General features: G+C 37.7%; 52 protein-coding genes and 1 other RNA gene (2 of these 53 only partly in view). 34 read left to right on the top strand and 19 right to left on the bottom strand.

Going from position 1 to position 57,671, the window contains the following annotated elements; translation table 11 throughout:
- Together NG743_RS22075 and NG743_RS22070 are read left to right on the top strand one after the other, a co-directional pair.
- Positions 1-886, top strand: partial view of a methionine gamma-lyase family protein gene (locus tag NG743_RS22075; RefSeq protein ID WP_027401796.1) — the 3' portion only. Its footprint begins 347 nt before the window's first position; only the last 886 of its 1,233 coding nucleotides appear in the window; the start codon falls outside the window, past its left edge; it ends in the stop codon at positions 884-886.
- 37 nt (positions 887-923) lie between these two features.
- Positions 924-1,301, top strand: a complete 378-nt coding sequence (locus NG743_RS22070; protein WP_257120898.1) for a GxxExxY protein — start codon at positions 924-926, stop codon at positions 1,299-1,301.
- A 54-nt stretch (positions 1,302-1,355) separates the two neighbouring features.
- Here NG743_RS22070 and NG743_RS22065 read toward each other — a convergent pair whose 3' ends face one another.
- Entirely contained in the window at positions 1,356-2,555 is a 1,200-nt protein-coding gene (locus NG743_RS22065) for a Coenzyme F420 hydrogenase/dehydrogenase, beta subunit C-terminal domain (protein WP_257120897.1), read from the bottom strand.
- Positions 2,556-2,609: 54 nt separating this feature from the next.
- Between NG743_RS22065 and NG743_RS22060 the strand changes: the two genes are divergently transcribed.
- From NG743_RS22060 to NG743_RS22045, 4 genes are all read left to right on the top strand, one after another.
- A complete protein-coding gene (locus tag NG743_RS22060; protein WP_027401799.1) occupies positions 2,610-2,816 on the top strand; it encodes a type II toxin-antitoxin system HicB family antitoxin in 207 nt (68 codons plus the stop codon).
- Positions 2,813-3,025: a type II toxin-antitoxin system HicA family toxin gene (locus tag NG743_RS22055; protein WP_039202944.1), complete on the top strand. Its 213-nt coding sequence runs from the start codon at positions 2,813-2,815 to the stop codon at positions 3,023-3,025. Before NG743_RS22060 ends, NG743_RS22055 begins: the two co-directional genes overlap by 4 nt.
- 515 nt (positions 3,026-3,540) lie before the next feature.
- Complete coding sequence (locus tag NG743_RS22050) at positions 3,541-3,948, top strand: DUF6575 domain-containing protein (RefSeq protein WP_027401800.1); 408 nt, start codon at positions 3,541-3,543, stop codon at positions 3,946-3,948.
- 338 nt (positions 3,949-4,286) lie between these two features.
- Positions 4,287-4,772 carry a hypothetical protein gene (locus NG743_RS22045; protein WP_027401801.1) on the top strand — a complete coding sequence of 162 codons (486 nt, stop codon included), beginning with the start codon at positions 4,287-4,289 and terminating at the stop codon, positions 4,770-4,772.
- Between the two features lie 24 nt (positions 4,773-4,796).
- Here the strand turns inward: NG743_RS22045 and NG743_RS22040 are convergent, their stop codons facing one another.
- Positions 4,797-5,078 carry a TMEM165/GDT1 family protein gene (locus NG743_RS22040; protein WP_027401802.1) on the bottom strand — a complete coding sequence of 94 codons (282 nt, stop codon included), beginning with the start codon at positions 5,076-5,078 and terminating at the stop codon, positions 4,797-4,799.
- A gap of 29 nt (positions 5,079-5,107) precedes the next feature.
- Positions 5,108-5,485, bottom strand: coding sequence for a TMEM165/GDT1 family protein (locus NG743_RS22035; protein ID WP_027401803.1), 378 nt, complete (start codon positions 5,483-5,485; stop codon positions 5,108-5,110).
- A 439-nt stretch (positions 5,486-5,924) separates the two neighbouring features.
- On the opposite strand from NG743_RS22035, the gene NG743_RS22030 reads away from it, so the two are divergent.
- Together NG743_RS22030 and NG743_RS22025 are read left to right on the top strand one after the other, a co-directional pair.
- Entirely contained in the window at positions 5,925-7,175 is a 1,251-nt protein-coding gene (locus tag NG743_RS22030) for an AAA family ATPase (RefSeq protein WP_257120896.1), read from the top strand.
- Positions 7,172-7,903 carry a hypothetical protein gene (locus NG743_RS22025; RefSeq protein WP_257120895.1) on the top strand — a complete coding sequence of 244 codons (732 nt, stop codon included), beginning with the start codon at positions 7,172-7,174 and terminating at the stop codon, positions 7,901-7,903. Before NG743_RS22030 ends, NG743_RS22025 begins: the two co-directional genes overlap by 4 nt.
- 89 nt (positions 7,904-7,992) lie before the next feature.
- Here the strand turns inward: NG743_RS22025 and NG743_RS22020 are convergent, their stop codons facing one another.
- The gene (locus NG743_RS22020; RefSeq protein ID WP_027401806.1) at positions 7,993-8,343 is read right to left on the bottom strand and encodes a YkgJ family cysteine cluster protein; all 351 of its coding nucleotides are present in this window, start codon (positions 8,341-8,343) and stop codon (positions 7,993-7,995) included.
- A gap of 306 nt (positions 8,344-8,649) precedes the next feature.
- On the opposite strand from NG743_RS22020, the gene psb30 reads away from it, so the two are divergent.
- Positions 8,650-8,769, top strand: coding sequence for a photosystem II reaction center protein Ycf12/Psb30 (gene psb30 / locus NG743_RS22015; RefSeq protein ID WP_071992760.1), 120 nt, complete (start codon positions 8,650-8,652; stop codon positions 8,767-8,769).
- Positions 8,770-8,859: 90 nt separating this feature from the next.
- Here the strand turns inward: psb30 and recJ are convergent, their stop codons facing one another.
- Complete coding sequence (recJ, locus tag NG743_RS22010) at positions 8,860-10,905, bottom strand: single-stranded-DNA-specific exonuclease RecJ (protein WP_257120894.1); 2,046 nt, start codon at positions 10,903-10,905, stop codon at positions 8,860-8,862.
- A 211-nt stretch (positions 10,906-11,116) separates the two neighbouring features.
- Between recJ and NG743_RS22005 the strand changes: the two genes are divergently transcribed.
- From NG743_RS22005 to NG743_RS21995, 3 genes are all read left to right on the top strand, one after another.
- Positions 11,117-12,004 carry a hypothetical protein gene (locus NG743_RS22005; protein WP_027401808.1) on the top strand — a complete coding sequence of 296 codons (888 nt, stop codon included), beginning with the start codon at positions 11,117-11,119 and terminating at the stop codon, positions 12,002-12,004.
- Positions 12,005-12,465: 461 nt separating this feature from the next.
- Complete coding sequence (locus NG743_RS22000; protein ID WP_257120893.1) at positions 12,466-15,240, top strand: N-6 DNA methylase; 2,775 nt, start codon at positions 12,466-12,468, stop codon at positions 15,238-15,240.
- A gap of 11 nt (positions 15,241-15,251) precedes the next feature.
- Positions 15,252-16,295 carry a ComEC/Rec2 family competence protein gene (locus NG743_RS21995; RefSeq protein WP_257120892.1) on the top strand — a complete coding sequence of 348 codons (1,044 nt, stop codon included), beginning with the start codon at positions 15,252-15,254 and terminating at the stop codon, positions 16,293-16,295.
- A gap of 170 nt (positions 16,296-16,465) precedes the next feature.
- Here the strand turns inward: NG743_RS21995 and NG743_RS21990 are convergent, their stop codons facing one another.
- A complete protein-coding gene (locus NG743_RS21990) occupies positions 16,466-22,174 on the bottom strand; it encodes an alpha-2-macroglobulin family protein (protein ID WP_257120891.1) in 5,709 nt (1,902 codons plus the stop codon).
- A 190-nt stretch (positions 22,175-22,364) separates the two neighbouring features.
- Here NG743_RS21990 and pbpC point away from each other — a divergent pair, with 190 nt between their 5' ends.
- From pbpC to NG743_RS21955, 7 genes are all read left to right on the top strand, one after another.
- A complete protein-coding gene (pbpC, locus tag NG743_RS21985; RefSeq protein WP_027401812.1) occupies positions 22,365-24,719 on the top strand; it encodes a penicillin-binding protein 1C in 2,355 nt (784 codons plus the stop codon).
- A gap of 113 nt (positions 24,720-24,832) precedes the next feature.
- Positions 24,833-24,979 carry a hypothetical protein gene (locus tag NG743_RS21980; protein WP_172891219.1) on the top strand — a complete coding sequence of 49 codons (147 nt, stop codon included), beginning with the start codon at positions 24,833-24,835 and terminating at the stop codon, positions 24,977-24,979.
- Positions 24,980-25,262: 283 nt separating this feature from the next.
- Positions 25,263-25,664, top strand: a complete 402-nt coding sequence (locus tag NG743_RS21975; RefSeq protein ID WP_027401813.1) for a GxxExxY protein — start codon at positions 25,263-25,265, stop codon at positions 25,662-25,664.
- Positions 25,665-25,851: 187 nt separating this feature from the next.
- Positions 25,852-26,562, top strand: coding sequence for a hypothetical protein (locus NG743_RS21970; RefSeq protein ID WP_027401814.1), 711 nt, complete (start codon positions 25,852-25,854; stop codon positions 26,560-26,562).
- 52 nt (positions 26,563-26,614) lie between these two features.
- Positions 26,615-26,977: RNase P RNA component class A (gene rnpB / locus NG743_RS21965), an RNA gene on the top strand.
- Between the two features lie 644 nt (positions 26,978-27,621).
- Positions 27,622-29,577 carry an ATP-binding protein gene (locus NG743_RS21960; RefSeq protein WP_027401815.1) on the top strand — a complete coding sequence of 652 codons (1,956 nt, stop codon included), beginning with the start codon at positions 27,622-27,624 and terminating at the stop codon, positions 29,575-29,577.
- A gap of 15 nt (positions 29,578-29,592) precedes the next feature.
- A complete protein-coding gene (locus NG743_RS21955) occupies positions 29,593-30,255 on the top strand; it encodes a type IIL restriction-modification enzyme MmeI (RefSeq protein WP_257120890.1) in 663 nt (220 codons plus the stop codon).
- Here NG743_RS21955 and NG743_RS21950 read toward each other — a convergent pair.
- Positions 30,252-30,509 carry a hypothetical protein gene (locus NG743_RS21950; RefSeq protein WP_027401817.1) on the bottom strand — a complete coding sequence of 86 codons (258 nt, stop codon included), beginning with the start codon at positions 30,507-30,509 and terminating at the stop codon, positions 30,252-30,254. The genes NG743_RS21955 and NG743_RS21950 overlap by 4 nt on opposite strands.
- A 216-nt stretch (positions 30,510-30,725) precedes the next feature.
- On the opposite strand from NG743_RS21950, the gene rnc reads away from it, so the two are divergent.
- Positions 30,726-31,448 carry a ribonuclease III gene (gene rnc / locus NG743_RS21945; RefSeq protein ID WP_257120889.1) on the top strand — a complete coding sequence of 241 codons (723 nt, stop codon included), beginning with the start codon at positions 30,726-30,728 and terminating at the stop codon, positions 31,446-31,448.
- A 448-nt stretch (positions 31,449-31,896) separates the two neighbouring features.
- Entirely contained in the window at positions 31,897-33,258 is a 1,362-nt protein-coding gene (locus NG743_RS21940) for a Sll1247 family protein (RefSeq protein ID WP_027401819.1), read from the top strand.
- Positions 33,259-33,743: 485 nt separating this feature from the next.
- On the opposite strand, the gene rbp (NG743_RS21935) is transcribed toward NG743_RS21940, so the two are convergent.
- From rbp (NG743_RS21935) to NG743_RS21925, 3 genes are all read right to left on the bottom strand, one after another.
- On the bottom strand, positions 33,744-34,049 hold the full coding sequence (rbp, locus tag NG743_RS21935; protein ID WP_257120888.1) for an RNA-binding regulator: 306 nt from the start codon (positions 34,047-34,049) through the stop codon (positions 33,744-33,746).
- Positions 34,050-34,189: 140 nt separating this feature from the next.
- Positions 34,190-34,471: an RNA-binding regulator gene (rbp, locus tag NG743_RS21930; RefSeq protein WP_027401822.1), complete on the bottom strand. Its 282-nt coding sequence runs from the start codon at positions 34,469-34,471 to the stop codon at positions 34,190-34,192.
- 417 nt (positions 34,472-34,888) lie between these two features.
- Positions 34,889-35,764: a PD-(D/E)XK nuclease family protein gene (locus NG743_RS21925; RefSeq protein WP_027401823.1), complete on the bottom strand. Its 876-nt coding sequence runs from the start codon at positions 35,762-35,764 to the stop codon at positions 34,889-34,891.
- A gap of 122 nt (positions 35,765-35,886) precedes the next feature.
- Between NG743_RS21925 and NG743_RS21920 the strand changes: the two genes are divergently transcribed.
- Both NG743_RS21920 and NG743_RS21915 read left to right on the top strand, forming a co-directional pair.
- On the top strand, positions 35,887-37,314 hold the full coding sequence (locus NG743_RS21920; RefSeq protein ID WP_027401824.1) for a phosphoglucomutase/phosphomannomutase family protein: 1,428 nt from the start codon (positions 35,887-35,889) through the stop codon (positions 37,312-37,314).
- Positions 37,315-37,747: 433 nt separating this feature from the next.
- Positions 37,748-37,975: a photosystem II protein, Psb35-related gene (locus NG743_RS21915; RefSeq protein WP_027401825.1), complete on the top strand. Its 228-nt coding sequence runs from the start codon at positions 37,748-37,750 to the stop codon at positions 37,973-37,975.
- A gap of 99 nt (positions 37,976-38,074) precedes the next feature.
- Here NG743_RS21915 and NG743_RS21910 read toward each other — a convergent pair whose 3' ends face one another.
- Positions 38,075-39,667, bottom strand: a complete 1,593-nt coding sequence (locus NG743_RS21910; RefSeq protein WP_027401826.1) for a glycoside hydrolase family 57 protein — start codon at positions 39,665-39,667, stop codon at positions 38,075-38,077.
- A gap of 730 nt (positions 39,668-40,397) precedes the next feature.
- On the opposite strand from NG743_RS21910, the gene NG743_RS21905 reads away from it, so the two are divergent.
- The 4 genes from NG743_RS21905 to NG743_RS21890 all read left to right on the top strand — a co-directional run bounded on the left by NG743_RS21905 (position 40,398) and on the right by NG743_RS21890 (position 45,136).
- Positions 40,398-41,762 (top strand): sedoheptulose 7-phosphate cyclase, encoded by a 1,365-nt coding sequence (locus NG743_RS21905; protein ID WP_257120887.1) that lies wholly within the window; start codon positions 40,398-40,400, stop codon positions 41,760-41,762.
- Positions 41,763-41,780: 18 nt separating this feature from the next.
- Complete coding sequence (locus NG743_RS21900; RefSeq protein ID WP_193963862.1) at positions 41,781-42,614, top strand: O-methyltransferase; 834 nt, start codon at positions 41,781-41,783, stop codon at positions 42,612-42,614.
- A 119-nt stretch (positions 42,615-42,733) separates the two neighbouring features.
- A complete protein-coding gene (locus NG743_RS21895; protein ID WP_257120886.1) occupies positions 42,734-44,056 on the top strand; it encodes an ATP-grasp domain-containing protein in 1,323 nt (440 codons plus the stop codon).
- A gap of 60 nt (positions 44,057-44,116) precedes the next feature.
- The gene (locus NG743_RS21890) at positions 44,117-45,136 is read left to right on the top strand and encodes a D-alanine--D-alanine ligase family protein (RefSeq protein ID WP_027401830.1); all 1,020 of its coding nucleotides are present in this window, start codon (positions 44,117-44,119) and stop codon (positions 45,134-45,136) included.
- On the opposite strand, the gene rsgA is transcribed toward NG743_RS21890, so the two are convergent.
- The 4 genes from rsgA to dnaK all read right to left on the bottom strand — a co-directional run bounded on the left by rsgA (position 45,133) and on the right by dnaK (position 50,273).
- The gene (gene rsgA, locus NG743_RS21885) at positions 45,133-46,359 is read right to left on the bottom strand and encodes a small ribosomal subunit biogenesis GTPase RsgA (protein WP_257120885.1); all 1,227 of its coding nucleotides are present in this window, start codon (positions 46,357-46,359) and stop codon (positions 45,133-45,135) included. The two genes, NG743_RS21890 and rsgA, sit on opposite strands and share 4 nt — an antisense overlap.
- Complete coding sequence (locus tag NG743_RS21880) at positions 46,356-46,613, bottom strand: sulfurtransferase TusA family protein (RefSeq protein ID WP_027401832.1); 258 nt, start codon at positions 46,611-46,613, stop codon at positions 46,356-46,358. Before NG743_RS21880 ends, rsgA begins: the two co-directional genes overlap by 4 nt.
- Positions 46,610-47,743 (bottom strand): molecular chaperone DnaJ, encoded by a 1,134-nt coding sequence (dnaJ, locus tag NG743_RS21875; RefSeq protein ID WP_027401833.1) that lies wholly within the window; start codon positions 47,741-47,743, stop codon positions 46,610-46,612. The genes NG743_RS21880 and dnaJ overlap by 4 nt, the downstream gene beginning before the upstream one ends.
- A 571-nt stretch (positions 47,744-48,314) precedes the next feature.
- On the bottom strand, positions 48,315-50,273 hold the full coding sequence (dnaK, locus tag NG743_RS21870; protein ID WP_257120884.1) for a molecular chaperone DnaK: 1,959 nt from the start codon (positions 50,271-50,273) through the stop codon (positions 48,315-48,317).
- A 225-nt stretch (positions 50,274-50,498) separates the two neighbouring features.
- On the opposite strand from dnaK, the gene NG743_RS21865 reads away from it, so the two are divergent.
- The gene (locus NG743_RS21865; protein WP_228043704.1) at positions 50,499-50,888 is read left to right on the top strand and encodes a DUF4351 domain-containing protein; all 390 of its coding nucleotides are present in this window, start codon (positions 50,499-50,501) and stop codon (positions 50,886-50,888) included.
- Between the two features lie 57 nt (positions 50,889-50,945).
- Here NG743_RS21865 and NG743_RS21860 read toward each other — a convergent pair whose 3' ends face one another.
- Positions 50,946-51,326 (bottom strand): hypothetical protein, encoded by a 381-nt coding sequence (locus NG743_RS21860; RefSeq protein WP_228043705.1) that lies wholly within the window; start codon positions 51,324-51,326, stop codon positions 50,946-50,948.
- Between NG743_RS21860 and NG743_RS21855 the strand changes: the two genes are divergently transcribed.
- The 5 genes from NG743_RS21855 to NG743_RS21835 all read left to right on the top strand — a co-directional run bounded on the left by NG743_RS21855 (position 51,307) and on the right by NG743_RS21835 (position 54,568).
- Positions 51,307-51,750 carry a Uma2 family endonuclease gene (locus NG743_RS21855; protein WP_080683846.1) on the top strand — a complete coding sequence of 148 codons (444 nt, stop codon included), beginning with the start codon at positions 51,307-51,309 and terminating at the stop codon, positions 51,748-51,750. The two genes, NG743_RS21860 and NG743_RS21855, sit on opposite strands and share 20 nt — an antisense overlap.
- A 173-nt stretch (positions 51,751-51,923) precedes the next feature.
- The gene (locus NG743_RS21850) at positions 51,924-52,280 is read left to right on the top strand and encodes a hypothetical protein (RefSeq protein WP_257120883.1); all 357 of its coding nucleotides are present in this window, start codon (positions 51,924-51,926) and stop codon (positions 52,278-52,280) included.
- Positions 52,277-52,702: an HNH endonuclease gene (locus NG743_RS21845; protein ID WP_027401836.1), complete on the top strand. Its 426-nt coding sequence runs from the start codon at positions 52,277-52,279 to the stop codon at positions 52,700-52,702. Before NG743_RS21850 ends, NG743_RS21845 begins: the two co-directional genes overlap by 4 nt.
- Positions 52,703-52,793: 91 nt before the next feature.
- A complete protein-coding gene (locus tag NG743_RS21840) occupies positions 52,794-53,291 on the top strand; it encodes a type I restriction-modification enzyme R subunit C-terminal domain-containing protein (RefSeq protein ID WP_027401837.1) in 498 nt (165 codons plus the stop codon).
- A 536-nt stretch (positions 53,292-53,827) separates the two neighbouring features.
- The gene (locus NG743_RS21835; RefSeq protein ID WP_027401839.1) at positions 53,828-54,568 is read left to right on the top strand and encodes a D-Ala-D-Ala carboxypeptidase family metallohydrolase; all 741 of its coding nucleotides are present in this window, start codon (positions 53,828-53,830) and stop codon (positions 54,566-54,568) included.
- Between the two features lie 400 nt (positions 54,569-54,968).
- On the opposite strand, the gene NG743_RS21830 is transcribed toward NG743_RS21835, so the two are convergent.
- The 3 genes from NG743_RS21830 to sufR all read right to left on the bottom strand — a co-directional run bounded on the left by NG743_RS21830 (position 54,969) and on the right by sufR (position 56,603).
- Complete coding sequence (locus NG743_RS21830; protein ID WP_160170612.1) at positions 54,969-55,145, bottom strand: hypothetical protein; 177 nt, start codon at positions 55,143-55,145, stop codon at positions 54,969-54,971.
- 71 nt (positions 55,146-55,216) lie between these two features.
- On the bottom strand, positions 55,217-55,762 hold the full coding sequence (locus NG743_RS21825) for an AAA family ATPase (RefSeq protein ID WP_257120882.1): 546 nt from the start codon (positions 55,760-55,762) through the stop codon (positions 55,217-55,219).
- Positions 55,763-55,931: 169 nt separating this feature from the next.
- Positions 55,932-56,603 carry an iron-sulfur cluster biosynthesis transcriptional regulator SufR gene (sufR, locus tag NG743_RS21820; RefSeq protein ID WP_027401840.1) on the bottom strand — a complete coding sequence of 224 codons (672 nt, stop codon included), beginning with the start codon at positions 56,601-56,603 and terminating at the stop codon, positions 55,932-55,934.
- Positions 56,604-56,840: 237 nt separating this feature from the next.
- On the opposite strand from sufR, the gene sufB reads away from it, so the two are divergent.
- Positions 56,841-57,671, top strand: partial view of a Fe-S cluster assembly protein SufB gene (gene sufB, locus NG743_RS21815; protein ID WP_027401841.1) — the 5' portion only. 609 nt of this gene lie beyond the right edge of the window; only the first 831 of its 1,440 coding nucleotides appear in the window; its start codon is at positions 56,841-56,843; its stop codon lies off the right edge, out of view.

Genomic DNA, 57,671 nt, shown 5'->3' with positions numbered 1-57,671 from the left:
AATTGGCTTGAGAGGACAAGGCCAAGGTTCTCTTATTGATTTTGGCATAAAATACCGCCAATTGGAATTAACTGATCAAGGAAAAATAGATTGGCAAAACTTAAGCACCAGCATTACTGACAACACAAAGTTAGTATTGATTCAACGTTCCTGCGGATATTCATGGCGACCAAGCCTTTCCATAGCCGACATAGAGAAAATTGTTTACATAGTCAAACAGCAAAATCCTCACACAGTTTGTTTTGTAGACAACTGCTACGGCGAATTCATAGAAACCCAAGAACCAACCCATATTGGTGCTGACTTAATAGCTGGTTCATTGATTAAAAATCCTGGAGGTACAGTCGTGAGTGCAGGTGGTTATATAGCCGGACGAGCAGACCTAGTAGAAGCCGCCGCTTGTAGACTGACAGCCCCCGGAATTGGTAGCGAAGGCGGAGCAACCTTTGATCAAAATCGCCTGTTATTCCAAGGATTATTTTTAGCCCCGCAGATGGTAGGGGAAGCGATGAAAGGAACATACCTAACAGGTTATGTATTTGACAAACTGGGTTATCCAGTCAACCCCCCACCATTAGCGCCCAGAGGAGATGTGATTCAAGCCATTAAACTGGGTTCAGCCAAAAAACTGATCGCCTTCTGCAAAGCCATACAGCAGCATTCTCCCATCGGTTCTTACCTGGAACCCATACCCGACGATATGCCAGGCTACGAAAGCCAAGTAGTCATGGCTGGGGGGACATTTATCGAAGGGAGTACCTTGGAATTATCGGCAGATGGTCCATTGCGTGAGCCTTATGTGGTTTATTGCCAAGGGGGGACTCATTGGACTCATGTATCTCTTGCTTTACAAGCGGCTATTGAGGCGGTGATAAATATAGAATAATCCTCACGCAAAGGCGCAAAGGCGCAAAGGTAAGAAAATGAATGAGAATGAGATTGCAAGGGAGGTTGTTGATGCTGCGTATAAAATTCATACGAAGTTGGGAGCAGGTTTGTTGGAATCTGTTTACCAGTCTGTTCTGGAATATGAGTTAGGAAAGCGAGGATTGCAGGTAAAAGCGGAGCAACCCATACCTGTAGTTTATGAAGATGTTCATCTAGAGATAGGTTTTCGGGCTGATTTAATAGTTGAAAACAAAGTTATTATCGAACTTAAATCTGTAGAAACAGTTCACCGGGTGCATAAAAAACAACTATTAACTTACCTTCGTCTCGCTGATAAACGCCTTGGTTTACTCATAAACTTCGGATCATTTCTCATCAAAGACGGAATCTCCCGCATTGCGAACAACCTATAAACTCAGGACAAAGACGCTTCTTCCCTTTGCGTCTTTGCGCCTTTGCGTGAGACCTTATTCCGGTAACTTATACTGCTCCACTATCCGCTTCGCAAACTCCGGTACATGAGCTTCTAATTTCTCTCCATGATTCCGCTTCACATACAAATAATTTCTCGCAAAGTGGGAATCTATGGAAAATCTCGCATATTCCAGTCCTTTGGGGCCAATCTTATCTATCACCACACCCATTAATTTCGCTGCCCACATGGGTAAGGTGACGGCTTGATCATAAGCTGGTATGCTTTGCTGTACTGCTGGTTTCCGGTTTCCTTGGGACATGACTGGTTGGGTGTGGAGTTGGTCTTTGACGAGTTCGAGCATTTCTTTGCCTGTATCGTTTCTGACTACTATCCATTGCCATTGGTAAGGTGCGCCCATATACCCGACGACGATATCAGCGAGGGAGTTGACGTAATCGAAGCAACTCATACATGATGGGGCGAAGATGTCTTTGAGGACGTTGGTTTTTAAGCCGAAGAAGGGGACTGTTTCTTCTGAACCGTCTTCGTGTTTGAAGTGGACTCGGAAGTCTTGCATAAATTCGTAACTGACTACTGTTTCGGGGGAACGGCTGGTGGTTTCTAGGAATTTTTGCAGTCCGGCGCGGGTAACGTTATCTACGCATGGTGTTCCGAGTACGTAAAGTTTTTCTAAGCCGAGTTTTTTCTCTACGGCTCGTAATGCTTGGATTTGACAACCTACTCCGATGACTAATAACCGTTTCATTCCTGATTTTTCTATCTCTTCTAATACAGAAAGATTGGGGGATAGGGTAGGTTTGTTTACTTTGGCTGCTAGTATTTCTTCGGCTGTGCGGGCTATAATGGGCATGGGTTGAAAGCGGTCTTCTTTGCTGTTTTGGACGCAGACTACGCCTTCTACTAAGCCACGATTGAGCATTTCTATGGCTATGCTGCTAACTATTCCTGTCCATTGTGCGCCTTCTATGGGTTGTTGTTTTCTGGCGGACATCATTTCTTGATGAACTCCAAAATATAGTTCGTTTTCGTCTTCGAGGTTGCGGGGGCGTTTATGGGTGCTGGTTTCTAGTTCGTCTATTCTTTGGGTAATGAAGGCGCAGGCTTCTTTGACGTAGTGGATATAGTAGGTGTCGCATAGTCCGCATTCGCTACATAGTTCTTTGGCGGGGCGCACGCTTCCGGGTTTGAGGGCTTTGGCTTTTTTGTGTTTGCTAGAATCTATGGAGGTCATATATTTTGATTGTTTTACTCAAATATCGCTTTTATTACCTTACCGTTACAGGCTATGAACTTGAAAATAGAGATTGAACAAGAGGAAGATGGACGCTTTATTGCGGAAGTGATTGATTTTCCCGGTGTGTTGGCTTATGGAAACACAAGACAGGAGGCGGTGGCTAAGGTTCAGGCTTTGGCTTTGCGTGTTTTGGCTGATAAACTGGAACATGGGGAAGTAAAACCAGATTTATTTAGTGTTTCTTTTGCAGCAGCATGAGTCAATGGTCTAGTCAAAAAGCAAAGCGCGTTTTAGCTGCTTTGTTACGTATTGGGTGGAAAATCAAACGTCAATCGGGTTCACACAAAATTCTGTCACATCCTGATTGGGCTGATTTTGTCTTTGCTTTTCATGATAATGAAGAGATTGGTCCGAGAATGTTAGCAAGAATCAGTAAACTTACTGCTTTAACTCCTGATGATTTGTGATATGGATTTATTTGTAATTGTGTGCATTTTATAGTTATTGATAAAGAAATTGACATTCTCAAGCCTTCTAACTTAGAATTTAGCTTGTTATTTTATTAACCTCTTACAAATGAAAGATAACATTTTTGACTTTCTGAAGGGATACAGTGCAGAAGATATTAGTGAAAGAGTTTCCTTGTACAAGTTATTTGGCGGATTCTTGTTTGCATTTGCACTTTTCTATGCAGCGTTTTGGTTTGTTCCGCACTCAGATACTGTCAATGACATTTTTGGAATGAAACTCTGTTTTTACCTCAGAAGTAGGAGTTTGTAATGCTCGTAATAAAATTCCTGCACTTCGCAAAAAACAATTAGCATTAGCATATATAAATTCTGATTTAGGAGTAATATTAAACACACCTTCCAGGAAAACAGGTAATGATCATCATACTTGGTGGTTTCCAGTTAATCAAGAACCTTGGCGAAATTTTGAAATTGTTAACATTGCTTATCCTGACTAAACATGAGGTTCATCTATGAAATTACTACCACAATACCCACCGCTAGTAAACCTAGAAATTATTGAAATCTATGAATATTATGATTTTCCCTGTTTATTTAGCTGTCAAAATGCTTCAGGACAGATTTTTTTTGCTGTTTGGATAGATGAAACACCAGATCATAAAACTTGGCTTTATTCTCCCATGTCAAAAGGAAGATTAAAAAATATTCGTTCTGGTAATATTGATTTATATGATGCTTTTAGAAAATCAGAAGATGGTTTTATTTATCAAGCTATAATTCCTGAAAATGATAATTGGGATGTTGTAGAAATTATATTTTGTGAAAATCTCAGTGATGAATGTTTACCTGTATCTGGGGAAACTATTGATTTTTCCGATGCAGCTTTTCCTCTGGAAAATAAGGAAAAAATCAAGATTTAATTTAAAAATACAAGTATCTATAAAAACTACAAAACTCAATTAAAAACTATCTGATAAGAATCTTTATGCTTACTTACAGCAGATATAGAATTTTGGTTAGCATTAGCAAATCTTAAATACTAAAACAGTCAATCTATTGAATTGGATTTTCTGGGCGCAAAGACATTAAGTTTTGCAGATTTTTGAATTATTTGTTAATCAAACTTCAAATTTGTTTACAAAATCGTCTGAAACCGCTTTAATAACGCTATTTTTTGGTTTGTAACAGTTAATTGATATTTGTTGTCAAAATCATTGTTTTAGTTAAACTCTAAGAATACAACAAAGCAATTATTCTTATGAACGCCATTTCTAACCTCAATTTGAAAAAGTCAACTTGGCAAACGGCCATTCTCTTAACTCTGGGCTTTTGGCTGAGTGCTAGTCTGGTGTTGGATTGGGTAATTATGCCTAGTCTTGCCGTTGCTGGGATGATGAATGAAGAAAATTTTTCTACAGTCGGTTATGTGGTTTTTGGGAATTTTAATCGCTTAGAATTATTGTCTGCTGCTGTGGTTTTAACTGCTGTGTTAGCTATTAGCAAAACTCAATCTAATTGGCGTTTGGGTATCATTGCTTTATCTGGACTTCTGTTAATAATCGTATTTCTAGATACTTATTTCCTAACTCCCCAAATGTGCGCTCTGGGGGCTAATTTTAGCCTACTCCCTCGTGATTCAATGCCACCAACAATGAATTTATTGCACGGCGGTTATTTTCTGTTGGAAGTTTTGAAGCTGGTTGGAGGAGGTATGCTTTTAAATTGGTGTTGGCGGGAAGCTTAAAATCAGAGTTTTTTGCTTTTTGAATTATTCCTCGTCACTGTTGGGTAATAATAGACGGATGGCGAGGATGGCAAAACCGATGGCTGCGATCGCTTTTAAAATGCGTGTAGGTAAAAATTGGGACACTGCACCACCAGCCAATGCGCCCAGGAGACTTGTTAATACTAAAGCGCCCGCTGTACCAAAAAATATAGCTTTTCGAGATTGTCCCTGTCCAGAAAGTGCGATCGCTGCTAACTGACTTTTATCACCCAATTCTGATAAAAATACCGTGACAAAGCTTAGTCCTAAAAGATGCCAGTTCATAATTCCCTAATTCACAATATTTATAAGTATTAACCCTGAATCACATCCCACACCAGCATCAGAGAAATTAACAGCAACATCACCCCGGCTGATTTCTCGACGGTTTTCGGGCTGAGTTTTGTGGATATCCAACCACCTAACAATACTCCCAGTAAGCTAGTAGTAATTAATGCTACTGCTGAACCCAAGAAAACTACCCAGGGGGCATGAGATTCTGCACTCATTAATAAGGTGGAAAGTTGGGTTTTATCACCAATTTCTGCGAGAAAAATTGTGATAAAGGTTGTCCCAAAGACCATAAATACAGATTCTTTCGGTTGGGGATGATCCTTAACTATAGTCTGATGTAACTGGCTTTCAGTTTCCGATAATTGGGAAATGCTGACAGGTGGAGTATCAAGTTTCACAGGCGCTAATATTGTCTCTAGGTTGTTTTCATATTCTTTTCATCTTCTCATATTGTTGTCATAAATTGCAACTGGATTTCTCAAAAACCGACAGCTTGATCAAAACGATAGTTTAACCAAATATGAAACCCCTCTGGTAAACCTCTCCTTTGCACCCCTCCCTGACCCTCCCCTACAAGGGAGGGAAAAGGAGCAGCTTTTATAATTGGAGAGGCTTTGAAGCTTGTTCTTTGTATGATAAAAAAGTCCAGTTTCTAGCCGTTTTGAGTATACTCGTCAAGAGGCAATATCAAGCAAATAGCAGTATTTATTTTTTGCATAAAGACTATTGATGAGAATACGCGCTTAATTAATGATATTAAAAAGTAATCTAAAACAAAATCTCTGATCATAATTTTGAGTGCTAAAATACCGGATATAGAGTGAATGGAAGATATTCATGTCAGAAGTTCTTTTAGATTCTCTATATAATTGCTTGTTAAGAAAAGTAAGAAGTATGAAAATACAGAGTTTTCAATTCAGTAACAATAAAGAAAATTGGCACATTGAGGAAGTTAAATTTGAGGATCTAAATTTACTTGTCGGTGGTTCTGGAGTTGGAAAGACAAGAATTTTAAAGGCACTTGAATTGATTTGTGATACTGCAAACATTGGTGTAAATCGCAATTTAGATGATTTGGAATGGAGTATCAATTTTTCTCATTTAGGACAAAATTATAGGTGGGAGTTAAAAAGTTCCTCAACCAAAAAAGAAGAAATATCTCTAAATGTAAATGAGTCAAAACAGACTGAAATTGTTTATGAAAAATTAGTTCGATATGATGATGATTCTGAACTGGAGATACTTTTCCGCAATGATTCAGATTCAAAATTCAATAACGAAAAATTGCCTAAATTGAAAAGAACTGAAAGTGCAATTACTCTTCTTTCAGAAGAAGATTTAATTATTCCAGTGGGTAAAGCATTTGAGCGATTAATATTTAACTTTGAAACTGCTCCTATCCAGAAATTTACAATTGAGTCTGATTACATTACCGGAACGATTGCTACAATAACGGCAGTAGAAGACCTTTTTTACTCAAAACTAAATATCTCGAATTCTAAAATTTTTTTTAGAGATTTTAGACAATATTGTTCTCATTTGCCACCAGTCTTAAAAGCTTTTTTATTGCAGAAATTCTTTCCAGAAGTTTTTAATGAAATTAAAGAGTATTATATTGATATTTTTTCAGAAGTTAACAATTTCAGAGTTAGTAGTGAGAGAGATTCAGATGTTGATTTTTTGCTATCCTTTGAAATTCAAGAAAATGGTTTAGAAGACTGGATTCCTCAAGAGCGAATTTCATCTGGTATGTTTCGTACTTTAATTTTTTTAATTGAAGTAATTACTGCTCCTGAAGAGTCAGTAATTTTAATTGATGAATTTGAGAATAGTTTAGGGATTAACTGCATGGGTGAACTAACAGACTTTATCCTTGATAAATCTCCAGATGTACAGTTTATACTTACTAGTCATCATCCATATATTATCAATAATATTCCTTGGGATACTTGGCAAATAGTCAGTAAATCTGGAAACAAAGTCAGAGTCAGAAAATCTTTAAATATTCCAGAACTTAATACAGCTTCTAGTTTAGATAAGTTTACTCAATTAGTTAATTTACTTGATAGTGAGGAAGTTTCTGAGTGAATCTTTTATTTTTAGTAGAGGGGGGAAAGACAGAACCAAAAGTATATAAAGCATGGTTACAACATTTATTTCCTAGCTTAACTTTTGTTGTTAGACCTGAAGATATGACAATAAATACTTGTCGAATTATCGCAGGTGATGGTTATCCAAATATGGTGAGTAAGCCTAAGCAATATCCAGGAGTTTCTCGACTGGAAGCCTGTTTAATTGATATAGAAAAATTCGGCAATATAAATCATTTTTTTATATGTATTGACTCAGAAGAAAATTCTTATATTGATCGTTTTCATGAAGTGAAATCTAAACTTGATGATCTAAAGTCAGGCTACAATATAGATAGCTCAAAAACAGAAATCCATATAATAATTCAGCATTGCTGTATTGAAACATGGGCATTGGGTAATGCAGAAATTCCTAACGAATATAGTTCAATTGGAAGTTCTCCAGTTTTATCGGAGTTTCAGGCATATTACGATATTTTGGTCAATGATCCTGAAGAAATGTCTTCATGTCCACCTGGATATATTTTTAGGACAAAAGCAAAATTTCATGAAAGTTATCTCAAAGAATATCTCAAAGAATTTGGTTTATCCTACAGTAAAAAAGATCCAAAAGTTGTAGCGGATAAAAAGTATCTAGATGCGTTAAAAAAGCGATGTGAATCAATGAATCATTTATCTAGCTTGAAATTATTGTTAGATATATGGGATAGCATAGAAACCTTGTAAGCAGTAGCAGAATTTAGGTACATATATTTTAATCTCCCATTGATTACTGCGCTCAAAAACACAATGAGAGAATACTTACATGAATTAAATCAAAAACCCACAGCTTGATCAAAACGGATTTGTTCTAAACTGCGATCGCCATAAACCCCCTCAATTTGCTGACGACAGCAATCAATGGCAAAATCGTTGACATCTTCCGGTTCAATTCCATACATCTCTTCAAATGTCTCTGCTACCACACGACAAAACCGGGGACGGGTGGAGTAGATTTTACATTCCCGCGTACCATGATCATAATTTACGCACCATCCACCCTCGCCGACCATACTAAGATAAAGTTCTAAATCCGGTGGTGAAAGATACTCTTCTAAATCTGGACGATCTGCTGGTGTTAAGTTACAGCAAGCGCCACACTGAGATATACATTGCCAAGTAGCCATATTTTTAACCTTTTAATCTTCCTGTTATACTCATGTATAGTTAATCTTCCTGTTATACCCCTGTATAGGGTGATTAGGATATCAATCATGAAACTGTGACAACAAAAGGATTTTACTCCTGACTGCTGACAAAGGGCGCAGACCCTGCGCCCCCACCTCCTGCTATATTCTACTTTTTTATGACTTTTTCTATAATTTTGTGAACTAAATTAAATTTTAGATCCCCTAAACAGATATGATAAGTTGCGGGTTTTACGATTGAATTATTAAATCTTTTTAAACCATTAAAATCATTGGGAGGAAAAAATGGAGATTTTAGCTAACATCAATTGGGAAGTTGTCTTGCAGTTAACTTGCGTGGGACTAATCGTGGTTTCCGGTCCTATAGTAATCTTCCTTCTAGCATTTCGCAACGGCAACCTGTAAATTGGGTCATGGGTAATGGTTTGTATTGTCACCAATTACCCATTTACAAGAATCGGGGTTTAAATCCCCGCTTAAAAAAGTTTTAAATCTTTAATTCTGCACAGAAGTTGATAAAGCCTGAATTGCAGTTTGTACAATTCCTTCATAGATGGGTTGGGACAAATCTATCTGTTCTGCATTGTCGCGGTTGAAACCTAACAGACCAAATTTATCTTCTGGTTGCATGACTAAAACTTTACCTTCAGAATTCTTAACTCTTAATTCCCTACTCATACCATTTTCATAGATTCCACAGGTATATTGACGCTGTTTATATTCAAAACTACCCCGTGTTTGATTTGATGAATTAGTGAAAAGTTCAAGAACGTGATTTGGGAGTTTTGCACCGATTAACTCCATTTCAATGGTAGTTTTACCATTAAAGTTATTTTCTCGGAGTTTGTAAGCAATATCTAATCTTGATGGTAAGGGAAAATAATCACCCCAACGCCATGCTATGCCTTTAATTTCTTGACGCTGATTGTCTATAGTTTGGGATACAGTTAATTTAATATGACCTTTACCAACTATTTTCTGTTCAATCACTTGAACATTCGCAGTCCAAAAAATTGGATCTGAGTTATCAATACCACAGGGATGAAGAATATTTAACTGTTGAAAAAGATCCTGATTAATTTCGTGAATATTAACTTGAGTATCTATTTTCAACAGCGGTTTCAGGTGTTGAGGTTCTAAACACTGATTTGCAAATGCAGATAACCGCAACCGAAATTCTGGTAAATTCTCTGCTGGTAAAGAAAATCCCCCCGCAGCTTTGTGTCCTCCAAATTTACCTAATAAATCCCGACAAGCATCTAAAGCTGCAAATACATGAAATTCAGGAATTCCCCGGGCTGAACCCCGAATTATGCCTTCATTTTCGTAAGTTCCAATAAAGACGGGAACACCATAACGTTCTAGTAAGCGGGAAGCCACAATCCCAATCACACCATGATGCCAATTATCTTTGATAACAACTAATACGCGGTCTTTTTGTAAAGAGTTTACATATAAATCTTCAACAATAGAAATGGCTTCTTTTTCAATTTCTTCGCACATTTGTTGCCGTTGAGTATTAGTTTGTTCACATTGGATAGCTTTGGCTAGTGCAATACTAAAATCATCAGTTGTGAGTAAATCGATGACAATTTGGGGATCACCAATTCTGCCGATAGCATTGATTCGCGGTCCTAATCGAAAACCAATATCTTCGGGTTTTAAAGATTTGGAATTTTGATTTTTTTCTGCTTCACTAGCTTGAACTCCGGCAATTTGAATTAATGCTTGTATCCCTGGTAAAGTAGATTTTGGTAATATATTTAAACCTCTTTTTACCCAGCGACGATTCACACCCGTTAAAGGGGCTAAATCGGCAATAGTTCCTAATGTAAATAGGGCTAAAAGGGGCTGCACTAAACCTTTGAGTTCTCCTAATTGCTGTGCTAAACAAACGGCTAAAATATAAGCTACACCCACACCAGCGACACCCCGATAGGGAGAAGATTCAGCTATTAGTTTCGGGTTAAGAATTGCATTAGCTGGGGGTAATATTTGGGGAATATCATGATGATCTGTGATAATGACTTTTAAACCCAATTCTCTAGCTTTGGTAATTGGTTCAACGGCAGAAATTCCGTTATCTACAGTGAGAATTAGTTTCACCCCTTCATCATGAAATTCTTCGACAATCCGGTTATTAATGCCATAACCATCGTGCATTCGACTGGGGATAGCATAATCAACATCAGCACCTAACGCGCGGAAACTGCGGAGTAGTAAGGCAGTGCTGGTCATACCATCTGCATCATAGTCGCCACAGATAGCTATTTTATCTTGATTGGCGATCGCCATTTCCAATAATTCCACACTTGCAGCTAAATCAGGAAATTCCTCCAAAGGAGAAGGTAAATTTAAAGACTCAGGATCTAAAAATATTTTTGCATCTTCTGGGTTTATCATCCCCCGATTAATTAACAATTGGCTAATAATGGGGGAAATATTCATTAAATTTGCTAATGTTAAACTGGCCTCGGTATTTGTTGCTGCAATTTGCCAACGTTGATTGGGTAAGCGTCTAATTGATTGGTTATTGTTCATTGCCAATTTACGTCTTTTTTATTGATCATGGCGCGTTATACTGTCGCTAACACAACCTACGTATCTTTTTTAAAATCAAATATTAGTTCTATATTTATAATACGTAATTCAGTATTTTTAATTATTTATTAACAATTCTTACTACAAAACTGATAGTATCTTCATGTAGAATCTGTTTTGATACAAAACTCCAAGTACCAAGTGATTAATCATGAGAAATTGGCAGCAGAAATTATTTGTAGGCTTACTTTGTTGTACCTTTTTAGTTTTCGGGTGGCAAAATAGAGTATTAGCAGCAGGAATTACTAACAACAATACTCCAATCCTCAAAGCAGAATTAGCCCAATTAGAAGTAACCCAAAATGTCTATGACTATCTATTGCAATATCAACCAGAAACTTATAATGTTCTCACCAAAACATTAGCAGATAGTATTGAAGATGCCAAACAACCATTAGCAGATGAAGTAGTTAATAATCTTTGGGCTTTATCTCCAAATAATCCCCAAGTAAAATCGAGATCAAATAATGGCAAAGTAGAATATTTGATGTCAACTTGGAAATACACAAGTAACCCAAATACAGATTGGCCAATAGGTGCAAAGAAATTACTACCTTATCAAACTTGGTTTACCGCAGTACCACAAGTAAAAGAATTTTGTCAAAAATATCAAGCAATTGATAGCAATATTCCTGATAATGTTGAACTCTCATTGCGGTTACAGCAGTATTTAGGATTAATCTTAAATAAATATTCCACTAAAACCCATTTTGTAGAAATGTGGGTAAAAGCCGAAGATTTAACTAGACCATGTATTGATGGAGAAATTAACGATTCTAGTTGTAATCTTTTACCTTTACCTGTTCCTGATAGTAGTCCTGTTGTTAAGGCAATATACACCAATTCCTACACCAATGCCAAAAAAGAATATTATCCTTGGTCTGGTTTAGGTTATACCTATGACTGGGGAAATCCTCAAAGACCCCATCAAGGACCAAGTGAGTTTATTATTAATCCCACTCCAGAAAAACCTGTAGAAGTGGAAGTTGTTTCTGTGACACCGACGCAAGAATATTGCCGGAATCAGATTGTACAATAAGGTTTTTGTGAAATAGGTAAAGAAACGAGAATAAAATCTAATAAAATAGCTAGACTGAAGGGATAGTCAAAATATAGGAAAATTTTGGCTAATCCCTTATTTTTTTTATGACTTCTTTCATTATTTATACTACTAATCTTGATCACTACAACTATCATCTTTAATACTGAATAGCTTAGACTGATAACTTCCCTCTCCTGAAAACGCTACACGAATACAAAAGGTATCGCTTTTTTTGAGCAATTCCACTATAGTAGTGAAAGGTTGTTTTCCTTTGCAAACAAGGTAGCAACATAACAACCAGATAATTCTTTACTTAGGGACTTCCAAGAAATAAATTATCCTGATTAACGAACCACAGAGGCGCAGAGGACACAGAGGAATAAGGGTTTGAGAGATTTTTGCGTTAGGTGGTTGAGTATTTTTTTATTTGGAAGTCCCTTAATCAACATAACTTTGAAATGGCTGTACGCGGACTGGATAATGTAATTGAAATTGCTCATCGGGTGTGGGGCATAGAACCACACCGCCATGTGCGTATCCCGTCAGCAAACAGCAATGAGCAACCTATACCTGTAGATGCTCTATGGACAGATTACGGTCTTCGTCCAAATTCTAATAACTTGTCCTTCATCGTTCAATCTGTTCATGAATCAGAAATAAACGCATGGAAACAGAGATTACGTTATTGGCCTGTTCGCGCAGGGTTGTTAGTCTCAGATGAAATTTATATACTTCAATATTACACTCCATCGGGCAAATTAGAAGAACGAATTGTAGATCGTGACTCTCTATATTTAGAACTAACTAGACCAGATAGCCACTTATTTAAACCAAAAGCACTGGCAGAATTTCGTACTGGTCAGCTAACATTAGCAGATATTGAAGAACCTGTTTCTGAACGGAGTTTTTCTTTTCTTCTGCGACAAAGAGCCGAATTAGATCAAGCATTTCAAACAGCAATTCAAGAGGTGCTTACAGAAATTGGTATTCCTAAAAGGAGAAATTCAAAAAGTAACATATCTTCTCGTAACGAAATAGCAGGTCATGGAATTCGTGTAGCGATCGCATTTTTAGCAGCAAGGATTTTAGAAGACAAAGGCTTTTTTGGGACTGACTCACGGATTCCTACCGATGATCCTCGTCTTTTACTTAATCTTACAGTACCTCATGCTAATGGTTTTTTTAAGAAAGCACTTGAAGAGTCAATACCTTATCTTAGCGACAGAATATTACAGCGTTTAGCAGCTAACTTAGGTAGTCGAGTTAGTTTTGCACTGGTAGATCATCGAGATGTGGGATTGCTGTATGAACGAGCTATCAAAGAATTACCCAGTTATATTGAAGGTGAACAATGGACTGATTTACAGCGACACTATACACCAATAGCGATCGCTGAAAAAATGCTGGAATTATTACCTTTAGAAAGATTACGTCCAGAAGAACGAATAATTTTTGATCCGGCTGCTGGTTCAGGTAGTTTGCTATTAGCTGCTACATCACGTCTAGCAGGGATGATTGATATTCCTGAAAACTTAGAAGCAAGAAAATCTTATCTTGCAAATCATGTAGTGGGTAATGATTTAGATCAATATGCGGATTTAGTAACACAATTACGATATACCCTAGCAAAAGAGTCATTAGGTCAAGATATTCCATTTCCTTTTCCTAATAACTTTACTCATGAAAATTATGAGTTATTAAATAAAGATAATTTATATATGAAGCCGCGTGTTATTGTTGCCAATCCTCCTTTTGAAAAAGATGGCAATATTGAACGAGCAGCAGAATTTGTAAAGATAGCACTAAGTTGGTTAGATAAAGGTTCTCAATTTGCTTTTATTCTGCCTCAGTCTTTCTTGATAGGTTCAATGTACGGTATACCAAATGTACGCAAATTATTTACAGAAAAATGCCAAATTTTTGATGTTTGGCAATGTCCAGAAGGTACTGTTGGTATTAATGCTAATCAAGATATATGTGTTGTTTTAGGAAGTGTAGGAAAACCCAAAATAAAAATACCAACAATTGCACGAGCAATTTTTACTAGAGCTAAAATCAATGATACTCGTGAGAATGGTTTTCTAGGTTCAACGTGGATTTCACAATTAGATTCAAATTATGAAAGTGAAAGTTGGAAATCAGTTACAGCACCATCTATTACTATAAATGTTCCAACCATACCATTAGGAAGTCTTTTCTTTGTTTTTAATGGGGTTAAACCTGGTAATCTTGGTAAAATCTATCCACCATTAAATAAATGTCCAGAGGGTATTAAATGTAAGCTTTACTGGCGTTTAACTTGGCATGATAAAAATCGGCTTTGGGCAGATCCAGAAAGCGTGGATAAAGATCAGCGTTACCTAAGATATGGTAGACAATATCTTAATGGATCTCGCATTGAAAATGAGCCTTTATTAGACTTACCTAAAGTTTTAGTGGGTAGCGATGTTAATCGCGGAACTTCAAATCCTCTAGCAGCCCATCTTGATACTATAGGTCTGTGTCCCAATAATCATATATTTTGTATATTTCCCATTAAAGAAGCAGGTAAACATGATAAAAAATACGATCTTTGTCAAGAATGGGAAGAATGGGAAGAATGGGAAGCATTAAGCTATGAAGAACAAAAATTATGGCTTTTGGGTATTCTGGCATCAAAAATAGCAGGTGAACTTTCTTTAAAAGGTAGAAGTTCAAGAGGTATTACTAGAGATTTATTGTATCAACTACCCCTACCTTTTTCGATTGACTATAGAATAATTGAAATTACTCGTCAAATAATTGAACGGGATCAACAACATCTGGAAATTCCTAAACCAGACGAATTACGCATAAAATTAAATGAAATCGTAGAAGAATCCTATGGAAATCCTCATTGGATAGAAATTAAACGAACTGGAGAACCACCAGAATTAGAATTATGGAAATCAGAACAAACAAAACCTACATTTACAGTGCGTGGTCAAGTTTTAGAAGTTTCTCAAGATAATAGTCAAATTCACTTGTATTTGAGTGGTTTATTAGATGACAATAGAGAAAACTGGTTGCCAGTTTTACCAGAAATGCCTGGTTGGGCGCTGGATGGTACAGTTTTTAAAGCTGAACTAAGTCAGGATGTCGAAACATTTGAAGAACTTGCCCAACGTCCTTGGGCTATCAGACAATTTCGCCATACTCCTCGTCCCTATCTAACTGACGATGAGCTAAAAGAAGAATTAGGGATAGAGGAGTAAAAGTAAATTTTATGACCTGTGAATTTGTTTTTTTACCAGTTGGCAATGCTGATAGCATAATTATCTATCCTGATGGTGGTTCAGCCGTTGTAATTGACCTGCATAAAATACCTTTACTTCGTAAATGGTTTCAAAATAGAAAAGAAACTAATATCAGCAGAATATATATTACTCATGAACATCGTGATCATTTTCCATCACTTGAAGATTTAGTTACTTTTTTAGACAACTGGTTAAAAAGTGGAAAAGTAGGAAGTATTTGTCTACCTTATCAGGTATATCAACAAGCGAAGAAAAAAGTTGCTGCTAACAGAGCCGCTAACAAACGTCTGGAAGATGCTTTAGATCAACTAGCACGTTGGGAAAAAAAGAGCATTATAACTTTTATAGAAGTTACTCGCGGATCAAATCCATATTCTCAAGATTCTTTAGAAATTCATGCTTTACATCCAGGGCTTTTATATGCTCAGGATCATTTAGCTAACACTGGTAGTAAGGATAATGAAATATCGGTTGTCTTGCGTGTTAATTATGGTGATTTTACAGCATTATTTTTAGCAGATATTGAAGGTGCAGGTTTAAAAGAGTGTGCAGATTTATCAATTGCAAACCCAAATGAATTTATTGCTAATCTTGTTAAAATTCCTCATCATGGAGCATGGCCTAAAAATAGTGATGACCTTCAGAAATTGCTCGAAACAATTAATGCAGAAATAGCAGTTTTATCTGTAGGTAGCACTAATAGATATGGTCATGTTATCCCAGAATTGTTTAACTTATTGATAAACCTACAAAATGATGATTCTAAGCGATTAAAAAAGTTTGCCTGTACAGAAGTTACTCGAACCTGTATTAAATCAGCAAGCGATATTTCAAAGATGAGTAAATCAGGTTTAGCAAAACAACAATTATGTGCAGGAGAAATTACCATTCTTGCAGAAACTTCTGGAAAATGGCAATTGAAAACAGAGACGGACCATGAAAATGTAATTTCTACATTAAAATACCCAGCGTGTAAAGGTTTTATTGATCAATACCTTGTCCATTTTTTGTAGGTCGGGTTAAGCGACAGCGCAACCCGACGCATTTGTTGGGTTATGGCTTCGCCACACTTCGTGAACGTACCTCAACCCAACCTACAAATCAAGACTTTTTTCGATTTGGACAAGGTATTGTTGATGTTGGTACATTATCTAAATAGTTATAAGAATTTTGAATAAAATTATCACTTTCTTTCCCCCAACACCAAAGTAGAATCTGCACTACGTCCAAACTCTTCTGGTGCATATTGAAGATGTACTTCCGCACCAGGCCAAATGAATGTTCCGGGAGTCACAGAACGAACTAAATAATGTAAACTGTAAACTCCTGGTTCGAGATGATCTGCATAGGAAATAATCCGATCTTTATAGATTGTTTTATATCCTAATTGCCAATTATCGGCTTTCGCTTGTAATGCTGGTGTCGCAGTTTGAAAACTATCATCTACAGCTTCAAAACCTGCGGGTAATGGGTCTTTTATGACTACATGATCTACAGGATGATCTGTAATTACTTCTAAACCAATATCAAATACTTGTCCAGATTGTAAGGTTAAAGGTTTATCAAAAGCATACATTCCAGTTTTTTGAATAGTTTTCTCTTCATTAACTTTACTAATTTCTCGCGTTACTCGTAAACCGTTAAATCTCCCTGGTTGATTTCCTTGTAAACGATATTTGTAAGCAACTAAATAATGCAATTTACCTCTTCCAGATTTTTGCAACCATAAATCACGTTTACCTTCAGGTAATTGATTCATGGGAATATTTATTTGCAAGCTAGGATTTTGATAACTATTAAAACTGGTTTCGCCTAATTTCTGATTTGCTAATTTTACCGTAGTCATAAAATTAGGTGGTGTGGGTTGGAGTTGGCTATATTCCACTAAAGCTGTGAGGGCTTGGGCGTTATTATAACTAGATTCCCATGTGCCATATCTGCGTAAATTTAGCAGACTTTGCAGTAATTTGTCAATGATTTCTGGGTTGGTTTTTTGATCAATAAATAACTGTAAAGCTTGGGCTTGGGTAACAGTATTTGAACTCATCCAACTCCAAGTTTTGGGTAAGTTTACAACTGCGGTACGTCCAGTTTCATAGATATTCTTTTGGAACTCCAACCGCATGATTTGGGCTTGATTTTGCCATTCAGGAAATTGATATAGATATCTGGCTAATTTGATTTGAGTAACTAGATCAAAATTATCACGTTGTTGATAAATATCTGATAAGAAACTATTGCGTTTATCGCCTAATTGTGCTAAGGCAATTAAAGAATTTAGTTGCAGTTGAGATTTACAAAGTTTCTGTTTACAAAAGTCGTATTGTCCAGGGTTAGCGAGAACATTTTGTAAATAAGTTCTCAGACTAGAGATAATTTTACTATCAACTACACCAGGAAAGTTTTGATTAGCTATAACTAAAGATTCTCCAGCATAAGCAGAAACCCAAGGATCTGATTTTTCTTGTCCTGGAAATGCTGCAAAACCACCATCTGCTATTTGCAGTTTTTGTAATTGTGCAATTGCTAATTTTGCTTGTTGTTGAGGATTAAATTCTGCAAATGTCTGATTATATTTTTGGGTGAGAGTTTGCAGATTTGCAGCAATTAATAATTGACTTGCGGCTGGTTCTGCAAATGGTAAATCATTATTTTCTAAAACTTGTTTTGCAGGGGCTTTAATTGCGGGAATTAAGGTACTGGCTAATTGAATATCTAAACCTCCGGCTTCGCGGAAAGTATTTTTAGCAATATTCAAGGGGATTTTTACCTGTCTTTCACTTACACCAGTTTCCACAACTTGTTCGGTAATTTCTAAAGGTTTAATTTCCAAGGGGACAGTAAAACCATCAGCAATATTATTTAATTGGGTGGTAAATGTAACTTTACTTTCGCCCACATTACCCACTACCATGGGAAAACGATAAGCTTGGGTTGCTGACTCGGCTTTTGCTTGTAATGTCGTGGTTTTGGGGTTATTTTCGGCGAAGTTGAGAAAACCGCTAAGTTCACCATTAATATTCAGATTTCCGGTGTTGGTGGTGGTGTTGGTGACGGATAAACCTGCCAAAATGCGATCGCCACTCCGGGCAAATTGTGGCAAAATAGCATTAGTTATTAATGGTTTTGTGGTGATAAATGTTGCGTCACCATTCCCAAACCGCAGATTTCCATCTGTAGCCACAACCATTATCCGCCAAGTTGTTAGATTATCGGGTAATTTAAAGGTGATTTTTGCTTTACCATTTTCATCACTAATCACCGAACCATTGTAATAAGCTAAAGCTTGAAAATCTTCACGAATCCGAGTATTTGCTAAACCATTGGATAAACCACCACCATAACCCCAACCTTTGGGTAAACCTGTAGCTAATGGTGCTAATTTAACATCACGACGATTATCGCTGAATCGGGTAGAAATTGGTTGTTCTGCATAAACAGTATCTACCAAATTTGGCGGACGATAACCAGTTAGTTGTAACACCGCTTCATTCACCACCATAACAGTAAATTGTCCTTTGGTGGGAGTTCCTTGACTATCTTTTAATTCCAGTTCTACATTTGCTTCTTTTCCCGGTTCTAAAGATTTTTCAACTGGGTTAACTTGTACCTTTAAATATTTATCTGTTAGGTTAACTTTAAAAGCTGCAAACCCAATTTTGGCTAAATTTTCTAAACTTCCCGGTTCTACTTGATTAAGTGGTTTACCTTGTCTGACTAATACCGCTTCTACTGCTGCATTAGGTAACATTTCCGGGGTAATTGTAAACTGAATTTGGGGCGCACCTCCTTTAATTTTAACTACTTGTTGATAGAGAGGTTTATCTTTAATCACTGCAAAATATAATTCTCCTTCTGGGTAGGGAGATTGAATTAAAGCTGTGGCTATGTCTCCAGGTTTAAACTCTTTTTTATTTAATTTAACCTCCAATTTATCTTTTTCTTCTCCACCCCAAAATACTTGATTTTCTCCTGTCACCCAAATTTGTAAATCTGTAGCTGTAAGTTCATCTCTATTATTACTGAAATTAGCACGAATCCGATATGAACCTGATACAGTAGGTTTTAAATTGACTGTTTGGGGGGTATTTCTAGATGTAATATCTGTTTTCCCAACTGTTTGATATTCAACTTGATTTTGTGGAGTTTTACTACCTTCAACAATTTTGGTAACGCTGCTATATTTTATCTGTTGTAATTCCAGATGTATTCGTTGATCTTCTAATGCTTTTCCAGTTGCGTCAGTAACAATAAACTCTACAGGAAAATCTTTACCAGCGTCAGCCACAAAATTCGTTTTTAAACCAATTATTCGGTTACTGGGTAAAGCGGTAAAACTTTGGGAATTAGCAACAGATAAATTAGAAATATCACTAATTTGCACATCTACCCGATAAGTCATGGGGTATGGTAAATCTTTAGCTACAGTTACAGTTTGACTACTTTTCCCATTCGTATCTAATTTAGTGCTAGTTTGCAAAACATCATTCGTCACATTGGGACTTTCTTCTGGCCAAAACCATTGTCTGCCAAAACTAAATTCTTCCCAACCTTTAGGGATAAAATTAGTCTGTTTACGAGTGACAAAATATTTAGCTTCTCCCCCTTCAACTGGTGAACCAAATAAATAATTACTTCCTACCTGCACATCAATTTTGTCATCAATTACTGCAAATTCTTGATTGAGTTTTAAATCAACTTTAAAATTTGGGGGTTTAAATTCTGCTACTCGAAACTCTCCCGAAATTTCTTGTCCCTTGTTACCTTTAGCTTTAATAGTATAAAATCCTAAAGGCTGATTTTTAGGAATCGGTAACTCTAAAGAAAATGTACTAAATTGGTTAGTTGTTTTTGTTCCTAAATCTGTATTTTGTCCATTAGGACTAACTAAAGTTAATTGATAAACGGAATTTTTATCTTCTTGAATTTTACCTTTTTCTAAATAATCTGCAAAAGCAGTAAAAGCAGCTTTTTCTCCGGGTTGATATAATTGTCTATCAGAAAAGATAATTCCTCGTGATTCTGGTTTATCAGCTTCCCAACCGGCATCAATTCCATAACCATAAGCACCACTATATTCTTCCGTTCTCGCAAATGCCCAATCTTGATTTTCACTGGCGATTACTAATAATTGTAGTCCGCTAGATTTTAATTTGGGATAACATTGTATTAATTGATTATTCTCAATTATCAAAATTCCCTTTTCATCAGTTTTTCCAGTTGCACAGGGTACAGGTTGAGGACGAGATTTTTCTGCTAATTTTGATTGATAAACTTCAATATTTACCGCTTTAACTGGTGAACCATCACTAAGATGATGAACCCGAATTAAACCCGATTCTGGAAACCATTGAGAAAAGACACCTAAATTAGTTAATTGTACCATGCCATAAGTTGTCGGTTCTTTCCACAATTGCTTACCGTCTTCTTGATATTTATGAGTTCGTGCTTGCACTCCATAAGCTAACATTCCCTGACGATTACCTAATTTTTCTTTCAGGGGAACATTGATAGTTAATGACTGATTTTGTTTACCCCTAATTTTGAAATCTTGCCATTTAGAAGGTTCGGGTAATAAATCATTAGCAGTATTTGTATAAACCAAATCTGTAGGCTTAACAATGCGATAAGCAGCTTGATATTTTGACTCTGGTAAATTAATGGTATCAATATTAATTTGCAAATCTTTATCTGTGGGAAAAATATTTAAATCTGATGGTACAGAAATATTTCCAGCAACATCACCAGTATCATATTTAATTGTTACTGGTTTACCTAAAGTTTGCCCAAATTTATCTTTAAGATTTCTCTCAATATTAATTGTATAGGTAGTAGATGGTTCTAAAGCATAGGGATTAATGCTGACAATTCTATCTTCTTCAGAAATTTGCAGTACAGTATCAATATTTTTAGGTGCTGGCTTAATTTTAATATTGTCCTTAACGGAATCTGCCAATAAAATGTTATTAAATTCTAACTGAGGACTACCTTTAGTAAATCTCCCATAAGTTCCCCCAGAATCTGGTTCTCCATAGGGTTTAATTCCCACAAATCCTAAAGGTGAATAAGTTGCTAACTTACTGACAAATTCTTTCTGACTGGGTAAATTACCATTCGCAGGAAGAATACCGGGAGAAAAATTCAAACGGTAAGAAGTAGCTTTCTCTAAATTTTGCCCAGGAATAAGATTATAAACCCAATTTCTGACTGAAGGGTCAAATTTTTCAAAAGGATCTAGACTTTCTGGTGTTTCTTCCTTCGCTAATTCCACCTTAAAACCCACACCTTGGGGAATACCTTCAGGAATTAACTGTAAATGCTTTTGGATAGAATCTAAATCTAATTCTAAATTAGAGGTAAATTGCAACTTTGGTTGTAAACCCATTGGTTCAACTACGGCTTTTTCAATCGGGTTAACTCCTGGTAAATTAGTAATTTGAATGGATTCAGTATTAAAAGTCCAAGCCAAATCTTGACTTAACCGATGATTTTTTAAATCTGCTAAACCCGCTTTAAGAGTAACCTTAACTCGCGTTGCTTTCGGTATAGCTTTATCAGCTTGAAAACCCACCATGCGCGGAGTTAAAAAGCGAAATTGTCCCGGTAAAGGAGGCCAAATTGCAAATTTAGTTAATAAACTTTGCTGTTGGGGACTATCAAGACTTTCAACAGGAATTAAAGCTTCCTGAAAGCGAATCCGAATTTGACTGGTAGGTTTTGCATCTCCTAAAGGACTGATTTGTTCTATCCAATCTGGTAACTTTGGCGTAATTAATGACTCAACAGGTGGTAACTTTTCCTTACCTGGTTGAATAGTCATAAAATTACAACCAGTCATTCCGAATACGAGAGTGACAATAAACAGGAACTTAAAGATTTTTCCAATCATCATATTAAATAAATGCAAAAAATATCAACAGCAATTAGCTACAGTGAATAAACCAATCCTAAATAAAATGTAAACAACTCTCCTCCTCCGTGTTCTCTGTGCCTCCGTGGTTCGATTAAAAAACAGGAATGATATATAGATAACTAATGTAACGTAACTATTTCCCAAAAAGCATACAATTCTTAACATTATTATGAATTTACTAACTCATTTCCTCAAAACTCTTACTCTGTGCGTCTTAGCGTCTCTGCGTGAGATAAAATCATATAAATTGCAGATAAAGCGAAACTACAAACTGAATAAAATTATTGTCCCTTGCATTGTAATCTGTTTATTAATCCGATTATGTCCTTATTTTGCCCCTATTCGTAGTCTAAATATTGCCCAGCATCAATTAGCCATAGAGTTTACAGATCGTAACAATTTACCATTAGGAACTATATTAACCAGTGATCAAGAAAATACCTCAGTTGTCAAATTAAATCAAGTTTCACCACAATTCATCAAAGCAATATTAGCCGCCGAAGATGCTCATTTTTATCAACATGGGGCATTAGATTTAAAAGCAATTTTTCGAGCGATAAAAATAGCAATTGAGAATAAAAAAATTGTTTCTGGTGCTTCCACAATTACCATGCAATTGGCGAGAATGTTGGATAATTCACCGCGAACAATGACTGCAAAATTAAAAGAAGTTTGGTTATCTTGGCGATTGGCTGCGGGGATGACAAAAGATGAAATTCTTGCTGCTTATATTAATCGTTTACCTATGGGGGGAAATATTTATGGTGTAGAAGCTGCGGCGCAAATTTACTTTTCTATTCCTGCTAGTGATTTAAACTTAGCCCAAGCTTCTATTTTAGCAGCAATTCCTAATAATCCCACTTATTTTAATCCTTATCAACATCGAGAAAGATTACAGCAAAGACAGAAATATGTTTTAAATAGAATGGTACAGGAAAAATATATTTCTGATGCAGACGCGCAACTTATATATAAAGAAAAAATAATATTTCAACCCCGTCAACAGGGAATTATTGCTGCACCACATTTTCTATTTTGGTTAGCCAAACAAAACAATACACCTAATCAGGAATCATCACCTATTCGCACGACAATAAATCGCCCTTTACAGCAATTTGTGGAAGCACAAGTACAACAAGTAATTTCCTCTTTAAAGGCTAATAATGTCCATGATGCAGCAGTGGTGATAATTGACAACTCCTCTGGAGAGGTTTTAAGCTATGTTGGTTCGCCTGATTATTTTAATGATGTGAAATTAGGACGAAATGATGGAGTACAAGCTTTACGTCAACCTGGTTCTACATTAAAGCCATTTGTGTATGAATTAGCTTTAGAAAAAGGAGTAATTAATCCTCATACGATTTTGCCAGATGTACCTGCCCATTATGCAATTCCGGGAGCGAAATTATATAGTCCCACAGATTATACTAACAGCTTTCTCGGTCCGGTGAGAGTGAGAGTTGCTTTAGCAAATTCTTTAAATGTACCTGCGGTAAAGGTATTAGAAAAAGTGGGTGTTGAAACTTTTTTAAATCGCTTACATGAGTTGGGTTTTGCCCATTTAAATCAAGATGCTGAATATTACGGTTTGGGGTTAACTTTGGGTAGCGGTGAGGTGAACTTGTGGGAACTAGCTAGGGCTTATTTAACTATGGCTAATATGGGGAAAATAACACCATTAGTAACTACATTAAACAGTTCCCCAAATTCAAATTCTCAATTTTTAGTTTCCAATTATTGGCAATTAATTATTGATATGTTAAGCGATCGCTATGCCCGATCCACAGCTTTTGGTGTAGACTCAGTGTTAAATTTGCCCTTTCCCGTCGCTGTCAAAACTGGTACATCTTCAAATTATCGTGATACCTGGACAGTTGGCTTTAGTAGTGATTATACTGTGGCTACCTGGGTGGGTAATTTCAACGGTGAACCCATGCGTCAGGTTTCCGGTGTCACAGGGGCTGCACCTTTGTGGAACAGAATCATGTTACATCTGCATGAACATCAAACACCCGCTAATTTTCCATCGCCAGAGGGCATGGTAAAATTACCAATTTGTGCCATTACAGGGCTAAAACCTACACCTAGCTGTACTTCCGTAGTTCAAGAATATTTCTCTGTAAAAGATAAAATTGCATATCAAAAATCTACGGATTTTCATTTATCACCTGTGTATGATCAATGGTTAGCAAAACAGCCACAATTGCATTTTAATCCTGATAATTTCCGAATTATCTCTCCTCGTAATGGGGATTTATTTCTGCTGTATCCATCTGGAGAGGGACAGCAAAAAATAGAATTTAAAGCTAGTGGAACATTAAATCAGTCCATAGACTGGTGGCTAAATGATCAACATTTATCTACACAATCAACAAATGCGATATTTTGGCATTTACGCCCCGGTAATTGGAAGCTAGAAGCCAGAACTGGTAAGATGCGTGACCAAATAAACTTTCAAGTAAAGTTAGGAAATATCCAACCGAGAAAACAAGGTTTTTCTGTAGCAGATCCTACTAAATTATAGGAGTTATGGATTGATAAAATTTTAATAATAAATTCAATCTTTTATCCGGAATTTGATCAATCAAATTCGATAATGTAAATATAGTTGAAACTTTTAAGCAAGTGAAAATAGCCATGAAGAATACACAAGAAACCAAGTCTGCTAAAAAGAAACAGTCGTTTCCTCCTGTTGATATTGGGACTCCTAAAGTACCAGTCCGCAAAACTAAAGCGAAAAATCAACAGTCTGAATCACTCAGCGACTGGGAACACGCAAGTTAATTTATGAACTGCTTTTCTTTCCCTGCATCTGTCTAAACTATGATTTGTAGTGATGTTGGTGATAATGATGATTGGCGTTGCTGATTAAGGGTATGAATTTTAGTCTCACGCAAAGGCGCAAAGACGCAAAGGTAAGATTTTTAAAGGTTCAATTTGGAAATTTCATACCTCGATTCAGCAACGCCTGATGATTTAATATGGTGATCATTGAATCAAAGTAATCAAAATAATTATAGTTTAGACAATAATCAAGTAAGGTAGGGTAAGTTAGGGTCAAGAAAAGATGATCAATGAAAAGTATAAATACTCAGAACTGACATCCAAAATCATTGGATGTTCTATGACTGTGCATAAAACATTGGGTAATGGTTTTCAAGAAGTAATTTATCAAAGAGCATTGGTAATTGAAATGCAATTGGCGGGTATTTCTTTTGCAAGAGAATTTGAAATGCCAATTTTTTACAAAAAAGAACAAATAGGAACACGACGAGTAGATTTTTTGGTCGAAGGTGTTATTTCAGTTGAAATAAAAGCAGTAACTAAATTAGAAGACGTTCATTTTGCACAAGCAATTAACTACTTAGAAGCATATAATCTTGAGATTGGGTTACTAATCAATTTCGGTGAAACTAGTTTGAACTTTAAAAGACTTACTAATAAGAAATATAAAACGTCTGAACTATGATTCCTATGATTTGGATGATTCTTGTGATTTGGATGATTCTTGTGATTTGGATGATTTAGAGTCACACTTGTAAAAATCACATTCAATTGCATCATACAACTTCATCACATAAATCACATAAATCAAAAAAATCATAGTTTAGACTATGTTACAATTTTGAAAATGTTAGAAAATCAGGGTTATAAAAATGCAAAGTGGCGACCAAAATCTGATTATTTTGATGATTTACATACTGACTGTCTATTGGACACTTAATCGCATGATTGAATCTATAGACAATATAGTAAAAGTTGATTTCCAAACTGGTGCTGTTGATGATCAATTAAAAGAACAAAATCTCCAAGACACCGTAGGTATTTCCTTCAAAACAGGTAATTATGGTTTAGATAAAGTAGAAACTGATCTCAAAGAGTTATCAATGAGTATTGAAAATAAATCAGATAGCATTGCCGTATATGTTGATTGGGATAATAGTTCTTTCGTGGTTGAACATACCAAACAGTCCCGGCGAGTGATTCGCAAATCTCCTGACTTAACCCGCGATTTAGCTATACCCCAAGTCCCGACAATCATTGCTCCTAAAAAGACAATTTCTGAAAATGTCACCGCAGAAGATGTATTTCAAAGAGATAAAGAATCAGGAATATATCAACCAGCTTCTCCCTTAATTAATATTGCTGCCATCAAGAAGAATGATAAACAAAAGAAGTTATACAAAGACTTTATAGATGGCAAAAAAAATTTGGAATTTTCATTACAACTTGTGCTGCGGATTTCCGAAATGAGAGTCGGTATTGCGCCAGGAATAAATGTTCCTCCAGTGTCAATTATTAATTGTCCTTTTACTATTAAAAAGCTCCCTTGGACTTACGCGCTACCCTGGAATAAGAAAAAGTGATTTTCAGGTAGTAGTACAGAGTATGCAATCAAATGTAAAATAGAGAAAGAAGAGAGTAGGCGTAGGCAGTTGCAGATTAGTCATTAAGACTGGTTTGAGGAAAGTCCGGGCTTCCGAAAGACCAGACTTGCTGGATAACGTCCAGTGCGAGCGATCGTGAGGATAGTGCCACAGAAAGATACCGCCAGTCAATTTATTGGTTGGTAAGGGTGCAAAGGTGCGGTAAGAGCGCACCAGCAGCGTCGAGAGGCGTTGGCTCGGTAAACCCCAGTTGGAAGCAAGGCCGGAGGAACTACGGTTGGTCTTTTACCAGTTCCGCTTGAAAAGAGCCGCTAGAGGTGTTTGGTAACAAACATCCCAGATAGATAACTGCCCTCGCAAGAGAACAGAACCCGGCTTACTACCGACTCTCTTTGAAAACGAATTATGGATTTTTTATTTTCCATAGTTCGTTTTTTCGCCTGAAGCGATCGCTCTGTCAGTAACCCAGCCCTAAAGGGACTGGGCTTGCAAGATTAATCAAGCAAGCCGTGCTGACCAGACCACCCTGAGTTTGCTCTCATGGTAGCCGTTATTTGAGTCACGACACCCCGGAATGCGTTGCTAGTTCCCTGCTCTGTCATTTGCAATTAAACAGTTTTAAGGTCACTGAAACAGTGTTGCAAGTCTAAAAAGCTCTTATAACTGGTCGTTCGCGCCAGCGTGCCGGAGGCATCAGCTAACATTACCCCAGAAATGGGAGGCACATCGCGTGCAAAACATTATGCGTACAGAGTTGGAGAATTTGAATCGGTAATTGTCCCGTTGAAAGTACATTACAAAAGTACCCCAAATTTCCCAACTCCAAGGCGGTAATGAAAAAATATTCAAAGCGGTTAAAACCGCTCGTGCCGTTTCCCTCTCAGGGCTAAAGCCGCTGAGTTTCCCACTTACCGGGTATTCTTATGATAATTAAGTATAGATAACCTGGATATGCTCACGCAATTTATCAAGTTTGAATTATCAAAAAGCGTGAAAAAACTATAATGGTAAACAAGCAATAAAACGGATTTTCGCTTTATGAATTTCAACATAGATTTAAAAGAGCTTGCCCGTAGAGAAAGTGAACAAGTAGAATGGAAAGAAAATGGAGATGATATTAAGATTGCCGAAGGCATAGTAAAAACTATTTCTGCATTTGCCAACGACATTGCCAATGTTGGTGGGGGATATGTTGTTTGTGGAGCAAAAGAGATAAAGGACGAGCATGGTTTTCCCAAAATTCAATATACAGGTCTTAGTGCTAATAAATTAAAAGAAGTTGAACTTAAGGTAACTAAATATTGTCAGAATTATGTTGATCCTGCCATAATACCTCGTATTGTGGAAATCGAAAACCCAGAAAATAACAGCACCAGAATTTTAGTATTTGTAGTTTTACGGACTCGTCATGCCCATATATATAGAGACGGAGAAACTTCTAAATATTATGTTCGTATCAGCCGAGAAACTAAAGAAGCCAAAAATGGTGTTTTGAGGCAGTTATTAACAGAAAAACAAGAAATAGAGTATTTTGATAAACGGACAAATACTCGTGCTACAGAAGCAGATATTGATATACTTGTATTTAGAGATAGTATGCAGGAAATGGGGTTACTTTTTCCTGAAAAATCATTAGAAGATTATTTTTCTGATAGAGAACAAATAGCAGAATTGGTTTCTCCATTGTTTGTACGCACAGATTTAGATCGTATATTACGTCCTAGAAATTTTACCTTATTGATGTTTGGGAAAAAAACAAGTATTACATCCAATTTCCCAGAAGCATATACTATTTTATCAATATATAAAGGGACAGATCGTAGTGAACAAACAGCAGAACGTTACATTTTAACCGGAACAATTGTTGAGCAAGCTAAAAAATCAATAGAATTATTAAATACTCAAGCCTATACTGCATTTGATAAAACAAGTAGCAAACCAAATCAGGTTAAGTATCCCATGCGTGCTTTACAAGAAGCAGTAATTAATGCTATTGTTCACCGTGATTATGAAGTACCTGAACCAATCAGAATCACAGTATTTGCAGATAGAGTAGAAATTAGATCTCCAGGAACTTTACATTGGGGAGTTGATAAAGATAAATTTACGCAAGGAAAAGCCAGTCCTAAATGGAGAAATCAAAGCTTTGCTTATTTATTTAATAAACTTCAATTAGCTCAATCAGAAGGTCAGGGTATCCCCACAATTATTCGGACAATGAGAGAACAAGGATGTCCCGAACCAATCTTTGAAATTGAACCAGAAAGTCTAACTTGTATTCTTCCCGCACACCCAAGACATCAAATTATTAGGGAATTGCAAGAAATTCAAGACAAAGTTATTTTACAGAAGTATCAAGAGGCTAAAACTCAAGTTTTAACACTCTTAGAAAAGGATTTGTACAATTTTAGGTCACTAGATTTGTATTGTGAAGTTATCGCTAAATTAAAACTTCCCCATGAACTTTATAATTTTCTAGAAACCAAGAAATTAGATTTTTCTTTAGTTAATCCCAGTACCCTCATCAATATTGCTGAGATTCTTGCTTTTGATAAAGATAATCTTCCTTATCAAAATATGGCAAATAGAGCCTTATCTGTAGCTATGTCTGGTAAAATAGAAGAAGGTCAAATTGTAAAAGCTGTCGTCAATCTTAAAAAGATAGGTGAACCAGATGATGTGATAGAATTTGTGGGTGAATCTATGTTAAAATACCCTAATCTTGCTCATAATTCTACACTTTTAGAAAAACGGGCAACCGCTAGAATGGATAAAGCAAAAAAATGTATAACCGCAATTAAAGATCGGAAAAGCAATACAACAACAAAAAAAAGAGCTTCGGTACTGTGCGAACAATTATTAGAAGCAGCCCAAAGAGATTTGAATTTGGCACTAGAAAATGTAGAAAATCCCCATGAGAAAAATTTTATTGAAAAGGATTTTAATTTCTTAAACGAATTGAAACAGACTTATAAAAAAACATCAACCAAGTAAAAATATACTATTACTATGCCATTAAGCTGGAACGAAATTAAAAGCCGAGCGATTGCATTTTCTGAAGAATGGGAAGATGAAACCTCAGAAGATGCAGAAGCTAAATCATTTTGGGATGGGTTTTTTCATGTTTTTGGTATTTCTCGGCGACGGGTGGCAACATTTGAACAATCTGTCAAAAAAGCTGATAATAAACAAGGTTTTATTGATTTACTCTGGAAGGGTGTAATTTTAGTAGAACATAAATCTAGGGGGAAAAGTCTCGATAAAGCTATGCAGCAAGCCAAAGATTATTTCCCGAGTAATGAAGCTAAAGGTAATGCTGCTGTACATTGTGTAATTATTGGTTTTGGTTTACAGGATATTGAAAATAAGAGAGTTTTTGATTATGTAAATATTAAGGGTGAACCAACAGAGAGGAAAGTTAAAAATATTAATCCGTATTTAGCAGAAGGAAACGATTTAATAATTTTAAAAAGAAATCAGCCTATTGGTAATATACCAGAAATGCTTAAAAGTAGCCAACCTACAGATGGAGGAAACCTTTTAATGACTGATGAAGAAAAGATAGAATATGTTATTCAAGAACCATCTGGAGAAAAATTTATTAAACCATTTATTTCTGCTGATGAATTTCTTAATGGTAAAAAACGTTGGTGTTTTTGGCTTAAATATTAAGGGTTAATATCGTCCCAAAGCTCTGAAACTGGGAAAGTTTGCCCTGCTGCTACCTGTGCTATGGACTCTTGCAAATCAGCTAATATTTGGGCTTTTGGTTCTTGTTCATCAATCCAAGCTAAACCACTGACATGATCAGAGTTGACAGAGTTTATAAGCTGTTGCCACAGTTCTAACGGTACGAGTACATCAGTTGTTTTTCCATCTACATTGGTGACATAACGAACCTGATTTTCAATGTGTGTATTGATCATCAATTTATTTATCCTGTTGATATTTTTTGATATTTTTATTGTAGTGTAACTAATGCTAACTGCAAGACTAGCGATCGCCAATTTCACATTCCCCGCATAGTTCAACTTTCGAGAATATTGACACTGTAAGTTTTTGCACAAAAAACAACTTTTATTTATACCCTATAATTTAATGCTAAGTTAAGAGTTATTAGCCCTTTTTTCCCAACTTACTCAATGTCCCGCGTTTATCCCCGCCGTCAACGGCAGCTTGAAAGTTTAGTCCAAAAGTTAGGTTTGTCACTAAATGCACCTATTAAATGGGAATTGTTAGATTTAGCACTCACTCATCCCACGGTTTCTGATACTGCCAATTATGAACAGCTAGAGTTTGTTGGCGATGCAGTGGTACGCCTAGTGGCTGCCGTGGTATTATGGGAACATTATGCTGATTGTTCAGTCGGTGATTTTGCGGCTATTCGTTCGGTCTTGGTGAGCGATCGCATTCTTTCCCAACTAGCAAGAGAATATGGTTTAGAATTATATTTACTAGTAGCTGGTAGTGCCACCGCTGATCATGTTGGTCAAGAATCACGATTAGCAGACTCCTTTGAAGCCGTTCTAGGGGCGCTGTACCTGAGTACCAACAACCTTAACCTGATTCGTCCTTGGTTAGATCCCCATTTCCAGCAACTAACCACAGAAATCCGTCTTGACCCTGCTAGACTCAATTATAAAGCAGCCTTACAAGAATGGACTCAAGCACAATTTAAGGTTCTTCCAGAATATCGAGTTTTAGAAATCAGTCAACCCCACCACAATCATGAACGCTTCTTTGCTGAAGTTTGGCTATATGAAAAAATGCTAGGACAAGGTAAAGGGCGTTCTATTAAAGCCGCTGAACAAGCCGCTGCCAAAGTTGCCTATTTAGCAATTAGCACTCCACCAAAGGATGAGTAATAATATACTTAAGAGGGTAGTAACTTGCGTTTTTACATTCATATAAGTAGGTGAACACAATAAAACCAATCTGTGTAAAGAAAAGTAAAATCGCCCAAACCCTCTTCACTCTTGCCTCTTGCCTTTTGCCTTGCCATAACGACAATTTTCAACGTCAACCTACTTACACAAAATTCTCCAATTTATACCAAATTTTAGGATTACTCTTTTTTGGTGATCATAGTCACTGATGTTTCTTGATTAAAAATTTAAGATTAGGTAGTAAAAATTTATATCTGCCTCATGTTTAGCTCTCAGTAAAGTCCTGTATTATGTAGTAAAATGTTCTCAGCAGCATTAGACTAACCTGTACAGATTAAAAAATAATTCTAAAACCGTGTTTATACTGTTAATATTTATAATAAAACGTATAAAAAATATACTTATTCCAGGTTGTAGGTAATGAAAAGTGAGAAACAGAATTGATATTAACTCAGACAAAACATTTCCCCAAGAACATTCGGCGAAACTAATTGACCGAAAATTAGACTATGCTCACCATTATCATGACTGTTACCATGAAGAACAGTTAATCTATCAACACTTAGTAAACCTAGTGCGAAAAGAATCTCCCAACCAAATATTGGACAGATTCCGGGCATTATTTATTGAAAGAGCGAATTATCCTGAACCAGAAATTATCTCAATTTTAGACAAAATTACCGCATCTAAGAACGCATCTGAAGAATTTCAGTTTTTCCTGAATCGGTGTTGCCATATTCTCATCAACTACTGGCACATGAACCCCCTGATACATAGTGCAATTGCAGATTTGATAAGTTTATTTAATGCTATACCTCCTACTTATAAAATTAACAATTTACGTTGCCGCGAAATCACTCGTTTACGGGAATTAATCAAACAGTTTGTCAGCAGCGAACAGTATTTAATTTTACAGAGATTTACTCAAGTAGTAAATGAGACTCATCCTGTAACTAAGAGGCAAGATAATCAGCCACTGATGACCTTAATTCGTCGTTATCCTTATCTGTATGAACATTGTTTAATGAACGACAACTCTACTATTGAACAAAAAGAAACTGTTAGACATTTTCAATCACAGGTACAAAAAAAATTTGAAATTGATTTATCACAATATGTAACTTATAAAGTGCGGCGAATTCAGATGTTGAAAAACACCTCAACTGCCGAAGCCGATAGAATCTTGCGCCCTATAGATAATCCTACATTGTTAACTGACAGTGAGTTATACACCACATTAAAACATTTTATTGGTAAAGTTGAACATGGGAATACATATCATGAATCTGCCCAACAGTTCATAAAATATGGCGGACAAGCGAAAAATTTTCGTAATTTTAAAGATGATTTATATGAATATTTGATATCTTCTGTGGACAAGCAATACGGAAAAAAACAATTCAACCAAAAACTATATAAATATTTACAAGATATTTTACCTCAAGCCAATGAGCAAAAAATTAATGATTTGTTATTGGTAAGAACTTGCAGTAATTTATTAAACTTTTTAGTTGTTAATAACCAATCATCACCACAGCACTTTGTTTTTTTAGATTTAATTAGTAATCAAGGAACAGTCCCGACAATGGGCTTATTATTAAAAATTGTCCTCATTTGTGGAAAAGTTAAACCATATTTAGAAAGGAAATTTGCAATTTTGTTTAATCACTATGAATCTTCCACCACTGATACTGTTGGCTGGTTAGTGGGAACTTTGGAACAATTGAATATTGCTTTTAGTATTAATTTTGGTGGGATTGACTTATCATTCTTTAAGAGATTTTGTTAAAAATAAATCTCTTGAAAAGTTGAGAGATAAGTAGGTGAACACAATAAAACCAAACTGTGTAAAGAAACGTAAAATCGCCTAAACCCTCTTCACTCTTGCTCTTGCCTCTTCACTCTTGCCTCTTGCCATAACGACAATTTTCAACACCAACCTACTTAGTACAATATAGCGGTTCTCAGTTGAGTGAGATACAAGAACCCCACCCCCAACCCCCTCTCCGCAAGCGAGGAGGGGGCTAGGATGTATCTGATTCAATTGCATACCACTATAGCAGGAATTTAAGGGACTTCCAATTAAAAAAATCCCCAAAAGTTTCTTGTGGTGCGGGACGAATTGCCCGCTAATTACCAAGGACAGGCAGGATGCCCATCCCACAAAATTGGGTAATTTATTTTTTGGTGATCCCTAAGCTTTTGTATACATTAAAAAAGACAGAGATTTTCTCTGTCCTGAAAATATGATGCTTAGAGTTTTAATGGCAAAATTTAGTAGCGATCGCGTCCACCACCACCATATCCACCACGTCCACCACCACCACCACCACGATCTTCCTTGGGTTTAGCTTTGTTAACTTTTAAGCCCCGTCCCATCCATTCAGCACCGTCAAGTGCTTCAATTGCGGCTGTTTCTTCTGCCTCTGTTCCCATTTCTACAAAGGCAAAACCTCTTTTCCGACCAGTCTCCCGATCAGTAGGTAGTTGGACTCTCTTAACAGTTCCATATTCTGCGAAAACCCCACTCAGGTCATTTTCTGTAACCTCATAGGATAAATTACCAACGTAAATTGACATTGAATGACTCCGAAAATTAAAAAGTTGACTTGTTCCTTAACTACAATATCAGCACTCAGATAAAATCCGCCATAGGACTTAAAAAAGACACAATATGTGTCTGTTTTGATAGAATTACGGTTTATTGTAGGTGTTAAAACTTAGTAACGGTTCCGGCCACCACCACCACCACCACGATCTTCTTTGGGTTTAGCTTTGTTAACCTTCAAGCTGCGTCCCATCCATTCAGAACCATCAAGTGCATTAATGGCTGCTTCTTCTTCTGCGTCTGAACTCATTTCTACAAAGCCGAAACCCCTGGCGCGTCCGGTTTCTCGGTCAGTAGGCAGTTGAGCTTTTTTCACAGTTCCATATTCTGAAAATGCCTGCTTGAGGTCTTCTTCTGTAACCTCATAGGATAAATTACCAACGTAAATTGACATTGAATAGCTCCGAAAATTAAAAAGTGGACTTTTAGACTATTAACATGAGGAATGCCTCAACCATATAATACCCGTAATTAAGGTTTATTTTCCAATTTGGTATGGAAATTTTTTCTCCAGTAGCATAACTCTCCAAATCACCGACAGCTAGATTGACAAAATCATCAATAATTGAGGCGGAGATTGATGATGCAGCAAGATTTGTACAGTTAATTATGGTTGTGAATTATTTTAGCTTAAACAGTATAAGCCTCTCACCTACTCGATAGGGAGGTGATGAGATGAATACAATACGCGCGAGTGAGGAATTGCCCAACGAACAAAATTAAGATAACTTACTCAATCTCACTTTCTAAATCACCAAATACGACTCACGAAAATGTTGGAGAAGGGTGAGATTTTTTGACACTCTCAGGGCTAAAGCCACTGAGCTTTACGCTTACCGCTAACTTTTGTAATTGGCATCACATAAGATTTTGGTAGTTTTAAATCAGCGAATTCACAGATAGAATTAAAAGCACAAAAACGGCAATGGTTGCCAGGATTGGGGGGAAATATTTGACTGAAGTTGCTATTTTTAGCTTCATATTGTTGCAAATCTTCTTGATGTTGATGGGCAATATTTGCTAACTCAGATTCTAAAGATTTAAACTCACTATTACTAATAGTAATTAATTCCGATTTTTTGCCAGCTTCCAAATTATAAAAAGATGCAACTGCGGGTTTGCCAGGATAAAGATAACGGGCTGCAAGTAAATAAACTAGTGCTTGTCTGTGGTCAAAAGCCGATCTACCTGTTTTAAAATCTAAAATATGTAAGGTGCTATCAGACTCAATAAATATACAATCCATAGCGGCATATAACCGAAAGCAGTAATCTTGTTTTTCAATCACAATCGGTTTGGGAAAACCTTCATCACCTGAAGTTAATTCTAGAATCCGCTTACCTAATAATAAAGGGGCATTTTGATATTTTCTTAAAATTTGTAATACCCGATATTTAACTGTTTCATGGGTTTGACTCAATCTCAATAACCTCGCCACTTTTTCCACACCATCAACCTGGGTTAACCAATGAAGATGACGATGAAACTCATACACACCTTTTTGGGCAAGAATGCCAATGCGCTGGGGTGGGGTAGCTGTTGCCAATAAAGCTTTGACTTGGGGTTCATGCTGTCGCGCTTTAATAAATCCTCTTCTCATTTGGCAATGCCAATGTTCCTGTCCCCGGCTGGGGGCAAATAAAGACCAAAGGTGGTAACTAACAAAGGGTCTATTGGGGGTTGACATTGCTCATGTAGAGTGAGAGAAATTACCTTGGGGATACTTGCGGCTTAGTGGCTGTTCCACAGCTTTGCTGGATGTTTCCTAATAGTAAATAGTCATAATAATGCACGGGAGAGAGTGGCAATATGAGTAACCCTAGCAATTCCGGTAAGATAAAGTTTGGTACTGATGGATGGCGCGGAATTATTGCCGATGATTTTACTTTTCCTAATGTACGGAAAGTAACGAGAGCGATCGCTAGTTATCTGGAAACTGCCTATAGTCAGGATAGGCCTGTTTTAATTGCCTACGATACACGGTTTTTAGCTGACGAGTTCGCCCAGGCATCTGCCGCAGTTTTGGCGGATTTGGGCTGGAATGTGAAAATTACTGATCGGGATTGTCCCACGCCAGTAATTGCCTACAATGCTCGTCTTCTCAATTCCGCAGGGGCTTTGATGTTTACTGCTAGTCATAATCCTGCACCCTATTGTGGGATTAAATATATTCCCGATTATGCAGGTCCTGCAACTCCAGAAATTACTGATACTATTGTCGCCAATATAGAAACAGCATCGGACGAGTTACCCGGCAGTAACCCATCTGGTTCAATTTCTACTTTTGATCCGAAGCCCGATTATCTAAATTTTATCTACACCTTGTTAGATGTGGAAAAAATTAAAAGTGCGAATTTAAAGGTCAAATATGATGCCCTTTATTCTACCTCACGGGGATATTTAGATGAAGTCTTGCAACACTGTGGTTGTCAATTAGAAAGTTTCCACGATTGGCGAGATGTCCTGTTTGGCGGTGGTATGCCTGAACCCAAAGGGGAACAGTTAGTTGAGTTGGTGGCAGCAGTGAAGGCTGATCATGCGGATTTGGGTTTGGCTACAGATGGTGATAGCGATCGCTTTGGTATTGTTGATGAACAAGGTAATGTTCTCACTCCCAATACAGTGCTGTTAGTTCTAGCACGGCATTTGATTAAAAACAAGGGTAAGAGCGGTGCAATTGTTAGGACTGTGGCAACTACGCATTTATTAGATAATTTTGCTGCTAAGTATGGCTTACAAATTTATGAAACTGCGGTAGGTTTTAAATACATTGGCGAGAAAATGCGGGAAACCGCCGTTTTGATCGGTGGAGAAGAATCCGGTGGTTTAAGTATCATTGGGCATATTCCTGAGAAAGATGGGGTTTTAGCAGATATGCTAGTAGCTGAGGCGATCGCTTATGAAGGTAAGCCTTTAAGTCAGTTGGTACAAGAAGCTATAGCCGAAGCTGATGGACCTTTGTATAACAATCGCTTGGATTTACACCTCACGGAAGATCACAAAGTCGCAGTCATTGATTCCTACACCCAAAATCCGCCCTCAGAAGTGGCAGGAATTCAGGTGAAAGAGGTGGGCAGGAAAGATGGTATTAAACTGTATTTAGAAGAGGGTAGCTGGGTGTTACTGCGTCCTTCTGGAACAGAACCTTTGGTGAGAGTGTACATGGAAACCAACTCACCGGAAAAACTTAGTCAGATTGCTAAATTCATGGAAGGTGAAATTGCTAAGTTAGCTTAGTTTATAGCAGGGAGCAGGAGTCACCGAGTCAGAAAGAAGAAAGAAGAAAGAAGAAAAAGTGGAAGTGGAAGTGGAAGTGGAAGTTGAAGTGGAAGTGGAAGTGGAAGTGGAAGTGGAAGTGGAAGTTGAGTAACTGTAATTTTTATTCCCTGCCCCCCACTCCCCCACTCCCCCCACTCCCCCCACTCCCCCCACTCCCCCACTCCCCCCACTCCCCCCACTCCCCCCACTCCCCCACTTCCCCTACTTCCCCTGCCCCCTGCCCCCTACTCCCTGCCCCTATCATTAGTATGTTTTATTACAAAATAATTACAGTGAGGAATACCTCACCTATTTTAGGGGCATACACACCAGAAAATAATTTGCAACTTTTGTTAACAATCTGTTATATTTATTTACATAAGGATAAAAAAATAAAAACCGAGGTTTTCAAATGACTATTTTAATTTCTCTATTGGTTGTTGGTTGGGTAGCGGTTGCCGTTATCGGTTCTCTAGCCTACTTTATGGGTGAACAAAGCAAGCCCATTCACGAACGCAACTGGGCTTCTGATAAGTTTGCAGCTTTAGCTAAATCTATTACTGGTGTAGATATGGACTATGCCCAACGCGTACCTGTCTATGCTATTGATGCTTACCACAGCCGTAATTTACCCAGATAGTATTTAGTGGCAATTTGACAAGATATACATAAAAATAACCCCCAGTTACAATCCTGGGGGTTTTGCTTTTTTGGTGGAGTCAGAGTTGCTGTTCCCTAATTAAAATGCTGGACGATAAACACGATAGTTAATATTGGGGAAAATATTATCCATTGATTCGACTTTTTCCAACCAACCACTATCAACCTTACCAACTTTCACATCTTCATACAGCTTATTAAAGCGCATTAAATGCGATCGCGTTCTTCTGACTGCATAGGGAACCATTGTTCCCGTCCGCATAATAAACGCCCAGTCAGAAGATTGTGCTAATAACAACTCTCTTGCAGCTTGGTTAAGTGCTTTTTCCTGTAACTCATCTTCAGCCTCAATTTGAGAAATTTCAATCATTCGTTCCGCAGCTTTGTGTAAATGTGGGTAAACCCAAGCATTAGTATCATTCAACCAATATTCATGAAAACCCTTAAAGCCCCAACTCGACTGAGCCGGACGACATACCTGCTGATTGGGATTAGCTCGTAAATAATCGGCTAAATGGGTCATTTCATAAGTTTTTTGGTCATACCATGACTTACGGAACAGGTAATCAATGAACCAAGGACCCTCATACCACCAATGACCGAATAACTCCGCATCATAGGGAGAAACAATAATTGGCGGACGACCCATCATATTGTGTAAATGCCCAGTTTGCTGCTCACGATTATACATAAAGTTAGCAGCGTGTTCTGCCGCTTTTTCCTTTGCCCAGTAAGGATCATATAGAGCCTTATCCGCAAGACCTAAGCCTCTACCAGTAATTTTATGATACTTAATGCCAGTATTTTTTCGCTGACCATTAGGCATTATATAGGGCTTAATATATTCATATTCAGCTTCCCAACCCAGGTCTTTATAAAATTCCCGATATTCGGCTGCACCGGGATAACCCACCTCAGAAGACCATACTTGCTGAGAAGATTCATGATCTCGACCAAAAGCCGCTACACCAGGTTCTGTAAAAATCGGGGCATAACTACCAAAGCGAGGACGGGGACGAGCGTATAAAATCCCATGACCATCGGTGAGGAAATAACGTAAACCAGCATCAGCCAGCATTCGCTCTACACCTTCATAATAGGCACATTCTGGCAACCAAATGCCTCTGGGTGCTTGTCCAAAAGTTTCCTCGTAATGTTCACAAGCTACCTGAATTTGCGCCCACACAGCTTGGGGATACATTTTCATTAATGGTAAGTAGCCATGAGTAGCGCCACAGGTAATAATTTCTAAGTTATTACTATCTTGAAACTGTTTAAATGCTGTAACTAAATCACCGTGATAGCGTTCCCATAACTCTCGCGCTTCATTAAATTCAGTTGCATAATGTTCTGCTAAATATCGAACATGACCATTATGAATATTACGCTCAGATTCTAACTCTATAAGCTCTTCTAGTTGTGATAAGTGAGCATCATAGCGTTCTTGCAGTAAAGGATCACGAAGCATAGAAATCAAAGGCGGAGTCATACTCATGGTGAGTTTGAAATCAACGCCATCTCGTTTTAAGCCTTCAAATACTTTTAATAAAGGAATGTAAGTTTCAGTAATCGCTTCATATAGCCATTCTTCCTCTAGCACGTAGTCACTTCCGGGGTGACGAACGAAGGGTAAATGTGCATGAAGTACAAGCGCGACGTAGCCTATAGCCATAATAGTTTGAGGGTGGTTTGTAAATTGAAGGTCGAGAATTGGTAGAAATTAAGAATATTTTAAGATGATATCGGGATCATGAAAGAAGTTTTATCAGAACAACCAATCTAGGGCTAGATACTGATCATGACTGGGTGTAAAGTAACTTACTTGACTTTTTTTCGCTCGTTTTCACTAATATATCTTCTTTCCGCTTATTCCAAACACCATAATAAGTAGGTTAGCGTTGAAAATTGTCGTTATGGCAAGGCAAGAGGCAAGAGGCAAGAGGCAAGAGTGAAGAGGGTTTAGGCGATTTTACATTTCTTTACACAGTTTGGTTTTATTGTGTTCACCTACTTATATGTTTTTTGATAAGGATTTAAATCACTAAATCTAATCAATACTGTAGCCAAAAAGATTTTGTATTAATTTAACCAATATATAAACTACCAGCAATAAAAAAGTGTTACCATATGTAAATAACACTTGTAAAATTTCATTAATTTACTCACAAACTACCAGTCAAGATTAGAAAACTTAATTTTTTGTTACTTTCTTGAGCAAAGTTAAAAGTAAATCTGCTATTCAGCTAACTGATTGGCGAGAATTATCCTGTGAAGTTTCAAATATCAGTTCATCTTGGCAATTTTGTTAAAAGAAAGAACTGTTCAAGTTGAGCTATTCCAGGAAAAGCAATTTTTTCAATTCCATTGTTGCAAATATCAATAATCAGAATAAGGCATTTGAAATGAGTTTACAAAGCATATTACCAACTTCAGAAATCACAGATAAATTAGTAGTAGATACAGAAAAATTTGCTAATCTAACAGAACCAAATATTATTAAACTAATTCATGGGGAAAAGTATCTAACATCCAAGTGGTACACGGGTTCAGGGGAAATAGCACATAAAAAAGATGGGCGTTCTTTTGAGGTTACTGCTAATTTCACTCTCAACTCAGAAGTCAAGGTTGTAGAAGGAGTTTTTAAACATGAGAATGAGATTTTAGCTAATATTTATAACAGTCTTGGTCGTTGTGTAGCAGTAATTGACCAAACAGTTAATGAGTTGTATGGTGAGCAGGTTCGCAAATATTTTGATGCTCATGAAATTCCTTTAGAAATGATGGCTTTTCGGGCTTGGGAAGTAGATAAAACCCCAGAAACAGTCCATCGAATTTTAGAGTATTTAGGGAAAGATGGTTGTGATGTTTCCCGTAGTGAACCTGTTCTAATTATTGGTGGTGGTGTTCTTAGTGATGTCGCTGGGTTAGCTTGTGCCTTACAACACCGACGGACTCCTTATGTTATGGTCGGAACGACTGTAGTTGCAGCTATTGATGCTGGTCCTTCACCTCGCACCTGCACCAACGGTAAGCAGTTTAAGAACAGTATTGGTGCTTATCATCCTCCTGTACTCACTTTAGTTGATCGGAGTTTCTTCCGCACTTTGGCTACTGGTCATATCCGTAATGGGATAGCGGAAATCATTAAAATGGCCATTACCGATGATGCTGTTTTGTTTGAATTGTTGGAAAAATACGGATCTCGTTTAATTGAAACTCACTTTGGAACTTTGGAGGAAAATCAGGATTTAGCAGAAATTGCGGACGATATTATTTATCGAGCATTATTCTCTTATATGAAGCATGAGGGAACGAATATGTTTGAGACTTATCAAGATCGTCCTCATGGTTATGGACATACTTGGAGTCCCCGCTTTGAACCTGCGGTGAAAATGATGCACGGCCACGCGGTGACTACTGGAATGGCTTTTGGTGCAACTTTAGCTGTAGAAATGAATTGGTTAAAATCAGAAGACCGCGATCGCATTATTGCATTATGTCAGTCTCTGGGTTTAACTGTTTATCATCCTATTCTCGAAGACATAGACCTGATGATTGAAGGTCAAAAAAATATGCGTCGCAAGCGGGGAGAAGGTGGACTTTGGGCGCCTGTTCCTAGAGGTGGTATTGGTGCTTGTGACTATATCCAAGAAGTCCCACCCGAATTACTCGAAACTGCTGTCGCAGCCCATAAAGCCGTATGTAGCACATTACCTAATCACGGTGCAGGTGTAGAAATGTATCTTAGCGATTTGGGTTTGGAATAGGAGTTTTAAATAATAAAAATGACTGAAACTTTAGTGAAATCAATTACTCCTAGACCTGTTACTCCCTTGGGTATTTTAGTTGAAGAACTAGAAACAACTTTGAACATAGCCAAGCAAGAAAATGTTTCTCCTGAACTTGCAGCTTCTTTACAAAAAGTCTATGACTTAGCATCTGGAATTGATCCTTATTTGGATAAACATACAACCAATGAATCTCCAGCTTTAGCAGTTTTAGCACAAAAAACAGCTTCTGAAGATTGGAGTCAAAGATTTGATGATGGAGAAACAGTCCGTCAGTTAGAACAAGAAATGCTTTCTGGACACATTGAAGGACAAACTTTAAAAATGTTTGTGTCCATGACTAAAGCTAAACGCATTCTAGAAATAGGAATGTTTACCGGATATTCGGCTTTAGCAATGGCGGAAGCATTACCCGCAGATGGTGATATTATTGCCTGTGAAGTGGATGATTATGTAGCTGAGTTTGCGAAAAAATGTTTTCAAACTTCTCTCCACGGTAGTAAAATCAAAGTTAAAGTTGCTCCCGCTTTACAAACATTACAAGAATTAGCAAATGCAGGAGAAACTTTTGATTTAGTCTTTATAGACGCTGATAAAAAAGAGTATGTTGATTACTTCAACTTACTTTTAAATACCGGACTCCTGGCTGAAAATGGTTTTATTTTTGTAGATAATACCCTCCTCCAAGGACAACCTTATTTAGTCTCAGCAAAGAGAACAACTAACGGAGAAGCTATAGCCCAATTCAATCAAATTGTAGCCGCAGATCCAAGAGTTGAACAGGTTATTTTACCATTACGAGATGGTTTAACCATCATCAAACGTAAATAACACAAAATTGTAGGCTGGGTTAAGCGACAGCACAACCCAACAAATTTTATCCAAATGTCATAAAATGTTGGGTTTCCTTACGTCAACCCAACCTACATAATTCTATTTATCAGAAAATCATGAATTTGATTATTTCTCTATTTAAAACTCTGGGAACTTTGCTTTTACTCTCTTTGATTTTACCGATTAATTTAATTATTGTCCTCATTTCCTTAATTATTAATTTCCTCACCCTTCCTTTTCAGAAAAAGATTATTTGTGAAAATCCTCAAAACATCCTCTTAACAGGAGGAAAAATGACAAAATCTTTACAACTTGCGCGTTCTTTTCATCGCGCTGGACATAAAGTATTTATGGTAGAAACTCACAAATATTGGTTATCAGGACATCAATTTTCTAACGCAGTGACAAAATTCTTTACAGTACCCGCACCAGAAAAAGATGCAAATGGCTATTTGCAAGGATTATTAAATATTGTCAAAGCAGAAAATATAGATGTATTTATTCCTGTTTCTAGTCCCGTAGCAAGTTATTATGATTCCTTAGCAAAACCAATCTTATCTCCCCATTGTGAAGTATTTCATTTTGATTCTGAGATGACCAAAATATTAGATGATAAATTTAGTTTATGTGATCAAGCGCGGAATTTAGGTTTAACAGCACCAAAAGCATTTTTGATTACTTCCCCAGCACAAATCCTCAATTTTGACTTTACAAAAGATCATAGTCGCTACTTACTCAAAAGCATTAAATATGATTCTGTAACTCGATTAGATATGACAAAATTACCATTTGAAGGAATGGAAGAATATATCAAAAGCTTACCAATTAGTGCAGAAAGACCTTGGGTAATGCAGGAATTTGTCAAGGGACAAGAATATTGTACTCACAGCACCGTTAGAAATGGAGAAATTCGTTTACATTGTTGTTCTAAATCTTCTCCTTTTCAAATTAATTATGAACAAATTGATAACCCAGAAATATTTCAATGGGTTAAACATTTTGTCAAATCATTAAACTTAACCGGACAAATTTCTTTTGATTTTATTCAAACAACAGACGGTAAAGTTTACCCGATTGAGTGTAACCCCCGCACTCACACCGCAATTACTATGTTTTATAATCATCCAGGGTTAGCAAATGCTTATTTAAGTGAAAATGAACTACATATAGAACCTTTAGCAACAAGTAAACCAACTTATTGGTTATATCATGAACTTTGGAGATTTACAGAAATTCGTTCTTTTAGTCAATTCAAAGCATGGATAAATAAAATTACTGAAGGTACAGATGCTATTTTTCAAGGAGATGATCCTTTACCATTTTTGATGGTTCATCATTGGCAAATTACTTTATTATTACTCCAAAATCTATTAAAATTGAAAGGTTGGGTAAAAATAGATTTTAATATTGGTAAGTTAGTAGAAATTGGTGGTGACTAGTAATTTTAAACAAAATTCAGGCTGAAGATCATAATTAGAGATGAGAGAGGAAAATAAATTATGTCAAAACTGCGTATTCTTCATTTAGTTGGATCAGCACACAATGATTTTTACTGTAATTTATCGCGTCTTTACGCTCAAGATTGTTTAACAGGAATAGCAAATCAATCCCTCTATGATTTTGAAATTGCATACATTACACCTGATCTTTTGTGGAGATTTCCCCCTTCTCTAAGTTCAGAAGATATTGCTATCACAAAACCTATGTCTCTATTTAAAGCTATAGAGTTTCTAACAGCGCGAAACATTGATTTGGTATTACCACAAATGTTTTGTATTCCGGGAATGACTCACTACCGCTCTCTATTGGATCTGCTGAATATTTCTTACATAGGTAATACTCCAGATATCATGGCTATAACGGCACACAAAGCCAGAACAAAAGCCATTGTCGCCGCAGCAGGGGTAAAAGTTCCTCGTGGAGAACTTCTGCGTCCTGGAGACGTTTATACAATTAAACCTCCAGCAGTTGTTAAACCTGTAAGTTCTGATAATTCTTTAGGAGTAGCTTTAGTTAAAGACGCTACTGAATACGAAGCTGCTTTAAAGACGGCGTTTGCATATGCAGAGGAAGTGATTGTAGAAGAATACATCGAACTTGGTAGAGAAGTCAGATGTGGAATAATTGTTAAAAATGGTGAGTTAGTAGGTTTACCACTAGAAGAATATTTAGTAACCTCTCACAAACCCATCCGCAACTATGCTGATAAACTCCAACAGGGAGATGATGGTAACTTATATTTTACAGCTAAAGATAATATAAAATCTTGGATTGTAGATACTCATGACCCCATCACCCAAAAGGTTCAGGAAGTGGCTAAAAAATGTCATCAAGCTTTAGGTTGTCGTCATTATAGTTTATTTGATTTTCGCATTGATCCAAACGGAGAACCTTGGTTTTTAGAAGCTGGTTTGTATTGTTCTTTTGCTCCTAAAAGTGTGATTTCTTCTATGGCCAAAGCCGCAGGAATTCCCCTGAATGAGTTATTAATAACTGCTATTAATGAAACATTGGGTTAATCCTCACTTTCTCGATATAACTCTTGTAAGTCTTGTAATTGGGTTTTGCGGGAAATTCGGCGGTATTTTTTACTTTCTAGTTTGGGTTCGTACTGACTTTGACCTTTGCCTTTAGATATTAATTTCAGACTTGATTCCGGGTCAGCTTGTTGGTTAATATGGCTTTGATAAGCGATCGCATCATCCAGAAATTCTAAATAATGCTGATATCGTTCCCAGTCACCACTCACAGCACAGTTTGGCTCATCTTTATGGATACAATCACTAAAGCGACAATGAGCCGCAGCTAGGCGTTTTCTTGCTTCTGGGAAATAGTGAATTAATTCTTCGGGACTACAATCTAAATCTGGCTGATTAAAACCAGGAGTATCTGCTAATAATCCACCTGTAGGCATTTCAAATAATTCTACATGACGGGTAGTATGGCGACCACGGGCTAATTTACCGGAAACTTCCCCCACCCGCAGGTTGATATCGGGAATCAAACTATTAATCAAGCTGGATTTTCCCACACCAGAAGGACCAGCAATCACAGTAATTTTATCCTGCAAATATGTGGCTATTTGGTTAATATTAATGTTGTTTTGAACGCTAATAAATAAAGGTTGATAACCCCAAGCCAGTAAGCGATCGCTAATTTGCTGTTTTTCTTCTAAAGAGACTAAATCACATTTATTCAAACATAACAGCACATCAACTCCTGTAGACTCAGCCTTAATTAAAAATCTACTCAATTGAATAGGTTCTAAAGGCGGGTCTGCAACCGCAAAAACCAGGAGAATTTGATTGACATTAGCGATCGCTGGGCGATTCAATAGACTATGACGCGGTAAAACCTCACCCACAGCCCCCCGTCCCCCTGCCCAATCTGGTTCTTCCACAATCACGCGATCGCCCACCATCACCTGCTGACCAATCTTTTTTAAGCGCGTTCTTCTTGTACAGAGGAGGATAGGGGAAGAAGGTGACAGGTGACAGGGAACAGGTGACAGCGAAGAAGGGGAAGAAGGTGACAGGTGACAGGGAACAGGTGACAGCGAAGAAGGGGAGGAAGAACTTTCTATTATTTCTGAACTCCTGAACTCCTGAACTCCTGACTGTTCACTGAGCGAAGCCGAAGTGCTGACTCCTTCTACTTCATCCATCTGCACTCGATAAAAATTCGCCTGTACAGCTACAACCGTACCCAATAACTGTTTAGTAGAAATATTTTCCCCTGTCATGCCACAGTAACCGGACGACGGATAACCAGGGAAAAATAGCCAGTACAATCTGTAATTTGTTCCACTTGATAACCAGCCATTGTCAGACTATCAGGAACTTGTTCTATCGGTTCACCCGGATCTAACCAGACTTCCAACAAATCGCCAGGAGGCATCTTTTCCAGAAATAATTTTGTCCGCACAAAATTAATCGGGCAAGGAGTACCACGTAAATCGAGTTGAGCATCAGGGGTGAATACAGAAGACCCAATCATGACTTAAACAAGCCTCCTAAGAAACCTTCTAAACCACCCTTACCAGTTCTGTCTCCCTTAATTTTAGCCAACTTCTCCAGTAGTTCTCGTTCCTCTGGGATGATCTTCGTGGGAATATCAATTAACACCGTCAACAGATGATCACCACGACTCACAGGATTACCCAGACGGGGAACACCACGATTTTCTAATTTCATGATTGTATTCGGTTGAGTTCCAGAGGGAATAATTAACTCCACAGGTCCATCTACCGTATTTACCTCCAATCGGCAACCTAAAATCGCTTGTAAGTAGCTAATTTTAATTTCCGAGCTAACATTAATGCCCTCACGATGAAATTCTTCATCTTCATTGACAAACAAGTAAACGTATAAATCACCTGGAGGACCATTCCGTTGACCCGCATCTCCTTCTTGGGAAATCCGTAGTCTTGTGCCATTGTCCACACCGGCGGGAACATTAATTTTCAGTTTCTTTGTAACCTGATTTGCGCCCTTACCATCACAAGCATTACACTTATCTTCCACCACTGTTCCTGTGCCATCACAGGTGGGACAAGTTGATACTTGGGTAAAGCTACCAAAAGGAGTTCTCGTTACCCGTCTAACTTGACCTGAACCGCTACAGGTGCTACAAGTCCGGGGGCGAGTTCCTGATTTAGCTCCAGAACCAGTACAAACTTCACAGGTTTCTAAATGGGAAATCCGAATTTCCTTTTCTCCACCAAATACCGCTTCCCGAAAATCTAATTTCAGGTCTAAGCGCAGATCATCGCCCCGTACTGGTCCGCTCCGCCGTCTTTGTTGGGGTTGTCCACCTGGAGCAAAGCCGCTGAAAATGCTCTCAAAGATATCGGCAAAACCACCCATGTCACCCATATCCTGGAAACCAGGACCAGCCGCAGCCGCGCCAGAAACACCTGCTTCACCAAAGCGGTCATAACGGGCGCGAACTTCTGGTTCAGACAGGACTTCGTAGGCGCGGTTAATTTCCTTAAATCGTTCCTCTGCCCCAGATTCTTTATTTACATCTGGGTGATACTTTCGGGCTAGGCGGCGATAAGCCTGTTTAATCTCTTCTTTCTCGGCGTCACGAGAGACACCCAGGGTTTCATAATAGTCTCGGGCCATATAGCAAGGTTAAAATTTAGAAGGAAGCAGAATTACAGAAAATACTAGCTAATAGGTTCAAGGTAACACTTTAACAAGAATACAGACTTTTAGGAGTGCAAATAGCGGGGATTAGCGTTAGTCATGCTCTTTTTTAATTTTTGTTAATAATTATTATTTTCTTGGCATTAGTGTCCACAATAATGATCATAGGGTATGTTTAAAGTGGTTGCTTAAGCGTCTAAAAAAGAGTAAATCTGTCCTTATTTTTCCTAGACCAGGGTTTTGTCTGGGATTTTTCCGCTGTTCGTAAAGACAAATTACATTAAATCGTTCCTGCTATATTATTGTGCTATTGAAGTGTGGAAAACCCACCTATTGATTATAGGTACTAGCCGTACTATTAAATGTGGAAAACCCAACCTATACTTTTGGCTAGGTATATGGTATGCCTGTGTTAAGCAAATATTTGGCATGGTAAATTTCTATTACGCTGTGGCGTAAGTGAATGAACCATTCTAAATCCTCCAAAAGCCTATACTGTCTTCATTTTGACTTTTGACTTTTGACTTTTGACTTCCGCCTTGCGGTACTAGTCTATGGTCTCATAATCAACTTGTGAGTTATTTTCTTCATCTAAGTCAACGTTGAATTGTGGTATTTGTGTATTGGGTAAGGAAGAATGATATTCTTCTGTGAGATTGATTTGCGTGACATCTTCTGATTTAGAATGTTCCTCACTAGCCTGGTTGTAAACATCTGTACCAATAGCAAAGATAGTTTGTTGGAAATCCTCTAAAAGTGTTTTAAACTTCCCTGGGGACAGATTGGAGTTGTTCATTGCGGCTTGTAGTTGTTCAACTTTCTGATTAGCCACAGCCATCAATTGCTCACTGACCAAGTCTGGATTATCCCGTAATGTTGAATTATAGGTGAACAAAAGATTATTAGCTTGGTTTTTGAGTGCTACCAGTTCTTTACGTCTTTGATCTTCCTCGGCGAATAATTCAGCTTGTTTCCGCATTTGCTCAATTTCGTTGTTGCTTAAACCGCCTGTACTTGTAATGCGGATGCTCTGTTCTCCACCCGTACCTTTATCTTGCGCCGCAACTTTGAGGATGCCATTCACATCAATTTCAAAAGCGACTTCAATTTGGGGAACGCCGCGAGGAGCAGGGGGAATGCCACTGAGGAGAAATTTGCCCAGACTTTTGTTATCTTTAGCCATAGCGCGTTCTCCTTGGAGGACATGAACTTCTACGGAGTTTTGACCATCAACGGCTGTAGAAAATATTTGAGCTTTGCTGGTGGGTATGGTGGTATTCCGGTCAATAATTTTGGTGAATACTTCTCCTAGTGTTTCAATCCCTAAAGATAAAGGTGTGACATCTAAAAGTAACAGGGTGTCTAATTCCCCTGCCAAAACCCCAGCTTGGATAGCTGCACCCAAGGCTACGGCTTCATCAGGGTTGACGGAATGATCTGGGGTTTTACCATTGAAAAATTTAATCAGGGCGTTTTGAACAGCAGGAATGCGGGTAGAACCCCCGACTAGAATAATCTTATCTATATTCTGTGGTTTGACTTCTGCATCTTTGAGAGCTTGCATTATGGGGGCGATTGTCCCCTCGATTAAACTCCCTGTGAGTTCTTCAAATTGGGACCGGCTGAGTTCCATTTCCAGATGTTTGGGTCCGCTGGCATCAGCCGTGATAAATGGCAGGTTAATGGAGGTAACAACCAGGCTGGATAGTTCGACTTTGGCTTTTTCCGCGGCTTCTCGCAGGCGTTGGAGTGCCATTTTGTCTTGGGTAATGTCTATCTTCTCTTCTGCCAGGAATCGCTCCACCATCCAGCAGACAATGGCATTATCAAAGTCGTCTCCGCCGAGATGATTATTACCACAGGTGGCTTTAACTTCAAAAACTCCATCTCCTAGTTGGAGGATAGATACGTCAAATGTGCCTCCGCCTAAGTCAAATACTAGGATTAATTGTTCTTGATCTTGTTTGTCTAAACCGAAGGCTAGGGCGGCGGCGGTGGGTTCGTTGATAATTCTTAATACTTCTAGCCCAGCAATAGTACCTGCATCTTTTGTGGCTTGTCTTTGAGCATCTGTAAAATATGCTGGTACGGTAATTATGGCTTTTGTTACTTCGTCCCCCAGGAAATTTTCCGCGTCTTGCTTGAGTTTTTTCAAGACCATAGCGGATATTTCTTGGGGTGTGTAGTTTTGGGCGCGAATTTGGACATCAACGGTGTTATCCCTGCCTTTGATACAATTATAAGGGACACGACCGCGCTCTAATTCTGTGTCTTCCCAGCGACGACCGATAAATCTCTTGATACTGTAGACTGTGTTTTCGGCATTGGTTACAGCTTGTCGCTTGGCTAGTTGTCCGACTAAGCGATCGTTAGCTTTACCAAAGGCTACGATACTAGGGGTAGTACGTCCACCTTCGGAGTTGGCAATTACTTTTGGTTGCCCAGCTTCCAAAACAGCGACACAACTATTTGTAGTCCCTAAGTCAATCCCAATAACTTTTCCCATACTTGAATTATTTTTAGTAAGATGCTCTGCCGTAATTACTCACAAGTGGTTGTGTCTTAGCTACAGGCAATGAATTTATGCAACCTTTATTTAAAACACATTATAAGCGATCGCTTACACAGATGCTACCGTTTTAAAAAATTACTATTACATTGGCATTCATGATTGATGATTCTAGTTTGAGGCTCCTAAATTTCAGAGACTTCAATTGGTACAGGTATCTCGTTGACCCGCACCAATTCACCATCTACATTACTAAAGCAGGTTGCTGAAAAAATTGCTAATATTCCTAATAGGGAAGAAAGACAAAATATAGCAGGGTGTACAGAGATTTTAGCGGGCTTGAAATTTGAAAAAGATTTAGTTCGTCAATTTTTACGGGAGGATATTATGCAAGAGTCAGTCATTTATCAGGATATTTTACAAAAAGGTAAAAAAGAAGAAGCTGTCAAATGGATTACCAGTTTTCTCAATTATCGCTTTGGTGACGTTAATTCATCACTAATAGCCGAAATTCAGGTATTATCTTTACCAAAATTAGAAGCCATGAGAAATGTTTTATTTGATTTTGCAACAATAGCAGATTTGGAAGTTTGGTTAAAACAACAAGAATGATTATTGCTTGTCACTTGTCATTTGATATCATACTTGCCAAGATTACAAGGATTGGGTTTACCAAAAATCATCTTCAACAGGGTCTGAACCAAGCATAAAATCAAAATTACCTTCACCCCTGCTTTTCTTCAATATTTCCATAATTTTTGTGGGGTTATCGTGGGGACCGCTGACATAAAATGGGTTTCCATTGCGACCACATTCAATACGTATTGTTCCATCCCATTCTCCAATGTGCGCTCGTGATTTTTCAAAGTCTTTGTGTGGTTGAAATCCTAAGCTTAGAGCGTATTCACAAGCACTAAATATCATCCCTTGGGCAACTTCAAGGGGAATCTCTTGCGGTTCTCCGGGAAATAGATTAAATAATGCTGCTACATCTTCTTGAAACTTTATCCTGTCTACTGTACGTGGTGGTATGGCATCTTTAACACCCAAGCACCTCTATTTTTCTCAATTAGGTATTCCCTATCACCGCTTGAGTATGAAAACAGAAATAGCTGTAAATAGTCGCATGGTGGGGGTGCGTGTTCCTGATTTAGTGGTATTTTCTGAAGAGTTAGCACAGGTGATGCAAAATGCTACACGCTCTTTAATTTTAATGGATATGCCGCCCCCTTTGTTGGTGGTTGAGGTGGTGAGTCCAAATCAGGAAAATCGAGATTATCGTTACAAGCGTTCTGAATATGCAGCGCGGGGAATTGCTGAGTATTGGATTGTTGATCCGATGGGGCAAAAGGTGACGGTTTTGGAGTGGGTGGAGGGTTTTTATGATGAGCGAGTTTTTACAAGGGATGAGGTGATTTGTTCGCCGTTGTTTAGTGATTTGAAGTTAACTGTGGCTGAGGTTTTACAAGGATAAAATACGAACGCAGATAAACGCAGATGAACACAGATAAAATTTTTCTTTTGCCAGCAAATGTTTGGCTTGAAGGTGGATGTTGTTACTAAGAACGGGCTTAAACCCCGGATTCGTGAGCGTGTTTTAGCTGAGGCTATTTATATATAATGTATATTACCGAAGAGCAAAAAATTATGCAAATTACTTTAGACATACCTGATGAAATGGCGCGAAATTTAGAATCTCGCAAGGAAGATTTACCCCAAATTTTGGCTTTAGGATTGCGAGAAATTAGTGCTAATCCGGGGACGGGTTTTTCTGGACTAACTGAAGTTTTAGAGTTTTTGGCAAAGTTACCATCTCCTCAAGAAATTTTAACTCTCCGTCTTTCTCATCAGCTTCAGGCTGAAATTGAATCTCTTTTAGACAAAAATCGTCATCAAGGTTTAGATGAAAGGGATCTGTGTCTGTGGCAACATTATGAGTTTATTGAGCATTTGGTACGTCTTGCTAAGGCTCAAGCTTTGCTCAAGTTACAACAAGGTGCATGAGTGAAACTTATATTCCTACTAATTTCCGACAAATTGTATTTGAACGCGCTCAGGGGTGTTGCGAGTATTGTCTAATTCCAGAGATGTTGGTTTTGGCTACTCATCAGATTGATCATGTGATTGCAGAAAAACATGATGGTGCAACGGTGTTAGAAAATTTGGCACTGTCCTGTTCGTTATGTAATCAGGCTAAAGGTAGTGATATTGCTTCAATTGACCCAGAATCTGGTGAGACGGTGAGACTTTATCATCCGAGAAAGGATAATTGGGGTGAACATTTTTTGTTTGATGTAGAAAGCGGTATGATTCAGCCTTTAACGCCAATTGGGCGGGTGACTGTTAAGTTATTGCGGGTGAATCGTGTGGAGTATCTGCCTGTGCGTAAGATAATTGCTCAATTGGAATCAAATAAAAATGAATGAATTAGAGAATATGCTCAATACTATTGCCAAAGCCCTGAAACCCTATTGATATCGTCACGATTTTCTTGGGTTTCAGACATATTTTGGAAAATTGGCAATAGTATTGACATCATCTGATAATTTTGAAAAGTTTCGCGCTAAAGCACGGGCGTTTTTGCGATCGCATCAGGATAATATAGTTATTTTCAAACTGAGAACTAATAAACAACTAACTCCATCAGATTTATCAGAACTAGAAAGCATATTAGCAGAAAGTGGTATCGGGGAAACTGAAGATATTATCCGCGCTAAAGAAGAGTCACAAGGATTAGGCTTATTTGTTCGTTTTCTAGTAGGACTTGATAGGGAAGTAGCCAAACAGGAATTAGCTCGTTTTATATCTGACAAAAAGCTTAATGCTAATCAGATAGAGTTTGTGAATATGATCATTGACTACCTCACAGAACATGGTGTCATGGATGCTGCACTTCTCCATGAATCTCCATTTACTGACATTACACCACAGGGACCCGATGAATTATTTACCTCCTCCCAAGTAGATGAATTGATTTGTCTACTGGAAGAAGTTTATGGCAGGGCAGTCGCATAAGCGATTTAATGAGAGAGAAAATTTTCGCTCTTATTAAAGAACAGGACTTATATCCCATTGTTTTCATTCAACGAAAGTGCCATTTCGTGTAATTTGAGGGAAATGGGCGCGTTACTAGGGGCAATTTTTGTAGATTTTCCAGGCAATGCCTACTGCGGGTACTTTGCGCGATTCCTAGGTCGCGCTTCGCTATCGCTCCCATCAAATCATCTGCTGTTGACATTACATCTTCCCCGCAAGGGGATGGAAACATAATAGTTTGACCAAAAACAGTCTTTCTATTGTTTTCAGGGTTGACAATGTGTGTACTGCCTGTTTTTGAGCCAGTTCCGCCAGTTCCTCTACTAAAACTGGCGATATACTGCATTAGTAATTCCTCTTATTGATATACTTAAGTAGGTGGACGTGAAATAACCAAAATGTGTAACGATATGTAAATTCACCTCGATGGGTTATTGTCGTTGAGTTTTAGCCATTTCAAAAAACGAAATATATTTTGATTTTCCTCCGCCCACAATACACTACATAAAACATTCATGACAGAAATTAAAACACTCCAGGACTTTATTAAATTAAACTCACCTGCGATTTTAATCACAGAGGCAAATCCTAGTCTAGTTATACACATTCAAAAACTGTTAAATATCGAGGCTGATGGGATTGTTGGTGAATTAACAAAGCAAGCTTTTATTGAGTTTAAGGAAGACAATAATTTACAATATCCTCTTGGTTTGGGTGTAACTACAGCTAAAGAGTTGCTAAAACTCGTGGATAATGAAGATTCTGGATATGAAGACAGTTTAGCCCTTCCCGTGTTAAATAAAGCAGCAGGGTCTAAAACTGGGGCATTTATGAAGCTACCGGGAGGAGAGATAGTTTACGCAAATCAATATATTGTTGAAGGTATTCCTTTGACTTGGGGCGAAGCTACTAAAAATTGTACTCGTATTCCCACAAGTTCTGAATATGTTGCAAACGCAATTAAACTAGCTAGAACTTGGGGTGAAGTGCGTGATAAATTTGGGTCGCCTATGACAATCACTTCAGGATATCGCCCACCAAGCGTAAATAGGTCTGTGGGTGGTGCTAAAAATAGTCAGCATTTATATTTCCGCGCCCTGGATATAGTACCTTTGAATAAGGATTTTAAGAGGTTATGGGAAGTCTTGAAGATATCTGACTTTACCGGATTGGGAGACGCTGTATTTATGGGAAAAAACAAAGGATTTTTTCACGTGGACACTCGACCGGGTAATCGAGTAATTTTTGCCTATTAAGTATAACTAAAACAGAATAAAAAACCCTCTGAATATAATATTCAAAGGGTTTTTCTGTTTGGCTCTGTTTAATACTTAACCTATAATATGTTGACATTACATCTTCCCCGCAAAGGAATGGAAACTTTGTCATAAGCGAACTGCTTGCAGCAGCGCTTGGCGATCGCTGTAATCTGATTATTTATTACTCGCAAGAGAATAAAAACTTTGTCATAAGCGATCGCCTTCTGCAATCTAATTATTTATTACCCACAAGGGGATAGAAACTTTTAATGAAGCGATCGCTGTAATCTCATTATTTATTACCCACAATGGGATAGAAACTTTGTCATAAGCGAACTGCTTGCAGCAGCGCTTCGCTATCGCTCTAAAGTTCCTACTAGCTAATCCCCAATAAAACTTAACGATTCTCAAACCCCGACAAATCAAACAGGGGTTCTATGGGTATATTTGCAGCCAATTCCCCAAATCCCCCCTCTTCCATCTTCTTTCTCAGTGCTTCCAGGTTTTTCTGCTTATCTTGGGAACTCTGCCCTTGTTTCATCAAATCTTTAAAATCCTTAGACTTTCTCGCCATAGTGCCTCTCCTGTTTTAAATTGTTTTAAATTGGTACTAACTCAATCTTAATTACTGCATTACTGCATTACTTACTGCGTCACGTAAGTTTCTGAAACTGTATCTGTGCCTGAACTGATATGTCCATTAACGGAATTGCCAACAAAGTCAAAACATTGTTTAGCATATTCTCGTCCTTTAAATTGAAATAATTCTGCTGCGCTATTTGCTCTTACATCTTCACCTTGCCATTTTAAAGTAACAAGATATTTTTGAGCAGGAGAAACTGGTAAATCACGTCCCATTTCCCGTAATTTTTGGTGAAATTCACTGATAGCTTGCAGTTCTGATTTAGAAAAATGTACATTAATAGTGACATTGGTGGGAGAGCCACGCCAATTACTACCTAATAATTCATAGTTAAATCCTGGCCAATCTAAATCAGCAGGTTTGTTTAATCTTTCTGTAGCTGTACCTAATGTGGATGCAATAGCTTGTAAAATACTGGTTTTTCCAGCACCATTTACACCAATCAGAACAATTAAATCTTCTGCTAAACCTGTTTCAGGATCAGTAAAATCTAACTCCTGATCTCGAAATTTCTTAAAATGTTTTAGCTTAACGTTTTGAACTTTCATATTAATTTGCTTTTCAGTATACTCTTCAATATATATTTAGCAATGTTAAACCCTGATCAATTAATTGTAAAATCATCTATTGTCATCCCACATCCACAACAAAAATAACGGACTTCCTTATCTGCGTCTATCCGCGTTTATCTGCGTTCAATTACTTCCACCCAACCACCTAACTTTTTTCCACCAAATAACCACAACGATGTTCACCATGAATCAACCAGTGAGTCCGTTCCACAGTACAATCTGGGAGAATAGCCGCAAACATTTCCAATTCATGACCACAAACGCTGGGAAAAGATTCCGCAACATCAGAAATAGCGCAGGTATGTTCCACAAAAATGAATCTTTCCGCACCACTAGCATCTGATTCCACAGCGTGAAACTCCGCCATAAAACCTTCAGCTTTTCGCAATTCTATCAAAGTTGCGACTCGTTCCTGTAAAGAACCAGTACCCACTTTTTCCCGATATTCTTGAGCTTTACGTTCCCACTGTTTCCGTAAAATAGATTTTACTTGGTCACGTCCCACAGTTTCCGCTAAAGTGTCCAAGAGAGAAACCGCAAACTCGCCATAACCATCACTTAAGCGGTTGACGCTTTTTTGCAAGTGTTGTCTTCCGCCCCGACTCAAGTGATAAACGTGCTGAGGTCTGCCCATACTCGGCTGTGCTGATACCGAATATATAACTAGCTCATCCGTCTCTAAATCCTTTAAATGACGGCGAATCGCTTGGGGACTCACATCCAAAAAGTTAGCCAACTCAACAGCCGTTGCTTTTGAGTGTTTTAATAGATACTCTAGGATATCCTGCTTAGTTGAGGTCTGCTGGGTAGTCGCCATCTTCTTTACTAGACGCTTCGCAAACGTCCCAAAATAAAAAACTTTTTTCTGAAAATTTAACTTAAACAACATTGTTGTTGTTAATCTATCGTACAATGAAATATAGATTAAACAACAGCCGAGTTGTTTTAGCTGTTAAACCTATTCTAGCAGTCCTGTTAGGAATCGGTAACACAAAACGGGAATTAGCTTTGTGCAACCCGTCGCCCGTCCTTTAAAGAGAACATAAGAGAAACGATGAGCGCATCCGTCACCACTTTAGTCAACCAACCTTATAAGTACGGCTTTGTTACCGATATTGAAGCCGATACTATCCCTCGTGGGTTAAGCGAAGATGTTGTTCGCCTGATTTCCGCCAAGAAGAATGAACCGGAATTCATGTTGGAATATCGCCTCCGCGCATATCACCAATGGCTGAAAATGACAGAACCAACTTGGTCTCATGTCCAATATCCGCCTATTAATTATCAGGATATTATTTATTATTCCGCACCGAAACAAAAGAAAGCTAAACTCAACAGTTTAGACGAAGTTGATCCGACTTTATTGGAAACCTTTGCAAAATTAGGTATTCCTTTAAATGAACAAAAGCGATTAAGTAACGTTGCTGTTGATGCGATTTTTGATAGTGTTTCTGTGGCTACTACATATAAAGAAAAACTCGCTAAAGACGGTGTAATTTTCTGTTCTTTCTCGGAAGCACTGCAAGAACACCCAGAGTTAATTAAAAAATATTTGGGTAGCGTTGTTCCCATTGCTGATAATTATTTTGCGGCTTTAAATGCGGCTGTATTTAGTGATGGCTCTTTCGTCTATATTCCCAAGGGACTAAAATGTCCTATGGAATTATCTACATATTTCCGCATCAATACCGGTGATACAGGACAATTTGAACGGACTTTAATTGTCGCCGAAGAAGGAAGTTATGTTTCTTATTTAGAAGGTTGTACTGCGCCAATGTACGACAGCAACCAATTACACGCGGCGGTTGTGGAATTGGTAGCTTTAGATAATGCGGAAATTAAATATTCTACTGTGCAAAACTGGTACGCTGGGGATGTTAATGGT

The sequence above is a fragment of the Dolichospermum heterosporum TAC447 genome, from assembly GCF_024584745.1.
Classification (GTDB): Bacteria; Cyanobacteriota; Cyanobacteriia; order Cyanobacteriales; family Nostocaceae; genus Dolichospermum; species Dolichospermum heterosporum.
Note: the sequence above shows the minus strand (reverse complement) of the source record. Positions and strands in the feature narration are given on the sequence as shown.

Excerpts from the sequence above, each read along its gene's own strand:
- NG743_RS22070 (WP_257120898.1), top strand. The coding sequence starts at position 924 with ATGAATGAGAATGAGATTGCAAGGGAGGTTGTTGATGCTGCGTATAAA.
- NG743_RS22065 (WP_257120897.1), bottom strand. The coding sequence starts at position 2,555 with ATGACCTCCATAGATTCTAGCAAACACAAAAAAGCCAAAGCCCTCAAA.
- NG743_RS22060 (WP_027401799.1), top strand. The coding sequence starts at position 2,610 with ATGAACTTGAAAATAGAGATTGAACAAGAGGAAGATGGACGCTTTATT.
- NG743_RS22055 (WP_039202944.1), top strand. The coding sequence starts at position 2,813 with ATGAGTCAATGGTCTAGTCAAAAAGCAAAGCGCGTTTTAGCTGCTTTG.
- NG743_RS22050 (WP_027401800.1), top strand. The coding sequence starts at position 3,541 with ATGAAATTACTACCACAATACCCACCGCTAGTAAACCTAGAAATTATT.
- NG743_RS22045 (WP_027401801.1), top strand. The coding sequence starts at position 4,287 with ATGAACGCCATTTCTAACCTCAATTTGAAAAAGTCAACTTGGCAAACG.
- NG743_RS22040 (WP_027401802.1), bottom strand. The coding sequence starts at position 5,078 with ATGAACTGGCATCTTTTAGGACTAAGCTTTGTCACGGTATTTTTATCA.
- NG743_RS22030 (WP_257120896.1), top strand. The coding sequence starts at position 5,925 with ATGTCAGAAGTTCTTTTAGATTCTCTATATAATTGCTTGTTAAGAAAA.
- NG743_RS22020 (WP_027401806.1), bottom strand. The coding sequence starts at position 8,343 with ATGGCTACTTGGCAATGTATATCTCAGTGTGGCGCTTGCTGTAACTTA.
- psb30 (WP_071992760.1), top strand. The coding sequence starts at position 8,650 with ATGGAGATTTTAGCTAACATCAATTGGGAAGTTGTCTTGCAGTTAACT.
- recJ (WP_257120894.1), bottom strand. The coding sequence starts at position 10,905 with ATGAACAATAACCAATCAATTAGACGCTTACCCAATCAACGTTGGCAA.
- NG743_RS22005 (WP_027401808.1), top strand. The coding sequence starts at position 11,117 with ATGAGAAATTGGCAGCAGAAATTATTTGTAGGCTTACTTTGTTGTACC.
- NG743_RS22000 (WP_257120893.1), top strand. The coding sequence starts at position 12,466 with ATGGCTGTACGCGGACTGGATAATGTAATTGAAATTGCTCATCGGGTG.
- NG743_RS21995 (WP_257120892.1), top strand. The coding sequence starts at position 15,252 with ATGACCTGTGAATTTGTTTTTTTACCAGTTGGCAATGCTGATAGCATA.
- NG743_RS21990 (WP_257120891.1), bottom strand. The coding sequence starts at position 22,174 with ATGATGATTGGAAAAATCTTTAAGTTCCTGTTTATTGTCACTCTCGTA.
- pbpC (WP_027401812.1), top strand. The coding sequence starts at position 22,365 with ATGAATTTACTAACTCATTTCCTCAAAACTCTTACTCTGTGCGTCTTA.
- NG743_RS21980 (WP_172891219.1), top strand. The coding sequence starts at position 24,833 with ATGAAGAATACACAAGAAACCAAGTCTGCTAAAAAGAAACAGTCGTTT.
- NG743_RS21975 (WP_027401813.1), top strand. The coding sequence starts at position 25,263 with ATGATCAATGAAAAGTATAAATACTCAGAACTGACATCCAAAATCATT.
- NG743_RS21970 (WP_027401814.1), top strand. The coding sequence starts at position 25,852 with ATGCAAAGTGGCGACCAAAATCTGATTATTTTGATGATTTACATACTG.
- NG743_RS21960 (WP_027401815.1), top strand. The coding sequence starts at position 27,622 with ATGAATTTCAACATAGATTTAAAAGAGCTTGCCCGTAGAGAAAGTGAA.
- NG743_RS21955 (WP_257120890.1), top strand. The coding sequence starts at position 29,593 with ATGCCATTAAGCTGGAACGAAATTAAAAGCCGAGCGATTGCATTTTCT.
- NG743_RS21950 (WP_027401817.1), bottom strand. The coding sequence starts at position 30,509 with ATGATCAATACACACATTGAAAATCAGGTTCGTTATGTCACCAATGTA.
- rnc (WP_257120889.1), top strand. The coding sequence starts at position 30,726 with ATGTCCCGCGTTTATCCCCGCCGTCAACGGCAGCTTGAAAGTTTAGTC.
- rbp (WP_257120888.1), bottom strand. The coding sequence starts at position 34,049 with ATGTCAATTTACGTTGGTAATTTATCCTATGAGGTTACAGAAAATGAC.
- rbp (WP_027401822.1), bottom strand. The coding sequence starts at position 34,471 with ATGTCAATTTACGTTGGTAATTTATCCTATGAGGTTACAGAAGAAGAC.
- NG743_RS21925 (WP_027401823.1), bottom strand. The coding sequence starts at position 35,764 with ATGTCAACCCCCAATAGACCCTTTGTTAGTTACCACCTTTGGTCTTTA.
- NG743_RS21920 (WP_027401824.1), top strand. The coding sequence starts at position 35,887 with ATGAGTAACCCTAGCAATTCCGGTAAGATAAAGTTTGGTACTGATGGA.
- NG743_RS21915 (WP_027401825.1), top strand. The coding sequence starts at position 37,748 with ATGACTATTTTAATTTCTCTATTGGTTGTTGGTTGGGTAGCGGTTGCC.
- NG743_RS21910 (WP_027401826.1), bottom strand. The coding sequence starts at position 39,667 with ATGGCTATAGGCTACGTCGCGCTTGTACTTCATGCACATTTACCCTTC.
- NG743_RS21905 (WP_257120887.1), top strand. The coding sequence starts at position 40,398 with ATGAGTTTACAAAGCATATTACCAACTTCAGAAATCACAGATAAATTA.
- NG743_RS21900 (WP_193963862.1), top strand. The coding sequence starts at position 41,781 with ATGACTGAAACTTTAGTGAAATCAATTACTCCTAGACCTGTTACTCCC.
- NG743_RS21895 (WP_257120886.1), top strand. The coding sequence starts at position 42,734 with ATGAATTTGATTATTTCTCTATTTAAAACTCTGGGAACTTTGCTTTTA.
- NG743_RS21890 (WP_027401830.1), top strand. The coding sequence starts at position 44,117 with ATGTCAAAACTGCGTATTCTTCATTTAGTTGGATCAGCACACAATGAT.
- rsgA (WP_257120885.1), bottom strand. The coding sequence starts at position 46,359 with ATGACAGGGGAAAATATTTCTACTAAACAGTTATTGGGTACGGTTGTA.
- NG743_RS21880 (WP_027401832.1), bottom strand. The coding sequence starts at position 46,613 with ATGATTGGGTCTTCTGTATTCACCCCTGATGCTCAACTCGATTTACGT.
- dnaJ (WP_027401833.1), bottom strand. The coding sequence starts at position 47,743 with ATGGCCCGAGACTATTATGAAACCCTGGGTGTCTCTCGTGACGCCGAG.
- dnaK (WP_257120884.1), bottom strand. The coding sequence starts at position 50,273 with ATGGGAAAAGTTATTGGGATTGACTTAGGGACTACAAATAGTTGTGTC.
- NG743_RS21855 (WP_080683846.1), top strand. The coding sequence starts at position 51,307 with ATGGCATCTTTAACACCCAAGCACCTCTATTTTTCTCAATTAGGTATT.
- NG743_RS21850 (WP_257120883.1), top strand. The coding sequence starts at position 51,924 with ATGCAAATTACTTTAGACATACCTGATGAAATGGCGCGAAATTTAGAA.
- NG743_RS21845 (WP_027401836.1), top strand. The coding sequence starts at position 52,277 with ATGAGTGAAACTTATATTCCTACTAATTTCCGACAAATTGTATTTGAA.
- NG743_RS21835 (WP_027401839.1), top strand. The coding sequence starts at position 53,828 with ATGACAGAAATTAAAACACTCCAGGACTTTATTAAATTAAACTCACCT.
- NG743_RS21830 (WP_160170612.1), bottom strand. The coding sequence starts at position 55,145 with ATGGCGAGAAAGTCTAAGGATTTTAAAGATTTGATGAAACAAGGGCAG.
- NG743_RS21825 (WP_257120882.1), bottom strand. The coding sequence starts at position 55,762 with ATGAAAGTTCAAAACGTTAAGCTAAAACATTTTAAGAAATTTCGAGAT.
- sufR (WP_027401840.1), bottom strand. The coding sequence starts at position 56,603 with ATGGCGACTACCCAGCAGACCTCAACTAAGCAGGATATCCTAGAGTAT.